This window comes from Chitinophagales bacterium (assembly GCA_040877935.1).
Taxonomy (GTDB): domain Bacteria; phylum Bacteroidota; class Bacteroidia; order Chitinophagales; family CAIOSU01; genus JBBDNB01.
Window position 1 is genome coordinate 57,672 of the sequence record JBBDNB010000019.1, and the last position, 57,671, is coordinate 115,342.

The following is a 57,671-nucleotide window of genomic DNA, read 5'->3' on the forward strand; positions in this document are numbered from 1 at the left end:
GTGAAGTTTGTGGTTCAGCTGATTTTGTAAGCTTTCCATTGTTTGTAAATGTAGAAAGGGAAGCACTCAAATCAATTTCAAATGGAGGCAGTGTTGCCGATAGCAATGGGTATGACATTGTATTCACATCGAAAGATGGCAAAACTTTGCTTAGCTTTCAAACAGAAGATTACGATCCCCTTTTAGGAAAATTTTCAGCATGGGTGATGCTTCCTGAATTGTCGGCCACTGAGAATACAGATATTTTCATGTATTACGGCAACAGTGATGCAAATACGAACCTTTCTTCAAACATATGGGACTCTGATTATAAAGCAGTGTGGCATATGAGCAGTAATCCTGCTTCTTCAGATTTGCTTGATAACGGTTATTACAGCCATAATGGTACATTTGAGGGGGGGATGAGCAGCTCTAACCTGGTAGATGGAATCCTTGGAAAAGCAATTCAGTTTGATGGAATTGATGATTATGTAAACATAGGTATGCCGGCACAGTTGAAATTTGTGGGTAATAAAAGGCTTACAATTTCAGGTTGGGCAAAAATTGACAATTCTATAAATGTAGGGGATGCAAGTGCAGACATAGCCCTTTTGGCAAAATCAAAAGATGTAAATGAGGAAAAATACCTGCTGGGTTTGGATAAGGGAGAAAAACTCAAGGTGGGTATTGGTACAAATAGAGTAAGTCATACCACAGTCAATCAGGGAAATGTTGCACTTGATGAATGGCAATATCTGGCCATGACTTTTAATAATGCTAAATTAAGAGGATTTGTAAATGGGGTTGAAGTTTTCTCAGAGGATGTTGAGGGAAATATGATCAATCACGGACAGGATATTTTCTTTATCGCAAAGCGTCATGACAACAGGTACTTTAAAGGTTTGATAGATGAGTTGCGTGTATTACAAGCAGTTCGCTCTGAAGAATGGATATGTACCGAATATAAAAATCAATCTGCACCCCTCGAATTTTATACCTTGGGAGACGAGGAAAATTGCAACTCATGGGCGGACAATAAACATATATCCCCCAACAGGTGGAAAGGAACTGAAAGTATTGATTGGTTTGATACATTAAACTGGACCATGCACTATGTTCCCACAGAAAATGATTCTGCCGTAATTCCCGGCAATACGCCTTTTGACCCACTGGTGGAAAGTGGAAAAACAGCAAAAGCTAAAACCTTGATATTGCATGATGAAAACACATTGACCATAGAAAACAATGCATTGTTCAGATTGTATGGCGATGCGCATATTATGGGTGATATTGTGAATACTGCCGGTAAATTTGTTTTCAGTGGCAGTAGCACACAAAACCTTTATGGCCCGCATGATGTAGAGGTTTATAATGCTGCAATGGAAAATAGCAGCGGCTTGCAATTGCATACAAATTTTGGTATTGCAAACAACCTTAACTTCCAAAGTGGTATGATTTTTACCAATAGTGATACTGTAAAAATATTATCAGATTCGGAAGAAGCCATAAGCGGATACAATAAAAACAATTATGTAGCGGGGTACCTGAACCGAAAAATCAATGATGGTTATACAGATTATATGTTCCCGGTAGGAAAAGGGAATGAAAATAATTACCATTGGGTACTTATTGAAGCCAAAAAACTGAAAGGCACCTCCAATATTACCATTCATCTTACTGATATTTTTAATCATGATGATAGTGATGTATTTATACTTGATCTGGGCATGTCAATCAGAAGCCTGAATAAAGCCTGTATATGGGTGATTGAGCCTGATGTACAGCCAACAAGTGGCTCCTATAATATCAGGCTTTGCACTGAAAACATGAGTGGATTGGAAGACAATAGTTTTTCAGTGGTTAAAAGACCTCATGGCAGTGATGCAACTAATTGGAGTACGGGAGGCGGAACATTGAATTTGTTGCTTAGCCTCGGAAGGAAAGTGTCTGATGGATTTTCATTGCTGAACAACCTTACAAGCTTTTCAGATTTTGGAGTAGGACAGGAAGGAGAAGGCGATGCCTTGCCTATTAAACTGAGCTATTTCAGGGCAGAGCTCTGGGATGACAAAAGTGTAATGCTCACCTGGGAAACCTATACAGAAATCAACAATGATTATTTCACTATTGAGCACAGCACTGACGGATCAGCATTTGCTCCAATTGGAAAAGTACAGGGCGCAGGCAATAGCACCGATATTCTCAGCTATGAATTTTTACATGAAAATGCTGAGCAGGGAGAAAACTATTATCGCCTGAAACAAACTGATTATGACGGGCAATTTGAGTATTTTGATATCAAAAGCGTGTATTTAGAAGCAGGAGGCGGTATTGACGATATTTATGTAGATAGGGTAGGCCCCAATCCTTTTAATTCTGAATTGGCATTGCGCTATTTCAGCTCCGGAGTCAGAATAATGTCTGTTAAAATGTACAACCTGTCGGGAGCTATAGTGCTTGCTGAAGAACATTCTGCACATGTGGGCAGCAATAAAATTCAATTGAGTGGTCTTTCATCATTAAGCCAGGGGACTTATTTGCTTGAAATTACAGACAACAACACTTACAGTGAGACGGTTAAGGTGATCAAATCATATTGATAAATAATGGGGTTTTTAAACCTGAATTGAAATATTGAATAAAAATAATAGAGGCGAATGAATAGGTGTAGAATGGAAATGCTTGGGGATAAATTTAATATAAATGAGATACTGCCTCTTAATCCGGACATTTCAGCTTTAGAAAAACTGAGTGCCGGTGACACAGCATTTGTAAATGAAATAATTACAGTTTTTGTAGCCGAAACACCAGCATTGCTATTTGAAATGGATTTGGCTCTTCAGAATGACAATTTCAAATTGCTTGCTGCGCTACTGCACAAGTATAAATCCTCTGTGAGTTTGGTAGGTAAAAAACAACTCTATTTGCTTGCAGGTAATCTTGAGCTAAAAATTATCCAACTTAAAGTTTCAAATGATGCTGAATCTTTACAGCAAGATTTAAATCAATTGATCTTAATAAGTCTGGGGATAATCAAGTATCTCAAATTCAGGATGTTAAAGCTCAACAATATTTACTGATCAATCACCACTTTACGGTAATAAGTACTGCTTTTTTCACCATCGGAAACAGTTATTTGAACAAAGTGCATTCCAGAAGAAAACTGCTTTAAAACGTCCCGGCTTATTATGTGTTGGTGTTTACCAGCCTGTTGTTTTGATATGTTTTTCATATAAAGCTCTTGGCCACTCATATCAAAAATGCGTAAATCTAAACGGGCATAGCTTTTTAGATTATAACTAATAAATAATTGTTCTTTAGCAGGATTAGGAAATACTTCTAAATCAATATTGTCATTTATTCGCCCTTCTATATTATTAATGGTTCCATTACTGTCAATTGGTGGATTGTTGGGTTGAAAAATATTAAGCGAATCTGATGTAAACGGACGACAGGAAAATGCAAGCGCATCAATATTGGGGATAAAAGCCTGGGCAGCCGTATCATCTACAGCCATATAAGAAACGGGGTCGCTTAAACTGAAAAAACTGCCATCTAAAAATGAGGCATATAAAACGGCAGGGTTTAATGTGTCTTGTTGCGTCTCACTGCTATAGAAATCTTCATTGTCCACGCTAAAGACCAGGGCAAGTTTTAATGCACCACCATCTGAGAGGTCGGGTAACCAGGCAAATTCAAAAGCATTGATATCAATTTCGGGGTGAATTCCCAGGTTTAATTGAGGATCAATTACAGGATCAATACTGCCAAAATCATTTACCTGATAAATTACACCTGGTCTTAAAACCACTCCATTATCGGTAAATCTTGCTTCATGATCAACAGATATATATTGGTAAAGACAGTCGCTGGATTTATAAGCATCAAGCGCATCAATATCATTGTTGAATGCTTTTCCTGAAGGCGTGAAATCAGGATCGGGGCTAAGATCCGTGTGGATTTCACTTTCTCTGTAAAGCGGTGCGGGGGTGACCATCCATCGGTTTGTTACGGAATCTATATTGACAATAGAATTCAATACTTCATCTTTCCCAAGTGCTGAACCCATCACTGCATCAGGATCTATAGGGTTTACGCATAAATTTGAATTTGCATTACCTATAAATGCATAAGCATAATCCTCATCAAAAGAAAGGAGCATATACTTAGGGGGGTGAATACATGATCCTGCTACGTAATTTACCCTTTGCCCGGGGCCGAATGTAGTATTGTTCAAATCGATATGAATGCGGTCATTTCCATCAATATCAAAATAATGTTGTGCCACTGAATCAACAGTTCCTGGATCAAAAATGGACAAAGCGGGATTGCATAAAGGAGCAGAGGCTGTGGCATTTGGTGCCGGGTCAGAACCAAAAATACTGGCATCATTATAAACCATACCGGAGGCCGCTGTATTGGTTCTCCACTGATAAATATCTCCAGGATCAAAAACTTCATTTCCGCTATTGTTGGGATCACTCCATTCGGCATCACTGCCAATGTCAACAGAAAAATACAGTGCTTCATTTGAACAGTTGAACAAACCTCCTACAAAAGGCGGCAATGGGCCATTCGGATTGTAAACATAGCCTGTATCCACCAATTCTATGGCAATATCCATAGTGCCGAAATATTCTGCCCAGGCAATGTCATATCTTTCATAGTTCGGTGTTCTGCCCGGTGGATTGATAGCCGCATAGGCCATTGCAGTAATGTTTATTGTGAATGTATCGCCATTTTCCACGAGCATACTTCCAATTTGATCGCCAATATAATTTCCCCTGTAGCGTCCTTGTATATTTGGAGGAAGGTCAAAATTTCCGGGCAAAAGATTGTTTCCGTCAATATTAAGCCCTACGCCAGTTGTATAGGCCGTATCTTCATTAAATGCTTCCGGTCTGTTGTTTAAATGTGTGATTACACTGTAATTGTATGCTACAACCGCACTTCTGCCTGGGGGGATATTTTGAGCTACCAAAGTCAATGATGCATTTAAATTGGAAGAACCATTTGCATACCAGGGACAAAGGTTGTCATCACAACTGAATTGGGCACGGGCTATATTGTCCCACACTATTCGCAAGCGATTGGAGTCAGAACCGGCTATGCTTACAAAGCCACTTCCATTGCCCGTAGTAGGGCAGGTAAACATAAGGTTGGTAACCGTAGAAAAATTGCCAAAAACAGTAGCCTCATTTGCATTTACAAAACTACCTACAATTGAATCTGCAATGGACCTAGGTGGAGGACATGGCATAAATGGTGCAGCGCCTTGTACGAATGCTGATGTATTCCCATTGATTTGTGAAGAGTTGTTGTTGAAGCTCAGATTTGCCTGACCTGAAACCATATAACTTAAAGTAGTAAAAATTGCAATACAAATAACGAATAATGAATTTTTCATGACCTTAGAGTTTTAGTTGGTTGTAATTTACAAAAACAAATTAATCGAAATAGGTAATTTCATAAAAAATATTTCAATAAATTATTTGACGATGCCCCCCGTGTTATTTATTTAAATTAAATAAAAAACTATAACTACTAACAGTATTGTGTTCTAACATTTTCAATAAAATTCTGAGAAGGATAAGCCCTTTGTTTATAAGTTGCTGATTTTTATTTATCAAATTTTCAATTCCTTAATGAGGGTTAGACAACTAAAGAAGTTGAAAATATACAATATGATGGCTTGAGTAATAAAGAAAAAAGACCCGCTAACGGAATTCATTTTCCGGTAGCGGGCAATCTGTTTAAAGCTATTGGTTGATTGGCTTTAATAGTTTTAAGCTCAAATAAAAAGGTGGCAACTGATAACTATGATTCACTCATAAAAGGATACCTGTAATCGGTAGCAGGTACGAATGTTTCCTTAATGGAACGTGCAGAAACCCATCTCAATAAATTTAAGAGTGAGCCTGCTTTGTCGTTTGTTCCTGATGCTCGTGCCCCTCCGAAAGGCTGTTGCCCCACAACTGCTCCGGTTGGTTTGTCATTGATGTAAAAATTGCCGGCTGCTTGCTTTAATCTTTCTGTAGCTTGTTCGATGGCCACACGATCCTGTGCCAAAATAGCCCCGGTAAGTGCATAGGGCGAAGTGGAATCAACAAGGTCCAATACTGTTTCAAAATCTTCTTCATAAACATATATGGTAAGTACAGGCCCGAAAATCTCTTCTTGCATAGTGGTGTATTTGGGATCATTTGCGACAATCACTGTAGGTTCAATGAAGTAGCCTCTGCTTTTGTCATAATTCCCGCCAGCAATGATTTCCTGTCCGTCTTCTTTTGCCTGGTCGATATAGCCTGCAATCTTATCGAATGATTTTTCATCGATTACTGCATTTATAAAATTGCCCAGATCTTCGGTAGTGCCCATCTTAAAAGTTTTCAAATCCTCGAGCAAGTATTCTTTTACTTCAGGCCATATTGATTTTGGGATATAGGCTCTTGAAGCAGCAGAACATTTTTGTCCCTGAAACTCAAAAGCTCCGCGCGACAGGGCGGTACTCACTACTTTGGGTTGAGCTGAATGGTGCGCGACTACAAAATCCTTTCCCCCGGTTTCGCCTACAATACGAGGGTAACTTTTGTACTTGTAAATATTTTCGCCAATGGTTTTCCACATCCACTGGAAAGTTTTGGTGGAGCCCGTGAAATGCACGCCTGCAAAACCGGGGTGATCCAAAGCGTATTCTCCAGTAACCGGGCCATCTGTATAAATCAGGTTGATCACGCCATCCGGTAAACCGGCCTCACGCAAGACTTCCATAATAACCCATGCGGAATAAATCTGAGTGTCGGAAGGTTTCCATACCACTGTATTGCCCATCAAAGCAGGAGCCGTGGGCAAGTTGCCTGAAATTGCAGTGAAATTAAAAGGAGTGATGGCCAGTATAAACCCTTCTAATGGTCTGTATTCAGTTCTGTTCCAAACTCCTTCAGAGGATTCGGGCTGTTCATTGTAAATGTCTGTCATGTACTGAACATTAAAGCGCAAAAAGTCAATCAATTCGCAGGCAGAATCAATTTCTGCCTGGAATACATTTTTAGACTGGCAAAGCATAGTAGCTGCATTGATTTTGTAGCGGTATTTGTCTGCCAGGAGATCGGCAGCTTTCAGAAATATAGAAGCGCGTTGTTCCCAGCTCATGTTTTCCCATTTGCTTTTTGCGGCAAGTGCAGCTTCAATAGCCGCTTTCACATGCTGTTCATCCCCTTTGTGGTAATGCCCCAGCACATGTTCTTTTTCGTGGGGTGGATGCATGGATACTTTATTATCGGTTCGTACTTCCTTGCCATTGATAAACATGGGAATATCCCTTACTTCCGATTTGGCCGCAAGCAATGCAGCATTTATAGCTTTTCTTTCAGGACTTCCCGGAGCATAGGATTTTACGGGTTCATTCACTGCTATTGGTACTTCAAAATTTCCTTTTATCATTTTATCATTTTTTAGTGACTTGTAAAATATACACAAATCTAAAAGATTCGGAAAACTTCAATCCCTTTATTCAACATCTTTCTCTAAATTGCCGAATAAACCTATATCGATAGGTGTTCGATATGCAATTTCAAAATTCAGGTTTTGTACCTTTGTCTTGATTAATCACATCAATTTAATGGCTGAAACAAAAAGAAAATCACGTAAGAAAACCAACAGTAACTCTGCATCAGGCAAAAATAAGACTGTCACAAAAAGTAATAAATTTGGTTTTTTAAAGGATGAAAGAACCCCGAAAATTCTGGGTTTGTTTATGCTATTTGTCTCCATATTGCTGACCCTTTCTTTTATATCTTACCTGGGTTCAATGTCGAGTGATTTTTCAGAAGTACACAACAAGCCATTTGATTATTTATTCAATTATGAAGGGACAAAAGAAGCTTCTAATCTAGCGGGTAGGCTTGGTGCTGTAATTGCACATCATGTATTTTATTATGGCTTCGGCCTGGCTTCTTTCCTCTTTCTTCCTCTTGCATTTGTGTTGAGTATTAAATTACTGTTCAAAAGTAGTGCAATACCCCTGGGGAAAATTTTTCGCCACTCATTTGTGTTTCTTATCTGGATATCGCTGGTATTGGGTTTCGCATTGCAATCAGCTGATTTTCCCTATGGTGGAGCTTTTGGCAAATATTTGACAAATAGCCTGACTACTATTATCGGAAGCGTTGGTTTAGTACTTATTGTTTTGTTTTCGGCTATAACTTACATCATTGTTGTTTTTAACCCGAGCTTTTCTTTCCACAACAGGATTATGGATCGTGTGAAAGAGAGCAAAAAGGCTTTCCGTTTTACAGATGATGACAGTGAAGTAAAAGAATGGCAGGAAAAAATCAAGGAAGAAAACAAAGCAGCTGAACCTGAGCTGTCAAGAGAAAAAGATTATTCTGAAGCAGCGAATAATAATTCTGAAGATAAAAATACTGCTTCAGAAAGTATTGAGTTTGAAGTACCCAAAAGTGAGTCGAAGAAAAAAAACAAGGATGAACCTAATCTCGACCTGGAGATCAATACTCCACAGGATGGAGAAGACACTGAAGCACAAAGCTATGACGAGCAGCAAGATTTAGAAATAGAGGCTGCGCGTGAAGAAAAATTCATGGCTGAAAATGCCCCCGAATTTGACCCTAGACTTGATCTTTCTGATTATAAGTTTCCCGGTCTTGATCTCTTGAATAAATACGGGGACAATGAAATAGAACTGGATAAAGAGGAGTTGGAAAAAAACAAGGAGCAAATCCTTGAAACCCTTAGCAATTACAATATCAGTATTTCAAGTATAAAAGCTACGGTTGGCCCTACGGTTACACTTTATGAAATTGTACCGGCAGCCGGAGTCCGCATTTCCAAGATCAAAAATCTGGAAGACGACATTGCACTTTCGCTTGCAGCACTGGGCATCCGTATTATCGCGCCAATACCCGGAAAAGGAACCATTGGTATTGAAGTGCCAAACGTGAAAAAGGAAATTGTTTCCATGCACGATTTGATCGCATCTGAAAAATTCCAAAAATCAAAATTTGAACTGCCCATTGTGTTGGGGAAAACCATTTCCAATGAAATTTTTATAGCAGATCTGGCAAAAATGCCGCATATGCTTATGGCCGGTGCTACCGGACAGGGTAAATCTGTTGGCTTAAATGCAATTTTGGTATCGCTGCTTTATCGCAAACATCCGGCAGAATTGAAATTTGTATTGATCGATCCTAAAAAGGTGGAGCTTACACTTTTCAAAAATATTGAGAAACATTATCTCGCGAAATTGCCCGGTGAGGAAGAATCAATTATAACAGATACCAAAAAAGTGATTGCTACATTGAATGCACTTTGTATTGAAATGGACAATCGCTATGATCTGCTCAAAGAAGCACAGGTAAGAAATATAAAAGAGTACAATGCCAAATTCAAGGCAAGAAGATTGAACCCAGAAAAAGGCCATCAGTTTTTGCCCTATTTCGTTTTGGTAATTGACGAGTTTGCCGACCTGATGATGACAGCCGGTAAAGAGGTGGAAACACCAATAGCCAGATTGGCGCAATTGGCCCGTGCCATTGGTATTCATTTGGTGATTGCCACACAAAGACCATCTGTGAATATTATTACAGGTGTGATCAAAGCCAATTTCCCGGCACGTATTGCCTTTAAGGTTTCCTCTAAAGTGGATTCACGCACCATACTTGATACTGGTGGAGCAGATCAACTGATCGGTAGGGGAGATATGCTTTTGAGTGATAGCGGCAATATGGTGCGCTTGCAGTGTGGCTTTGTGGATACACCAGAAGTGGAAGACATTACAAATTTTATTGGAGAACAAAGAGGATATCCCGAAGTGCATCAATTGCCTGAGTATGATGGAGAGGACAATGAGGGCGTAGTTGGTGGACTTGCACCCGAAGATCGCGATCCGCTTTTTGAGGAAGCAGCACAGGTTATTGTGCAAAATCAACAAGGTTCTACTTCACTGATACAAAGAAGAATGAAATTGGGATACAATCGTGCAGGGCGAATTATGGATCAATTGGAGGCTGCGGGTATTGTTGGCCCCAATGAAGGAAGCAAAGCAAGGGAAGTATTGATTCCCGACATGTATCAATTGGAACAGTTTTTGAGCTCAAACGCGTAAACAATAAAAATTATGACAAAATTATATACTTGCCTTTGGATAACATTAAGTTTGTTTTTTATTGGCGAAAGTACAGTTCAGGGGCAAGATAGAAAGATTGAGAACGACCCCGAAGCAAAAGTTATTCTCGACAAGGTGAGCAAAAAATACCGATCTTTTAAATCACTGAAAGTTGAATTCAAGCTCAGTATGGAATCTGCAGAAGGAGATTTGAATGAAAGTTACAATGGTTCTGCAATAATTAAGGATGAAAAATACCGCCTTGAGACCGATCAGCTTATAGTGATTTGCGACAATGTAAAGCGCTGGACTTATTTGAAGGATTCCAAAGAATTGCAGATCAACTTCTACGAGCCAGACCCGGAAAACATTGAAAGCCCGGCCCAGTTGTTTACAATTTATGAAAAGGATTTTTACTACAGATTATTGGAAGAAAACAATGGAGTGGCCAAAATCGAATTGATTCCACAAGATATTTCTGAAAGCCCATTTGAGCGCATTCATTTGTTTGTAAATACTGCGAAAAGTGAAATTGAAAAGGCACAAATCCGCAATAAAGATAAAGTGGAATTCACCTGGCAAATTGAGACTTTTAATCCAAATCTGGAACTGGACGAAGGGCAGGTTTTTGCCTTTGACAACTCAAAACACGAGGTAGTACACGAGGAGGATTTGACGAAGTAGGTTTTAATTTTGATATGAAACTTGCTTAAGCGGGAAATAAGACACGAGCTAAAAGCTCGCGCCAGCTAAAAGGGAATAGAATCAAAGCTAGAATCAGTAAATGAGTATTGCAGTGGTCACGACTTTTTTAGTCGTCCCACTATCGTTCTAGACCTTCAAGGTTTTTTTGAAACCTTGAAGGTCTCTACAAATCTTTCCAGAAACTGAAATTTGAAATAATGCGCCTTTTTGTGGTAATTTGCTACAGGAGTATTTGCCAGGGGTAAATGCTCGAAACAATTCAATAAACAAACAATCAAATAAAAAAGATGGATTTTGACATCATAGTAGTAGGAAGCGGCCCGGGCGGGTATGTTGCTGCAATTAGGGCTTCGCAGTTGGGAAAGAAAGTAGCAGTGGTAGAAAAAGCAGAGCTGGGCGGAGTTTGCCTCAATTGGGGCTGTATTCCCACCAAGGCATTGCTGAAAAGCGCGCAGGTATTTGATTATATCAATCATGCAGATGATTATGGAATAGAGGTAAAAAGCGCCAAAGCCGATTTTCCGGCAATGGTGAAAAGAAGCCGTGGCAGTGCCAATCAAATGAGCAAAGGCATTCAGTTTTTGATGAAGAAAAACAAGATTGAAGTCTTGGCAGGAACCGGAAAAGTAAAACCCGGCAAAAAAGTGGAAGTAAAATCTGAGGATGGGAAATCAAAAGACTACTCAGCTTCACATATTATTATTGCAACAGGTGCTCACTCAAAAGAATTACCAAACTTAAAACAAGATGGCAAAAAGATCATTGGCTATCGCGAGGCCATGACATTGGAAAAGCAGCCCAAGAAAATGGTAGTGGTTGGTGCAGGGGCTATAGGCGTAGAGTTTGCCTATTTCTACAATAGCATTGGCACGGAAGTAACTATAGTGGAATATTTGCCCAATCTAGTTCCCAATGAGGACGAGGAAGTGTCTAAGGAATTGCAGAAAAATTTCAAGAAAAAAGGCATCAAAATGATGCTGGGCAGTGCAGTAGAGAAAGTAGATACCAAAGGTAAATCCTGTGAGGTGCATGTGAAAAATGACAAAGGCACTGAAAAATTAGAAGCCGATATTGTCTTGTCAGCAGTTGGAATAACCCCGAATATCGAGGACATAGGGCTAGAATCCGTGGGGATAAAAACCGAAAAAGGCATCATTAAAACCGATGAGTTTTACAAAACCAATGTGGATGGCTACTATGCAATAGGCGATGTGGTGAAAGGTCCTGCGCTGGCGCATGTGGCTTCTGCTGAGGGTATAGTGTGCGTGGAAAAAATTGCAGGGGAAAATCCCGAACCGCTGAACTACAATAATTTACCAGCATGTACTTACTGTCAACCAGAAGTAGCATCCGTAGGATATACCGAAAAAGCTGCAAAAGAAGCCGGATACGAGATCAAGGTGGGCAAATTTCCATTTTCCGCCAGTGGTAAAGCAAGCGCGGCCGGTGTGAAAGAAGGATTTGTGAAAGTGATTTTCGATGCTAAATATGGCGAATGGCTTGGCGCACATATGATTGGTGCCAATGTAACGGAAATGATAGCTGAGGCTGTTGTGGCTCGCAAACTCGAAACCACAGGACACGAGATCATCAAATCGGTTCATCCGCACCCTACTATGTCAGAGGCTGTGATGGAAGCAGCCGCAGCGGCTTATGGTGAAGTGATTCATTTGTAGATTCCAACTAAATTGAACAGTAACATAAGTCAAGAAAAAATTGAACTGCTGGGCAAAATTGTTTTGCTTTTAGTGATTTTTTTAATTGTTGCTGTTCGATTAAAGGCCTTTTTTCACGGCAGTTCCTTAATGATAGATGAGGCCAACGTGGCCAGAAACATTGCTGAAAGAGGTTTTTTACAACTTTGGCAAAACTTGGATTATGAGCAATACGCTCCCCCCTTATTTCTCACAATAGTTAAAATTTCTACGCTTATTTTTGGGATGAATGAATATGCCCTCAGGCTTCCTGCTTTGTTGGCTTCATTGCTATGTATTTATCTTATTATTCGGCTTTGCAGACATCCAGGTTTACAACTGAACAATTGGTATATTTCTATTGCTCTTGTCCTTTTTGGCAGTTCCTATATTATGCTAATGCAAAGCAATATGCTGAAGCAATATACCACTGATGCCATGTTGGCTTTGTTTTTTGTTTTAATAGCTATAAACAGCAATTACAAACAGTTTTTTAAAGCTTCAGGGATTTTACTTTGGACAATCATGGGAGTATTAAGCATTTGGTCCTCCATGCCAGTGGTTTTTGTTTTGGCAGCTGTGGGGCTTTATTTTTTCAAACAATCAGTTGATGCCGGTGAGTGGAAAAAATTCATGTTGTATTTCAGTTTTCTCACGGGAGTTTGGGCATTGAATTTCTTCCTGTATTTTTTCTTTTTGCTCAAAAGCGATGCGGAGTCGAGTTATTTGCAAAATTACCACGGGCAGTATTTTTTGGATTATGCCCTATGGCAAAAAGAAGCCTGGATTCAAAATTGGAAAATTATTAAGGGATTGATTAATGCCTATATAGGCAGTTCTGCAATAGCTATTGTTTGGTTTTTAGTGCTATTAGCAGCGGGAAAAATTTATTTAGCTAAAAGCAAGAAAGGGTATTTTTTATTGTTTTTGTTGCCTATTTCATTTGCTGCACTGGCTTCCTTTTTAAATTATTATTCGTTTATTCCCCGCTTATTATTGTTTAGCATGCCCCTGATTTTTGTGGTTTTAGTGTTGGGTTTTCGTTGGTTATGGAATGAAACGCCAATATTTGCAAAAGCATTTTTGCTATTAAGTACGGTGTTTGTTTTAATGAAAATGAATGGCTGGATTTATCTACACCCGGAAAAACATTGTCTGATGGAAGAAACTAGGGAAGTAATGGATGAATTGAAAAATGATATTAGATCAGGTACAGCTGTTTTTGTAAATCATGAAGGCAGCCCGGCAATTACATTTTATGTGCAATATCATGACAACAAAGAAAAATACAGCGTGTTTAAAGATTTTCGCTGGATTTTCTGGAATGAAGACATGGTAGAAGAAGCATCAAATTATTTGAAGAACAGCCCAGAACGCAAGCTTTGCATAATTTGGGGGCATAGTCTTAATCATTTGATAAATAATGATGTTAAAGCCATAAAAGCCAAAGGCTATAGAATGGAAACAGATATTGAAAAATGGAGGGCAAGAGCTACAAAATGGACTTCAGCTCAGTAAACCTGATTGGTCTCTAAACCCTGTTGGGGTTTTTCCTTCTTTGCCTTAACTTTTCCAAAGTTTTTGAACTTTGGAAAAGGTTTGTCCATCTTCAGCCCACTAACCTCACCTACGAATTCACCAAATAAATTTTATCTTCGAGTTAATCAAATTCAAACCTATGCTTAAGCCTGTACTGATCTTTCTGTTATTGAGCCTTACTATTCCTTTAATTTCACTTGCGCAAGAAAGACCTCCTGAAAAATTTGATGTACAGGGACACAGGGGCTGTCGTGGCTTATATCCCGAAAATAGCATTCCCGGGTTTATACATGCTGTTGATCTTGGTGTAACAACCCTTGAAATTGATGTGGTCATCACCAAAGACAATAAGGTAATACTATCGCATGAACCATATATGTCCCCACAAATATGTTTGGACAGGGAAGGAAATGAATTGCCAGAAGACAGCCGCGAAAAGCTCAATATTTATGAAATGAATTACGATGAAATCAGGGAGTACGATTGTGGCAGTAAACCCCACCCGCAATTTTCTGAGCAAAAGAAAGTGAAAGTCCACAAACCACTGCTTTCGGAGGTGATCGATGAAGTTGAGAATTATACAAAAGCGAATAAGCTGGAGCCGGTATTTTATAATATTGAGACCAAAACAACCGAAGAAGGCGATCATATTTATCATCCTGAACCTTCTGAATTTGTCGATTTATTAATAGATGAGTTGAATCATCATGGTATTGAAGACCGGGTGATCATCCAATCTTTTGATCCTCGAACCCTGGAAGTTGTAAAAGTGGATTATCCGAATTACAAAACAGCATTGTTGCTTGGACAAAACCAAAAGCTGGGCGAACAGTTAAAAATACTCGGTTCTATGCCGGATATTCTCAGCCCGCATTATTCTTTGGTAAATCAAGGTTTGATGGCCGAAATGAACAGCCGCAATATACAGGTGGTTCCCTGGACTGTGAATGAGCAGAAAGATATGCTGCAAATGATAGAACATGGCATAAAAGCAATAATTACGGATTATCCTGATAGGTTGCTTAAATTGCTTGAAGAAAATTGATTTGTTTTAATTGTTTAAATTAGTTTTACAATTGTGAACAGGATAACATTTTATTTTATAATATATAAGGTTTGATTTAGCGTGATTTACCATCTACTTACATTAAATTGTAGTTGCTAAATGAACAATGCTGTCATTTTTTTATTAAATTAGAGAACTCCAAACAAAAACCAATAGATATGAAAGCTTTATCGAGTGTGATTACAGTACTCTTACTGTTTGTAATTAGTGGTGCTTTTGCACAGACCGACTATGTTCCTGTAGATGGAACTACCACTACTATAAATGTTCCTAGTAGTGGTTATGAATTTGTTTATGATCACGGAGGGCCTGGCGGTGATTTTTCTGCTTGTGGAGGGGCAGCTGGAACCACTGGTGACTATCTTAATTGTGGGTGTACTACTATAATGACTATCTGCCCTGATAATCCTTCCGGACCAGTGTCTTTGGATTTCTTTGAATTTGATGTGTTTGCATCATTTGATTGGGTGATTATTTACGATAATAATGCAGCAAGTGGTACCGAGCTTTTCAATAATGATATTACAGGTGATCGTTGCATGACAACAACACTATATGAAGCTACAAATGCCTCTGGTTGCCTAACAATAGAGTTCTTTGCTACTACAGGAACAAACTTTGGAGGTTTTGGCGCTGAAATCATACTGCCTCCAAGTGGTGATAATGATGCAGGTGTTGCTTCATTAATAACCCCCCAAACTGGTTGTCCCGGTGATATTGAACCCGTTGAAGTTGAGGTTTCAAATTTTGGAATCAATCGTATTGATTCAGTAGAAGTACAATGGTCATTAAATGGCACGTTCCAAGGTTCTGTTGATGTAACGGATACAATTGGGGTCTCTGAATCCGTGAATGTAGTATTGGGTAATGTTACATTTACAGCGGGTCAATCCATTGACATCGCAGCTTGGACTGTTGAGCCCAACGGAGTAGTTGATACTGTACCAGCCAACGATACTTTAGACTTCTTTATTGGAAGCCCTTCACTGACTGGTACCTATACGGCAGGGGATGCGGGTTCTGATTTTGCCGGATTGCAAGAAGCAATTGATACACTTGCTGCTTATGGTGTTTGTGGTCCTGTTACCATTAATATGAAACCCGGTACTTATACCGGACAATTTGAAGTGCCTGAAATTTTAGGAGCTTCTGCTACCAATACCATTACTGTTCAGTCTGAATTATTGGACAGTTCTACCGTAGTTTTTTCACATCCTTCTTCCACTTCTTCAGCAGACAATCATTTGCTTTTGATGGATGGAGCAGATTACTTTACTTTCCAACATTTGACATTTGAAAGAATGGGCGGTGAAGATTATGCTACCATTTTAGAGCTGACAAATGGTGCTGATTACAATAATTTCTCTAATAATGAATTTAGAGCTTCAAGAAATTATACAACCATTGAGTTTGGTGATTATTCATCTGTTTTTTCAAGCGATGCTTCGGATGATTTGTACAATACTTTTACAAATAACTTTTTCAATGGTAATGGAAATGGATTTTGGTATTATAACACTGCAGGTTTTACAGACAATCAACCTTCATTAATTGTAGAAAACAACAAGATTGAAACTTTCTATGTAGGATTATTCACTCCAAATCATGCCAATTCTAAAATATTGAACAATATAATCAGTAGAACTAGCAATACTTCTACAGAGCTATATTTTGGAATTTCTTTGAGGGATACTGATGGCGATAATGTAGAAGTAGCATACAATCAAGTTTATGCAAAAGAAGGCGGATACGGAATTGCTATTAGGGATTGCGAGGGAACAGCTAACAATCCTATATTGGTTTACAATAATTTTGCCCAGGCTGGAGGAGCTACTGGTAGAGCTTTGCTTGCAGACAGTGATGCAAAGTATGTACATTTCTTGCACAATAATGGTTTAACAAGTGGTACAGATGCTGGAGCAGGCGCATTTTACGCTACTGACGGTGGTACGGAATTCCTTACCTTGTTGAATAACAATTTTGCCAATAGCAATGGAGGAAATGCCGTTTATATCACTACTACAGCCTCTGTCAATGTAATTGATTCTTCTGATTACAACAATGTTTATACAACTGGAGCAGAATTGGCCAATTTAGGAGGAAATGGCTTTCCTACCCTAGGTGATTTACAGGCAGGAACAGGAACGGATGCCAATTCAATTTCTGTAGATCCACTTTATGTTTCTAATAATAACTTATATGCTTTCAATCCAGCTTTGGATGGGGCCGGAGTTGAAATACCATTCATTACGGATGATATTTTTGGAGAGCTAAGAACCTTGCCTGCTGATATAGGTGCTAATAATGTTGATGCGCAGGCCAATGATGTAAGTTTGGCCTCCATTAATAATTCGACAATTTGTGCAGGTTCAGAGGATATTTCTGTGACCATAGTCAATACGGGTACACAGGATTTAACATCGGCTTTGGTAGTGTATAGTGTTGATGGTGCAGTACAAGCTCCATTGAGTTTTGGTGGCACCCTGGCTTCAGGTGAAGATTCAAGTTTTGTAGTAGGCAGCTTCAACTTTACTTCCTCTCCACAACCATATAATATTGTAGCTTGGGTAGCTTCTCCTAATGGACAGCCTGATCCCAATACAGCCAATGACACGGCCTCATTAAGCATATCAACTAGTCTGGACGGTACATATTCTATTGATCCATCAGGTTCTGGAGATTATGTAAGCTTTAATGCCGCAGTTGATGCTTTGAATAATTTTGGCATTTGCGGCCCAGTAACATTCAATGCAGTTCCAGGCTTATATCAGGAAAGCGTTCAATTAAATGAAGTATCAGGTGCCTCTGCTACCAATACCATTACTTTTGACGGTGGAGATTCCACTTTGGTTACACTGGAATATGATGGATCTGGTAATTCAGGCAGTACTTATGCCGTAGTTTACTTGAATGGTGCGGATTATGTAACCTTTAAAAACATGACCGTTCGACATAGCGGAACGGGTACGGACGAATGGGGCTTTATGTTGAGCAATGCAGCCAATTACAATACCATAGAAGCATGTAAAATTGAGGTAGAATTGATCGGAACCACCTTTGATGTTGCTGGGATTGTAGCTTCGGCTGATGAAGGCGATGATTTTTCACAAGGTGACAATGCCAATTACAATACCATTAGGGGCAACTTAATTATAGGTGGTGAAAAGAACATCCACTTGGAAGGAGATGATGGAGGATTGAATGTTGGTAATAAAATCATCAACAACCGATTATTCGGAGCTGATGACCATGCCATAGAAGTAGATGACCAAGATTCTCTGTATGTTGAAGGCAATATTGTAAGAGATTTAAAAGATGCTGGAGCAGATGCCATCTATTTATTTGATGTGAACAACTATACTATTATAGGAAATGATGTGATTTCACCCGATTGGGGAATATATGTAAATGATGGTAACGATGGCTTTACGCCTGCTGCTCCTTCATTGGTGGCCAATAATATGGTTATTAGTACATCGGACTATGCAGTTTATTTACTCGATGTAGAATCCACTGATTATTTCCACAATACCACAATGGGTGATCCCGGCTTGGGATTGAACGATGTGGAAACAGGAATACGTGTGGTAAACAATATTATGGCGAGTTTAACGGGCTTTGCATTGGATTATGCCGATGCAGATCCGCTTGATTCACTGGATTACAATATCTACTATACACCTGCATCCAATACCAATTTTGTAGAAGTAGGGACTGCAAATTTTGTTGACCTGGCAGATTTTCAGGCCAATTTACCCGGTAATTACAATACCAATTCACTGGAAGGTGACCCACTTTTTGTTTCTGCTACAGACTTAAGGGTTATTGGAGGTTTAGCTGATTCTGCGGCCACCCCAATTGGAATTACAGTTGATATCGATGGAAATACAAGAAGTACGGATTTTCCTGATATTGGAGCCTATGAATTTGATGTGCTCAATAGGGATTTATCCGTAACAAATATTCCATTGGAGTCTATTTGTCCAGGAGTTTCGGATGTAAGTGTGGAAATTCTAAACTTAGGTTTTCAAGATATCAATTCCGCTCAAATTTTCTGGACGGTAAATGGAGCCGTTCAAACACCTTTTACTTTTAATGGCGTATTACCAAGTTTTGAAGACAGCACTTTTGTGATTGGAACTTTCAATTTCATGGGAGGTAACCAAACTTATGACATCCAAATTTGGACAGATAATCCAAATGGATCAACTGATCAGGATCCATCTAATGACACACTACTGATGTCGGGAGTTAGAACTGGTTTGGAAGGAACATATACCATTGATACTAGTGGAAATGGCGATTTCCTCAACTTTAATGAGGCTGCGGATGCGCTTAATCAATATGGTGTATGTGGTCCCGTGGTTATTACAGCCGAACCAGGTGTTTATCAGGAAAGCGTCCAATTAACTGAAGTAACAGGAGCATCCGCAACCAATACCATTACTTTTGATGGTGGAGATTCCACATTGGTTACACTGGAATACGATGGTTCTGGTAATTCCGGCAGTACTTATGCCGTAGTTTACTTGAATGGTGCGGATTATGTCACCTTCAAAAACATGACCGTAAGCCATACTGGTGCTGATACGGACGAATGGGGTTTTATGCTGAGCAATGCGGCCAACTACAATACCATTGAAGCATGTAAGATCGAAGTAGAATTGATCGGAACCACCTTTGATGTTGCCGGTATAGTATCTTCTGCAAATGAAGGAGATGATTTTTCACAAGGTGACAATGCCAATTACAATACGTTTAGAGGAAACTTAATTATTGGAGGTGAAAAGAATATCCACTTAGAAGGTGATGATGGAGGATTGAATATCGGCAATAAAATCATTAACAATAGACTATTCGGAGCGGATGACCACGCCATAGAAGTAGATGACCAAGATTCCCTGTATATTGAAGGCAATATTGTGAGAAATTTACAAGATGCTTTTGCAGATGCCATCTACTTATTAGATGTGAACAACTATACAATTATTGGCAATGATGTGATTTCACCTGACTGGGGTATATATATCACAGATGGCAATGATGGCTATACACCGCCTGTTCCATCATTGGTAGCCAACAATATGGTGATCAGCGAAACGGATTATGCCATATACCTGAATGATGTTGAATCCACGGATTTCTTTCACAATACTGTTTTGGGCGATCCCGGCTTGGGATTGAACGATGTGGAAATAGGTGTTCGTGTAGTTAACAATATTATGGCGAGTTTAACGGGCTATGCACTGGATTACTCAGATGCAGATCCGCTTGATTCACTGGATTACAACATCTATTACACACCTGTATCCAATACCAATTTTGTAGAAGTAGGAACTGCAAATTTTGTTGATCTGGCAGATTTTCAGGCCAATTTACCCGGTAATTACAACACCAATTCATTGGAAGGTAATCCAATATTTATATCTACTTCCAATGATCTTCATGTGCTTGGCCCACTGGCAGATTCATCAGCTACACCAATTGGAATTACGGTTGATGTCGATGGCGATACCAGGAATGCGACTTTCCCTGATATCGGTGCCGATGAATTTGATGTAAGGCAAATTGATATCGCATTATTGGAAATTTTGGAGCAACCACAGGATGATTGTGATATTGCTGCTGATTCAATTGTGGTGCGTATAGCTGGTTTTGGTATTCAGCCACAGTCCAATGTGGATGTTTATTATTCTGTTAATGGTGCTGCACCTGTTTTAGGAGGAACCGGTACTGCAAGTGTTGGAATTGCAGAGTATGACACTGTTACATTAAGTGGATTTGATTTTACTATGGATGGTATTTATGATATAGAGATATTTGTATCAGTAGCCAATGATGAAGAGTTGAGCAATGATACTATAAATACCACAGTAGAAAATCTGGCCATTCCTGATTTGATCGTTGACAATGTATCTGCAATCTGTGACAGTGGTACTGCAACTATAGATGTAAGCACTACTGCAATGATGGTGAACTGGTATTTGGAAAATGATACTGCTTCAGCAGTGTATGATACTGGCAGAAGTGTAGTTACGCCTTTCTTAACTGAAAGCGATACTTTGTATGCAGAGTTGATTGACGAGCAAAGTGGTTTTGTAGGGCCTTTGGATAATACAATTGGAACTACAAATACTTCTGCCTTAACAAATCAATACATGATTTTTGATGTATTCCAAACGCTCACTTTAAATTCAGTACTAATTATTGGCGATGGAACAGGGGGTACAATCACTGTAACACTGGAGGACAACAATAGCAATGTATTGCAAACAGCTTCATTGAATATTGTTGATGGACCTAACCGTTATAATTTAGGATTTGTCATTCCACCGGGTACGGGATATCAACTGAGAGTTCAGAACTTTGGAAGTGCAAGTATTTACAGAAATACTACAGGAGCTAATTATCCTTATGAATTGCCCGGATTTTTGACCATTACAGGAAATAGCTTTAGCCCTACATATGTATATTACTTCTACGATTGGGAAATCTTAGTTCCCGGATGTAACTCAGACCTGATTCCTGTACCTGTACCGGTAAATCCAAGTCCGGTTGTTAATCTTGGAGCCGACAGTGAGATTTGCCAGGGCGATGCACTGGTGCTCGATGCCGGAAATGCAGGCGCAGATTATGAATGGTCAGATGGAAGTGACAATCAGACCTTGTCTGTAAGTACTGCAGGAGATTATTCTGTTACTGTTACCGACCCAAGTACATGTTCTGATAGCGATACGGTATCAGTGGCTGTTAATCCACTGCCCTCTGTTAGTATTGGAAATGATACCACGCTTTGTGATACTGCCTGGGTGATATTTGATGCAGGAGCTGGATTTGATGCTTACCGTTGGACTTTAAATGGTGATTTAGTAGGAAACACGCAAATGATTACTGTTGAGTTCCCAGGTACATACACTGTAGAAGTTGAAACTGATCAAGCATGTACAAATACGGCTTCAGCAACAATTACTGTTGAAAATTGTGTAGGTATAGAAGGATTGTTTGCTGAAAATGCAATCAGTATTTATCCTAATCCTAACGATGGTCAATTCAATCTCAGTGTAGATATGGAACAGACTACCAAAGCTTTGTTTACTTTGGTTGATCTCAGTGGCAAAGTGATTTATGAAGAAGAGTTAACGCTGAACCAGGGGAACACTATTCGCAATTATGATTTTGATCTCTTGAGTGCCGGAGTTTATCTGGTTAAACTTACTACTGAAAAAGATCACCATGTACAGCGACTAGTGATCGACTGATAAAGCATCAAAATTTTATTTAAAAGGACAGCAGGTTATTTATATAGCCTGCTGTTTTTTTTGAGAATGGATTATGGAGTTTCACTTTGGTATCATTGCCGCTTGCTGAGAGGTACTTTACTTTTTTCTGTTTGCCTTTTCCCAAACAACGCTTTGTTCCCCCTTCAGCAAACTATAAAGGCCTGCAAAGACAGCAAAATTCATAAAGCAGAAGTAAAAGGGTACAAAAAATACTTTGAATTTCATTTTATTTTGCTCTGCTAACCAGCCTACTATGGCCAACAAATAAAAGAGACATTGTAAAAATAAAAGCACTTGAAAATAGATGGAGCCCGTTAGTGCTAAATGGATATTGACCAGTAACAAGAGCGGAAGGCATAGCGGTGCAATAGTCCAACGCAATACCCTGTGCGAGAAATATTGAAAACTCAACAAACCATAGCGAAAAGGATTGAGTAGCTTCCTGAGCCGATATGCAGCCTGCCAACCACCAGCAGCTATGCGCTTTTTTCTTTTAAATTCTTCACTGATATCATTTGAAGGACCTTCAATAGCATAAGCTTCAGAATCATAAACAACTGAATGACCTTTAGCGGCTATATTAATGGTCATATGAAAATCCTCTACCAATGTATCGTTCTCTACAGCTTCATAAAGTTCAGCTCTAATGGCAAATAATTCTCCGGCAGCGCCAACTACAGTATGAAATAGTGATTCCCATTTTTTAATAAGTGATTCGTATTTCCAGTAAATACCTTCTCCGGCAGCACTTGCCCCCATGCTACTTTCTATTTGAATGCGTTTTTCTCCTGCGACTGCTCCAATTTTGTTCTCTTTAAAATGCCTTAAAAGATTGAAAACAGCATCCCTATTAAGCAGGGTATTGGCATCTGTAAAGACTACAATTTCTGAATTTACAAAAGGCATTACTCTTTGTACTGCCGCAATTTTTCCTTTTCTCTCATTTTTGTGAAAAGCTTTTATCTCTGAAAAACGCTTGATGATTTCCGCTGTGCGATCATTGGAGCCATCACTGACAAAAAAGTATGTAAGCTTATCCTTGGGATAATCTTGCTCAAAACAGTTTTCGATCTTTTGTTGAATAAAATCTTCTTCATTATAGGCTGCCACCAGCAAGCATACATTAGGTAAGCCAGGATCGTTTTTTATATATTGTTTGGGTTGTGATTTCTTCAGGAATTGCCCGGCTTTGGCTAAAACAGCAATGAGCATTCCATAGCCAATATAGGTGTAAAAAAGCAAGCCCAATAAAATCCAAAAAAGTAATTCCACTAATATAGTTTTGCAGAATAAAATTAATTTATTCAGTATTGATACTGATTGAACCCAAATTATGCATTAGAATTTGCCCAGAAGGCAGACGAGCTTGCCTTTTGGCAAATGTCTGGGTTAATCTCTAAAGCGCTCCTCTATCTATCAAAGCCTTTAATTTGAATATTGCAGCAAGAGAAATTCCGTCAGTGATTTCTCCCTGCATTGCTCGTTGGTATAATTCTTCAAAAGGTAATTTAATAATTTTCAAGTCCTCATTATCATCGGGCTGGGCAGGGCCAAAACTTAAATCTCTTGCTACAAATACGATAGCTTCTTCTGATGTGGCACAATTGGAAGTTACCATTTTTAGAAGCTCAGTCCATTGCCCGGCCTTTATACCGGTTTCTTCTAACAATTCTCTTTTTGCAGATTCTACTGGTGAAACTGTTTTATCGCCACCACCTTCTACAATTTCCCAGAAGTAATCATTTAATGGAAAACGGTATTGCCCAACAATCCAGGTGTTGAGCTCTTCATCCAATGGAATAATACCCACCGCAATGGATTTTAAATCCAATACAGAATAGATGGTATCATTTCCACTGGGATCAACTACCTGATATTCTTCTAAATGAATCCAGGGATTGTCGTAAATGGTTTTAGAAGATTTTGCTTTCCATTTTCCCGGGTACTTGGGCAATTTATCCATAGTTCTCAATGATTTTCTGTACAAGTTTTGGTGTGCCTATGGCGGCAGTTTCTTGAATAATTTCAAAATTGCTTATAGCACTTTCAGGAGTTTTTGGATCTATGAGAAATTTAGGAATAGAGGGAGCCGTGTAATTGATTAGTCCAGCTGCCGGATAGACTTGTAGTGATGTGCCGATTACGGCAAAAATATCTGCCTCCTGTGCCTGTTGAGCTGCGGGTTCAATCATGGGGACCATTTCACCAAACCAGACTATATGTGGCCGCAGTTGATGGCCTTTTTTACAGAGATCACCGGGGAGTATGTCTTTTCTACATTCATAAATCAGGTTTTCATCTCCTGAAGAACGCATTTTCAACAATTCACCGTGCAAGTGCAGCACATTTTTTGATCCGGCTCTTTCATGCAGGTCATCAACATTTTGAGTGATAATCTGCACATCAAAATATTTCTCTAAATCTGCCAATGCCTCATGGCCTGGGTTTGGTTGTGCTTCAAGTACTTGTCTTCTTCTTTTATTGTAAAAATCAAGTACCAATTCAGGATTGGCCTTCCAGCCTTCTGGTGAGGCTACTTCCATTATGTCGTGATTTTCCCAAAGGCCACCGGAATCTCTAAAAGTACTGATTCCGGAATCAGCACTCATTCCAGCTCCTGTCAGTATAACAATTTTCATTATCCAGCTCTTTCTTCTTCCAGACCCATATCTTGTTCAAATTCGTAATATTTCACGAATTCAATATCTATACCTCGAAATCCATCGGTGTTTTCAGGGTTCAAAATTATTTCAATTTGCCCGGGAATGCCAATTTGATCCTTAAATTTCCAGGTGTACCAACCCAATTCATCTTTTTCACCTGGGCCAAATCGTTTTGTGAATTCCCTTATAAGCTCATCAAAAACACGCGCTTTCTCTTCTTCATTTTCCAGTGTGTAGTAGGCTATGATCATATCAAGCCTGTTGTCATTATTGAAAAAGTATTCCAGCTCTAATTGTGGTTCGTCTTGCTCATTGAGTTGATAATTATAAAGCAAATAATCCGGATATTCTTCAGTTGGTTCTGATGCTTCAGTTTCAAGCACAGTAGCTTTATTGATATCAAACTCTATACCTCTGAACATCATTTGTTCATTTTTCAGAATAAACTGTGTATGCGGACTGAAATCATTAAAGTCTTTACAGGAACTGAGGAGGATAAGTGCTAAAATAGAAATGCTGATCAATTTGTTCATGAGCCGATTTTTTATAAAAATACAAGATTATTTTTCAAAAACACCCAGTGTGGTTTTTCATAGGGTTTGTTGCAAAATAAGGTCAACAGAATTGAGGTAGTTATTTTGTTCTTTTTCGAGGCGTCAAAAGCTGCGAATAGCCGGGGCTCTTTAAAGTTTTTGCAACAATGAAAAAGAACAAAAGAACAAGTCAAAATGTGGAATTTATTTTGTTACAAGCCCTTAGTGCTTTGTTAAAATATTTGACAATATCAGAGGCAATAAGAAAATTGGGGTGTAATTTTTTAAGTGCCAAATCTCCTGCCATCCCATGCAAATAAACGCCTAAAATAGCAGCTGCTGCAGCGCTGTATTCTTGTGCAAGAAAACCACAAATTAAGCCTGTCAAAACATCTCCACTTCCGCCTGTTGCCATTCCCGGGTTCCCTGTATTGTTCCAATAAATGCTGCCATCGGGCAATGCTATAGCCGTATGTCCACCTTTTAAAACAATGATCAGCTTTAAGGCTTTTGCTTTTTCTTTAAGTAATTCCAATTGTGCCCAGTCATCTTTGCTTTTTCCGAATAAGCGTTCAAATTCTTTGGGATGGGGTGTGAGAATAGTGTTTTCAGGCAGCTTCTGTAATAAATCAGGTTTTTTGGCCAAAATATTCAATGCATCAGCATCCCAAACAGATGGTATTTGAGCATTACTAATTAATTTCTCAATAGCTGATTGTGTTTGTGCATCTTGACCCAATCCAGGGCCAATACCTATTGCATTTACTATTGTAGGAATATCAACAGCACTTACAAGATATTTATGTGCATCAATGCTCAGCATTACTTCTGGAACCGAACTGTGAAGGGCAGTGACAGCAAAAGAAGGAATATGTGCAGTTGTTAGACCGGCACCAGTGCGCAAGCAGGCTTTTGCTGCCAGTATTATAGCCCCAGCTTTTCCATAGGATCCACCAATAAGCAGTGCATGGCCAAAATCTCCTTTGTGATTGAATTTGTATCTTGTTTTTAGAAGCTGCGCTGCATCTGAGAAATCTATCAGATGATAAGTGCAATCTTGTTTTGCAATAAATTCGGGATCTAAACCGATAGAGCGGCTGATCCAATAGCCTACATATGGGAAATGTTGCGCCAGAAAAAAGGACAGTTTAGGTCTTTCAAAACTGAATGTATAATCTGCCATAAAAATGGTGCCGCTGGAGGGGCTGTCTGCTTTTAGCCCAGAAGGAATGTCAATGGCTACACGTATTGAAGCTGCATTGTTAAGGGCTTTTACCAATTTTTCGGGCAATCCTTCGAGAGGACGGTCTAAACCGGAGCCGAAAAGTGCATCTATTGCAATACTGCCGGCATCTATTTTTTCAATGTCTTTTTCTGCGGAAATAAAAGTGATTTTACTTTTTGACAAGTCCTGAAGTCTTTTCAGGTTGCTTTCAAAATCAGGACTTCCTTTTTCTTTTAATTTTAAAACAACTGTTTTTACCGAAAATCCTTTTTTAAGCAAAATACGGGAAACAACCAGTCCATCACCACCATTGTTGCCCTGTCCGCAAAAGACTGAAACACTTGATCGATCATGAAAATTAGAGGTAAACCATTTGCAGAAAACTTTTGATGCCCTTTCCATCAAATCAATGGAGGCAATAGGTTCATTTTTAATGGTGTATTGGTCGGCTTTTCTGACTTGTTCGGTACTTAGAATTTTCATGCTCCCTAATTTACATATTTCAAAGCTTGAAACGAAAACCGAGGTATGTGTTTCTTCCAAATACCGGACCCCAAATCAAAGAACTGTCGAAGAATTCGCTGTTGGGTTCTTCTGCTGCAATAATAGGGTCGGCCTGGCGGTAATTTAAAATATTTTCCATACCGAGATAAAGTTCAAAGCGTTTTTTGAAAACTTTGGTAATCTGTGCATTCATCAGGAAATAGTGTGGAGAGCGATCCGTCCTTTGGTATTTTTCTGAATTTTCCAAAGTAGAAGGAATGCGCTGCGGGCCGTTCCAGGTCACTGTATAGTCAAATTTCCAGGTATTTCCTGTTTCATAGAAAACATTGAATAATGCCCGGTGCTTTGATATTAAAGGCACGTCCAGCAGGCCTCGATTTTTGTAGTTGTTTTTCACGTCAAACCAGCGATAAGCCAATCTGAAATCCAGTTTTCGCCAAATATTCTGATTCAGTTCCACCTGAAAGCTATTGGAAAAAGATTGTCCATCAAGATTGTAGAACACAGCTTCGCGCGGATTTTCTAAATCCAGTATTATCTGGTTGGTGAAATCTGTGCGAAAATATTCCACTACAACACTTCCTTCTTTTCCCCCGGGATGAAAGAATTGTGTAAGGCTGAGGCCATAATTCCAGGAAACTTCAGGCGATAGACCATAAGCGGGATTGTCCTGATCGCTGTCAATTTGTAAAGTTCTGCTACTTGCTAATATTTGCATATTTTCAGCAATAATGCTTGAAGTGCGTTGACCGCGACCACCACCAAACCTGATACTCGTGTTTTCTGATGGATTGTAGCGCAAATGCAGGCGAGGCGTAAGAAATCCTCCATAAATATTATTGTAATCGCCTCTTAACCCTGCCTGAGCTATCCAGGTTTCCCTGTGTTTAAAGGTGTATTCAAAGAAAGCTCCTGGCACTTGTTCCACTCTGAAAAAATCGAGTTCTGCAAGTTCTTCGTCAATCAATTCATACCTGTAGCTTAGACCGGTACTGATTTTGTGAGCAGGAGTAGATACATAAGTGTTAAAGATCAAATTGGTATAGACACTTTGCATATGTGCATTGTATATTCGATTTCCAAAGCTGCTCCTTATATTTTGATGGCTGTAATTGCTTAAGAAACCAATGCTCGTTTCTGGTCGGTTTTGAAAACTATAGCCGCTTTTCATCCAGGCTTCCCAGCGTTCGTTTTCAATATTAATGCCATAGAGCTTATTGTTTTCTACAGGATTAGAAGCAAAAGGAAAATCAAGCTGTCCACTTACTTTTTTACTGCGAATATAATTGACACCGACTTGTCCCTTCCAGCCTTTCAGATTATTGAATTTCCAGCGGTGCATCACATTGGCATTGTATTGCAATGGGGCATCCAGAAAATTGTCATCATTCCTGTCCCAGCGCAGGTATTGCCCGCTGCCATGTAATAATGTTGCTGTAGCTGCTTTAGGGCTTAGCCTTTTGATGTGCCAAAAGTTGAATTCTGATCTTGACATTTCGTTGAAATACAGGTTGACCAGCATTTTTTCAGGATCTTCGGGCTTTTTCACTTCCACATTAAGTTGACCGGTGCTGCCTTCAAACCCCTCGCTCACTGATCCTACTCCTTTGGATAAACTGATAGAGCTGATCCAAGGGCCGGGAAAAGTTTCCAATCCCTGTATGGCTGCAATGCCATTTGTAAAGGGCAATTTTTCCCTTCTGATGAGCATGTATTTGCCTGCCAGCCCAAGCATAATGAGCTTGCGTGTTCCGGTTGCAGCATCCGTTATCACAGCGTCAATTGATGGGTTGGTTTCAAAACTTTCTGCAAGGCTGCAACAGGCACTTTTTTCCAATTCCTTTGAATTGATTTTTTGGGAAAGGATAGGATTGCTTAAAGAATGACTGGTGCTGCTTTTCCTGCCTTCCACATTCACTTCATCCAGCATTTCCTTTTCACTCAATTCAATATTGAGTACTGAGGATTGCCCTGTTACCTTTAGGGTATCAGTATTGTATGAAATATGTGATACGACAAGTAGGGAATCTTTCTGTTTTTTGCGAAGTTTGAAATTTCCGTTTACATCGCTACTGACACCTTCTAAGCTACCCAACCACATTAAGTTGGCAAAAGGAATTACTTCTCCTGATTCGTTAGTTATTTGTCCAGTTAGGTCAATATATTTATTGTTGTGCTGCGCAAATGCAGACATTGTGCACATCATGAGCAGCACGAAAATCTTTTGAATTTTCATAGCTCCTCCTTTTAGTGGCTGTCCATTTCCCTGTATTTACAACAGTTGTGTATTTTGTTGTAAGCAGAATCTGGACTTGTAAAATTTTCTGTATCATGTCCTACAGCTATAATAGCTTTTTCGATCTCTTCCTGAGAGACTTTGTTGCTTTTGTAGGTTACAGTTAGCATTTTACTTTCTATTTGCCAGTCTGCATATTGGATGCCTTTTAGTTTGTAAACAGCATCTTCTATGCGTTTTTCACACATTTCGCAAATGCCATCAACATGAATTTCAATGGTTTTTTTGCCATTGGCATTGTCAGCAAATGCTGAAAAAGAAAACACGAATAGGAATACGAATAAAATATTTGAAAATTTCATAATTATTTGATTTTGTTGTTAAAATAAATGCTTTTTATAAGCAAGTTCATTAGAATAATATATACCCCGTATGCTTTACAGCTCAGGGCAGAACAAAATCAAATCAGTGGTAGAAAATCAAAGAGTGGAAGAAAATTCGGATGTCACTGAAAAGGGGAGGGGGACGGTAAAATCTGGAAGTGAATTCTTGTATTTCATCTGAATGAAATGCATGTTTTACAAACCCTGTATAAAAGATTTTATGAAAATCTATAAAACTTATTGATTGTGAAGATGCGTTTATTGCAGGCAGCTCCATTTTGATTTGAATCAGATCTTCTTCACAGCAATCTTTATTGTCTTTAGCGCAGCAAAATGGAGTGTTTTCAGGATGCTTGTCATTTGTACTCGCAGGACAAAATGCATCGCTTTTTTTACAGTCTTGTTCTGCTGCCCAGGGGCTTTTCACACCTATTAGTTCACCTTTGCAGTAGTGTGCATTTACCGTAATCCCTGTAGAGATCAGGAGATAAAAAAGGCTTAATATGGATATGAGCAGTGTTTTCATTCAAATGTGTGAACAAAGATAAGGTAAATAATAGTTCATTGTCAACATAAATTATTAACCTTAGTTCGATAATTATTTAAGAGCTGAGCAATAAATAATTTCCGAACTCAGGTTGTTAATTCCCTTGATTCAGGACTTTTTATTTCACGAGACTATTTTCCCTGAGTAAAAGCTCCATTTCCTTCTGCATTTGAGCGGCTGCATTTTTTGCAGCTTCCTGAAAATCATTTCCCTTTCCAGCATAGATAATACCTCGGGAGGAATTTACCAGTAAACCACAATCTTTATTCATGCCTGCTTTGGTAATTTGCGAAAGACTGCCGCCCTGTGCACCTACACCTGGAACGAGTAGGAAGTAGTCGGGAACAATAGCTCTTATTTTTTTGAAAGATTCGGGGTGTGTGGCACCAACTACGAGCATTGTGTTTTCAGGAGTGCCCCATTCACTGATTTTTTTGGTGACTTTCTCAAACAGTGGCTGGCTTTCTTTATTGTTTTCATCGTATTGAAAATCTGCACTGCTTTTATTGGATGTTAAAGCGAGAATAATAGACCACTTGTTTTTATAGGCCAAAAATGGTTTTACTGTATCTTCGCCCATATAGGGAGAGAGTGTAATTGCATCAAATTTGAGTTTGTCAAAAAAAGCCTCTGCATATTTCTCGCTGGTATTGCCAATATCACCTCTTTTAGCATCTGCTATTTTCAGGATGTTTTCAGGAATGTAAGCTATGGTTTTCTCCATGCTTTCCCAGCCCGAGACTCCCAGAGCTTCGTAAAATGCAATGTTTAGCTTGTAGGCTACACAATATTCATGGGTAGCATCTATTATTGCTTTATTAAAGGCAAAAAGCGGGTCTTTCTCTTTTTTGAGATGTTCAGGAATTTTGTCAATATCTGAATCCAATCCAACAGAAAGAAATGATCGCTTCTTAAGTATTTGATCAATTAAAACCTGTCTGGTCATTTTACGATTGAAAGTTTGTAGTGGGTTTGGTCAGGTTAATTGCTACAATGGATTGAATTTCAGGCACTGCTTTTTTTACAGCCTCCTGAATGCCAGCACGCATTGTCATAAAGCTTTGCGGGCAAGTTTCACAGGCGCCTAACAATTTTAGGCGAACTACCTTATCAGCTGTGATTTCAACAATTTCAATATTGCCGCCATCTTTTTTCAGATAGGGGCGCATACTTTCCAATGCCCGATCTACTTCCTGCCAAAGTTGTGAGTATTTATTAAAATCTGACATGCGACTATTGATTTATTTCTACAGCCTTAGTGGCTGAAAGTGAGGCGTTTCTGATTGCTATGAATCGCTCAGCATTTGCTGCTAAGTTAATAAAAGATTTCCGTACAATTTCGTTCCCGTACAAAACACTTGGTTTTCCCTGGTCACCTGCTTCGCATAATTTTTCTTCAATTGGTATTTGTCCCAGAAAAGGCACCTCGTATTCTTCTGCAGTTTTGCGACCACCATCTTTACCAAAGAGGTAGTATTTTTTATCGGGAAGCTCAGCAGGAGTGAAGTACGACATGTTTTCTGCAATTCCAATTATTGGAACATTAATATTGGGCATTTGAAACATCCCAATCGCTTTTCTTGCATCTGCTATGGCTACTTCTTGAGGGGTAGTAACGATCACGGCTCCGGTAACCGGGATTGTTTGCACCAAAGTCAGGTGAATATCACCTGTGCCGGGAGGCAGATCGAGTATGAGGTAATCCAGATCTCCCCAAATACAATCGGTAACAAATTGTTTCAGTGCAGAAGAAACCATTGGCCCACGCCATACTACAGCTTGCTTTTCATCTATCAGAAATCCTATTGAAAGGCATTTTACCCCGTATTGTTCTATGGGCAATATGTAATGTTTGTCTTCAATTTTTTGAACCTTGGGTCTTTTGCCTTTTAATCCCATCATTAGCGGAATTGAAGGGCCGTATATATCTGCATCAATGAGCCCTACTTTGGCACCTGTTTTAGCCATGCTAATGGCCAGGTTTACAGCAATTGTTGATTTGCCAACACCGCCTTTTCCACTTGCTACTGCTATAATGTTTTTAACATTTGGCAGCATATCTTTTGCTTCTTTCCTGTTTGATGTTATTCTTGAATCAAAACTGATATTTATATTGTAATCATTGCCCCAATCTTGCTTGATGGCTTCTACGCAGTCTTGTTTGATCTTGTCTTTTAGCGGACAGGCCATAGTAGTTAGCACTACAGTAAAAGAGATTTTTCCGGGTTCAACTTCAATATCATCTATCATTTTCAAGCTCACCAGGTCTTTTTTAAAGTCGGGGTCTTCTACTCGTGACAGTGTTTTTAATAAGTTTTCTTTATTTATTTCTTGCATCATTAAATCAATTGCTATTAAAAATTATTTACTGGGCCGGCTCCACAACTTTCATAAACTGTAGAAGGCACCTGGTAAAAGATAAGTGATTCGTTGTTCAACTCAAAGAAACGAATGCTTTCTCCTGCAATTTGTTTTTTCTCTCCATGATAAAAGACATTTAGTTTGTTGTCTAAATCGGTATAGGCTATAATATCGTTGTCCACCTGCACCTCTCTTGGCTTATAATTGGTCAATTGTTGTGTTTTTCCTTTGTAGAAAACATGCAGAAAACTTCTGAGGTCGTAAAACAGCAGAAAGTTCTCATAGGTTTGATAAGATTTTGGCTCAATGTCTAAAACATCGTAAACCCTACCGTCATAAAAGGCCTTTAGCATATTTCTGTTGTCGATAAATGCCACAATATTCTCTCCAATTTTGTATGATTCTGGCGCGAAATTTTGTAGCGTATAAAACTGTCCACCATAATAACACGTGAAGCTGTTTACTCCATCTACATATGCTACGATATTTCTGTCAACTTGGAATGATAAAGGAGGATTTCCATATTCCAGGCTTATTACTTCACCATTTTTGTAGAGCTTGAATTCATTATTGATATCAATATACACCAGTGCATTGTCTTGGACTTTAAAAGTCTTCACCGGACGGTTTTCAAGAATATGCGTTTGCCCCTTGTAGAAGGCCTTGAATTCCCCATAGAAATCTACGTAAGCTACAATACTGTCTCCATAAGCATAGTCTCCTCTGAACTGTCCTATAAAATGCTTTTGTCCTTCTGATATGCAATAGACCTGATCTCCGGCATTTTGATAAACAACCAGATAATCGGTAGCGTCATATTTTACAGGGGCTATTTCCTGCACTGTTTGTGATTGTCCGTTCGCAAATATTTTAAAATTATTATAAGGATCAACATAAGCCACATATTCTTTTCCAACTTTAAAAGATTTGATCAAAATATCAGATTCCAGGTACATTTGTCCATTTTCAATTATTCTGAATCTATCGTATTGATCGATAAAAGCATTGAGGCATTTGGCTTCTGAATTGTTTTGGAAAAATAGGAGTAGTGCTGTTATTATTGCTGCGATATGATTGGTTTTACTGGACATGGAAGATTTTATTTATTGTGTTATAGCATAAAAAAAAGAAGGCTTAATTGATTTAAACCTTCTTTTTTCAATTTTGTTCTATGGGGATCAATTTTACTCAGCTGCTTCGGGATTTGTGTCAGAATAAATGACTTTAATCTCCAAGTACGGATCATTGGAATGAATAATAAATTCAACCCTTCTATTTTTGGCTCTGTTTTCAGGATTATCTGTTCCATCAGGGTTTGAGTTAGGAACCAGCGGTTCGGTTTTCCCTTTTGATATAATACTCATTCGATCTACTTCAACTCCTTTTTTAACAAGATAATCAGCAGCGGATTGTGCTCTTCGTTTTCCAAGGCGCATATTGTAGGCCAATGTACCTACAGAGTCAGTATGTCCTACTACATCCATTGTGAAGTCCTCATTTTCAAGAAGAATAATGGCTACGGAGTCTAAACTAAGCTTGGCTTTTTTATTGAGGTTCGAGCGGTCAAAAGCAAAGTGGATTCTTTTAAGTTTGATTTCTTTTTGCTCGATTTCTTCTAATAAGAAGGTCATTTCCAATGTATCTTTTGCTTCAATCTCATTTACATCAATACGTTCTTCAGCACCGAAATATCCTGATTTGGTTATATTGATTTGATATACTTGTTCGGGTTGCATGGTTAGCAGAAAGGGACCACTTTCCTTTGTAATTACATTTCCAATAGGGTTAAGCGTTTCTCCATCTACAGTGAAAAAATTAACATCAGCACCGGGAAGTTGTTTTTTTGGATCAGTTTCTGAAGCGACATAACCTTTTAGAATTACTTCTCTAATAACAGTTACTTGCCAAATATCATCACAGCATGTTTCGCTTTTCAATGAAAAACCACCTGGTCTATTTGATACTAAAAATCCGTCTCTTTCATTCGGTTTGATGCGGAAATACAAATCATCAACACTTGAGTTGATAGGATATCCTAGATGTTCTGGTTCGCTAAAATCTGTAGTACCTGCATCGCCTTGTGATTTATAAATATCAAAGCCACCAATACCAACTCTGCCATTAGATGAGAAGTAGAATTCTTTAAGTTCCGAATTGTAGTAGGGTGTTACTTCATCATAAGTAGTATTGATTGTAGGTCCAGCATTTTTCACTTCGCCAAACTCAAGACCATCTTTTGAGGTCGCATAATAAATATCTTTGCCTCCCTGTCCTTCATCTACTTCTCTGTTGGAAGAAAAATAAAGCACATAGTCTCCGTCTTCTGTTTGAGTAATTGCAGGATGTGTATCGCTGGATTTTTTCTGATTGATATTGTCCCCTAATCTTTTAGGTTCTTGCCATTTGCCATCTTTCTTTTCTGTGACAAATATTTCACATTCCAGATCAATTTTTCTTTTTGGTGTTTCACATTTGGTAAAATACATTTTATTCCCATCAGCAGTTAGTGAAGGATTTCCGTAGTGATAATCAATGGTATTTAAGGGTTCTTTCAGGGCTTCTATTTCTTGCCATGCCCCGCCTTTGTTTTCAGAGATAAAAATTTTAGATCGGTAATCTGTTTCTTGTTCGGCCATTTGGTTGATAGCTACAGCACTATCTGAACGAAAAGATGAAAAAAGCAAGTCGCCATCTCCGTAAAATTCAGGGCCGAAATCGGAATAAGGATTATTTACCTCATCACCGGCATTTTCCAGATTTACACGATCGGGGTCAGAAATAATGGAAAGTGCTAAATCACAGCCTTCAATTTCTCTTTCAGCGAGATTTTTATATTTTTCTTCATCCTTTCCGGCATAAAGCTTTTTAAATTCAGCAAGTGCTGTTTTAGCTTTTTCGTATTCACCATTGTGTTTCAATGTCAAACCGTAATACAAATTGGTATAAGGATATTTGTCAGCTCCTTTTTCAAGTAAAAGCTCATACCATTTTTGAGCAGCTTTAAAATCTCTGAGTTCGAAATTCAAATCAGCCAGTTTGTGTATGGCTTTGTCTTTATCAGGTTTATCCTGGTGAAATTCTTCATAATACTCGATCGCATTATAATTGCTTCCCCTTTTTTCCAGCTTTTTTCCAAGTTTGTATTTTTGGCGGGGAGAAATATTTTCCAGTTTTTCTTCTTTTTCCTTTTGAATCATTTCAATTCTGGAAAATCCTTTTTTCTCTTTTTCCTCTTCTTCCTGGGCAAATAGCACCAAAGGCAATGAAAGTAGGCTTGCTAATATTAAGATTGAAATCCTTTTAATTTCCATTATTTGTATTGTGATTTAGGTGTGGTAATTAATTTTTTTAGTAACGTGGGCAGAATAAATATAAGTTGTCATCAGTAGGCCTGATAATGTCTCCTATGTAGATCAGGGATATTTCCCAGGCATTATTTTGACTCACTCCATTGTTAAGATCTGAAGTTGTGACATCATAACTGAAACCAACTCTGAATTTGTTGTATTCTAATCCGGCCATAGCGATAACGGCATCTTCCCAGCGATACCAAGCTCCTAAAAACAAAGTCGCTTCTTTGCCTGGTTTTTCCATTACATGAATTCCGAAATTATTACCGAAATTAATCTCCCTTGCAGAGGCCTGTGATTGATAGTAAACACCGGGTAAAATACTCAGTACTTTGTGTACTCTCCAATCTAAACCACCATGCGCTACATAGCGCCTTGCAAGTTGATCATCTCCACCGGAAATAAAATCTTCTTTTGGTGTGAATAAGTGAAACAAGCTAAAGCCGGTAAAAATGGTGAAGTTTTTGCTCAACATTCCACTGTAAAACAAACCTGCATTAAAATCACCATAGGTAGCACTGTTGTTATCAATATTTACACCGTTTTGTGTATCTCCAAATCCACGACCGTCCCATTCTGATGCAAAATCAAGATTCTGCTGATCTAAGCGTTTTTGAACATAACCGCCCTGAATTCCAAGAGATAATTGATGGTTGCCTTTAGAACCTAATCCTTTGTGGTATGCAACTGAAGCCATAACCTGAAGGTGATTCCAGGTTTTGTCGTTTTGCATATCATTGGAGATCATAAGTCCCGCTCCCAGCGCATCCATATTATTACCGCCAATAATAAAAGGCATATCGAATGATCCGGAAGGAGTTCTGAAAAGTCCTTGCCATTGGTCGCGATAAATACCCGCTATCCGGTAACTTCCATTTACCTTACCTGTTAAAGCAGGATTAAGTGTTAGCGGAGATGCATAAAATTGAGAATAGTGAATGTCCTGAGACTTTACTTCCTGGAGCCCAAATATTAAGAAGGCTGCCAGACTGACGATACTAATTTTGCTAAATGTCATTTTCTAAATCTTTCTTTAGAGGTTAAAATTATCGAATCAAACTTACATTTCCAGTAATTGGAGGCAATTCTTCTCCACTTGCGTTCAAAACTACAACATAATAAATATATGTCCCAACAGGTTGTGGTTTTCCGTTATATGTGCCGTCCCAGCCTGTAGAAGGGGAGTCGTTGTTGTAAACCAATTCGCCCCAGCGATTGAATATCTGAAATGTTTTTACAGTTGAGGCTCCAATTACATCGAAATATTGATTGTCTGCATTGTTACCGTTTGGCATGAATGCATTAGGAAGCGCATATTCGCTATTGACAAGCAATAATGTTGTGTCTTCTGCCACGCATCCCGAACTACTGTCTGTAACTACTACAGTATAAATATTTTGTTGTTCTTCTGGAGATACACTTGGTTCTGCTGCATTTGGATCAGTAAGGCTTTCGTCTTCAGGGTCAGCAGTCCATACGTAGCCATAATCTCCTGAACCATTGCCCGTAACTGTAAGTACTGAAGATTCTCCTAATTCAATAATATTAGGATCAGCACTTGCTTCTACTTCAAAAGGAACTTCTACTACACTAAATTCATCGATATAACTACAGTTGAATGAATCTACAGCTGTTAGTGAGTAATTGCCGTGTTCAGTAATGGTAATTGACTGTGTAGAATCTCCGGTAGACCAGGTGTATTCAATGTATGCGCTACCAGCATCAAAATTTGTTGTAAATTCTGAGCATGTATTAATGTCTTCCAGCTCAAGCGGAGTTTCAGGGTATTGCTCTACACTTATACTGTCAGATGTAGTACATCCATTTGCATCCGTAGCGGTAACAGTATATTGATCTGAAATACTGACATCTATCAATGCAGTGGTATCACCATTTGGAGCCCATTCATAAGAAACATATATAGAATCATCCACACCAATTGTTACTGATTCATTGTAACAGTACATTTGATCGGGGCCTAATTCGATTGGTGTAACATTAAATAATGAAACAGTTACAGAAGCCTGTGCTTCACAACCGTTACTGTCAACTACGCTTACACTGTATTGTCCAGGATCAGTAACTGTAATACTTTGTGTGTTTTCTTCACCTGGTAGCCAAAAATAAGTTGCAAAACCCGGACTTGCTTCCAAGGTAGCCGGTTCACCGTCACAAATTGCGGTTACACCTGAAATTTCTACTTCAGGATCAGCGAATTCAATAAAAACACTGTCAGTTCCAGGACAAGAAAATTCATTTACAACTGTAACACTATAGAGGTCTGTTGTATTGACACTTAATTGTGGTGCATTACTGCTTACAGGTCCCCATGTATAATCATAAACCAAAGGTGTTCCGGGGTTAAGTATGGTGCTTTGACCAATACAATAGCCTCTGTCAGGACCAAGGTCAACTGCAGGACCATTGTTATAAGTAATGTAAATACTGTCTTCTGAAGTACACCCACTGGTATCTGTTATTGTTAAGCTGTAAAGTCCTTCGCTGCTTACAGTAAAGGTAGGGTCTGTAGTAATTCCATCACTCCACAAAAAGTCAAAATCATTGGCCGGAATACCAGGGTCAAGTGTGTAAGTTGTTCCTTCACAAATTACAGTATCATTGCCGAGGTTAAGATCAGCAGCTTCATTTAGAAGGAGGTTTACACTGTCGCTTGATGCACAGCCTATAGTATCTACAACTGTAAGTGAGTATGTTCCAGAAACAAATGCACTAATAGTACTGTCATTAGATGCATTGCTCCAGTAGTAATCGTAATCTCCTGATGGCCCTTCAAGTACAAAAGAATCAATATCACAGATAATGGTGTCGTTGGGAAGATTAAAGTCAGGAGCTACTCCTTCCTTAAGGGTTACTGTATCAGAATTTGCACATCCAAATGAATCTGTTACTTCAACAAAATATTCCCCAGCGCTATAAGCTACAAGGAAACTGTCTGTTGATTCATCGTTCCAGAAGTAAGAAGTATAACCTTCCCCTGCATTCAGTGTAATTGAATCGATAAAGCAAACTATTGAATCCATTAAAATATTTACATCTGGAAGTTCATTGATTGCAACTGTAATATTAAATTCTTCAGAACAACCTGTTACTGAATCTTCAATCAATACATTATAGGTAGTTGTAGTGTCAGGGAATGCTGTTACTTCAGCACATGTTCCACATGTTAAGCTTCCATTTGGAGTCCATGTAAATACATTGCCATCACCCCCAAGGGAAAGTGTTACACTATCACCGGCACAGATACTTGTATCAGAAGGAATATTTGTCGCAAAACTCGAAACACCGATAGTTACAGTGTCTTGAACAGTACATCCACCAACAAATGTATAATCAACTATATAATCAGTTGTAGTATCAGGGAATACAAAAGGATCTACAACAGTATCATTGCTTATATTGTAATTAGGTGTCCAAAGTACAGCAGCCTCACCTGAAGGTGCTTCACAAACATTAAAGCGGATATTTGGCCTTTGTGTATAGCTGGATGGAGCTGTTAAGCTACAGCCTATTGAACCATCTGCCCAGTCGTGCAATGAAGATGTATAACTGGTAGAACTGTACCTTACCTGGTCACTGCTTGTCCAGGCTGTATTGTTGAAACAAACTTCTATGATAATATTGGACACGCCATCCCAGTCAAAAGTATTGCTCAATGTATGCGTGTTCCAGCCAGTTGTGCTATTAATAGTAGAAGGACCAAAAACAGTTGTGAAGGATCCTGTCGCAAAACTTGAACTGGAAAGTTGGTTCAGGCTGGTACAACTCATTCTTATAGTATATCCAGAATAAGCTTGCGAACTGTTTTTTGTAGCTACATCCCAAGCCAAAGAAGTAATTGTACCACTTGTAATTCCGGCAGCGGCAAGTTCAGATGCCCGGAATAGGTATTGCACCCTACTATCTTCGTAAAAACCATAATAAGGTGTAGCGGAACTCGAGCTTGTTGTAGAATTACCAACTTGATATATAGCAGAAGGTCTGCCGGCACATTGGGTGCTATTGGCACCACATTCTAAATTTGCTGGTGGTGGATTTCCAGTAGCCTGTAGTCCCAGTTGCAAAGTATCTCCAGGATTACAAATAAATGTATCTCCGGGAGTAATTTCTATACCATAACCACCTTGAGGGGCTAAAGTAATTTCTCCCGAACCGTAACAAAGTGTATCCTGAACTTCTACCCGGTAAACTGTAGTATCATTAACTATGGTATAAGGCCTGGCTGAATCAGGTTCAGATACAGCGGAAGCAGGAGTCCAGCTATAAGTGTAGCCTGGGTCTGAAGGGTCGCAAATTGTAAAAGTGACATTGGGCAATTCAGAGTAACTGAAAGAAGGTGAAAGGGCACAACCATTGGATACGTTGTTTTGATAATTTCGAGCCATTGCAGTGTAGCCAACTGAAGTAGTAATTAGTTCATCATCCCCACCTGGTGCAGCTCCGCCTGGGTTGGTATAGCAAAATTCAATTACTATGTTTGATTCCCCGTCCCAATCATATTCCTGGAACTGGTATAAATTAAAGTTTAAAGTTCCTTGAAAAATATTGTAATTCTGAGGTCCCCAAACTGTTGTGTTAACGGGCAGAAAATTAGTGGTACTGAGATTGTCCTCTTCAGTACATCCCATTTTGATGGTCAGATTTTCATAAGTCCCGCCAAAACCACCGCCACTTTGAATAACAGCGGCTTCAAAAGCAAGTCTGTATATGGTTCCAGAGTTCATCCCCGCAGCTTTTAGATCAGATGCTCGGTAGAGTAATTGTGAGCGTCCCACATCATTAGAACCTGAAAAAGGAGAGGCGAAATAGGATGTGGAATCAGTGCCGACAGGCCTTTGAACAGGTATTCTACCCGGTCCACAACCTGTTATAGCAGGCCCGCAAGCTAAGGGGAACAGCTCTAAGTCGAAGTTGACAGTATCCCCGGGACAAATAACTTCTTTATCTGCAAGTACATTAACTTTTGGTCCTACGCCTACTACATTTAAAGTAATGGTATCCCTAATAGTACAGCCAGTATCTGAAGTTACTGTAAGGAACATATCCGTAGTAGTATCCACCAAAGCAGTTGGTGTAGCAATGAATGGATCATCTATGGCACTGGCAGGAGCCCACTCATAAGTATAAGGTCCCCATTGAGCGTCTGTTACTGCTTCAAGGTCTTGAGCTCCATTTCTACACACATTTATGGTGTCATTGGCAGGCAATACATCCAAAAGAAAATCAGGTACTCTTTCCACTACTATTGTATCAGTATTTTTACAATTGGAAGAAAGATTACTGGTTACAATGTATTCCTGGGTTTGCGAAGGCGATGCCAATGGTCTTCTAATGGTAGAATCTGAAAGCCCATCAGCAGGGCTCCATGTAAAACTGTTGCCACCAACTACATTTAGTTGAAGCGGACCACCAGCAGGACAGTATTGTAAATCCGGACCGGCAAAGGTTCCTGCTAATACAAAAATATTGACCGAAGTAATTTCAACTGCTTCAATAGGACATTGACTTTGGTCACCTGCTTCAATAACCAGCACATTGTTTCCTGTGTCGAGCCCTGTAGGCACCCAAGTAAAAGTCCCGAATAAAGTGTCTCCAGTGGCACTTGTATCTGTAACAAATGAAGAGCCTGGGATACCTTGTGCAGAATTGGTTAAAAGCACTAAATCATTGGTTCCGCCTGCTGTAGTATCTACAACATACATATGAAAGGTTAAACTGTCGCCCGGGCAGATTTCTATACTTGATGGCCCGGTAACAACGCCTCCGCTTACATTTGAGGTGTCTGGTGATACATTGTTAACCGGTTGATCTGAACAGTAACTGCTGTTAATAGATACCTGGATATCACGCATGGTAGAACCGACCAGAACCCCATTTCTGAATTCTTCAACCAGAATGGTTATTACCACAAACTGGTTTCCGGTTGGAGTAAAACTTATTTGGCCTGTATTGGGATCTACTGTAAACGGGGTAGATGTATTTAATGGGTTGCTCGGAGAGAATCCACTTACATATGGAATAGGTTGTCCATTATCCAATGGGTTTATAGATGTGAATACCAATGAATCTCCATCAACATCGACTGCCCCCTGGTTATAGTTGAACAAACGTCCTTCACAAACATAAGGTACGGGCAGGGTTGTAAATTGAGGTGAATTATTGCACCCAACAGTATTGTTTAAAGTAGTTTCTATATAAAGGTCTTGCGAAGCAGGACTCTGTAAGTTGGTGATATCCGGATTTCTACAGCAAAGATTATAAGCAATTGTCCAATCGGGGCATTGCGTATTAAGTTGTACTATACCAGAATAGGTATATTGTTCTACACCTAAAAATGAACCTGAACCACAATTACTTGAGGAAGCCAGGTTATCACATAATGGTGTAACATCCGCTCCATTTGGCACCAATTCTCCATCTACTAATATTGAATCTAACTGAGAAAGTGTTACCGATTGGTCAGCACCACAGCCACTTGGGCTGAATATGTTAACAGAAGCAGAATTAGGAGCACTAATTCCATCGCAGAACCGATAAAAATTCATTCTAATTTCAAAACTATCATTGCCAAGGCACACATAACTGATATCCGCACCCATCGCATGAGATGCTTTAACCTCTTGAGCAGTATTGACGAAAAAAAACAATCCTAAAAAACTCAGTGATAAGTATTTCAAAAAAGTATACATAGCATGTTAAATTTTCTTATTTATAGCAAGGTTCTGAAGTCAAAAGTACAAAAATATTCTCATTGCAAAGCCTATTAACCTGAGTTCAGAAATTATTTATTGCTCAGAATGCCAGAAAATAGTGAGATTCGACTGGAAATATTGATGGAATAGCGGGCTATTTTGAGATATTTCCAGGAAGAAGATTGCTGTTTTCTGGCATTTGAAATCCATAAAACGCAATTTGCTGCGTTGCATTCCCGTCCGCATGGAGCATCCGGGCGGATGCTTGGTTTATCCCGATAGACCTTCTCAAATGCGCCTTGCCTATTGCGTTTTCTTGCCCGAACCTGAAGGGGCGGGAGTGAATTTCCCCGACTAAAGTCCTGCCCGCCTGTCCCAGTTCGGGCAGGACTTTAGTCGGGCAGGTGAGCTCTTAAATAATTATCGAACTCAGGTTTTAAGCATTTTATTGAGAAAGATGATTTTCCTTCTTGCCGCTAAATTCTCTATTTTTGTAAAATATAATTCTGAGAAAATAATGAATTCCAAATACATTACCTATTTTTCTGTCCTATTTTTACTTTTTTTTTCTGCCTGTAAGGAAGAACCTTGTGAAGATGTGATTTGTGCCAATGGAATTCCACTACAAGATGGTTATGAATGTATTTGTCTTTGTGATCGGGGTTGGTTTGGGGATAACTGCGACAGGGAAGATCCTTGTCAGACTCAAACCATAAACTGTTACAATGGAGGGACTTGTGTAAATGGAAATTGTCTTTGTGATGTTGGTTTTGAAGGAGATACTTGTGAAATTTTAGTGCGCGATTATTTTATAGGTAATTATTCTGCCGCTTTGGAATGCCCCCCCGATGTTCAAAACATCAATTTTTCTATTCAGGCGCCCGATTCGCTTGTAAATGATGCTACTGAACTTGTGATTTTCAATTTGACCAATCAGGCATACTTGTTCGATGGCAGGGTCAATGAACAGGGAATTGTTCTTATTCCTCAGCAAAGTATTCAATCCGGCACTGTTATTATTGATGGTACTATAAGAAAAACAATAGAAGGCTTTACAATTGAATTTCAAAAAACGGATAGTGTAGGATCTCAATTTTGCACTATTAATATAGTAAAGTAAAGTAAAGTCAAGAGTGTTTTTATCCCCCATTTTTTAGCTTATCAATAGGAGTGAATTGATTTTAATAAATAATTTCAAGACTGCTAAGAAATTATTAAATCATCTCTACTTATTGTATATTCGCACTCTAACCAAAAACAAATAAAACATGAAAAATCTAAAATTATTTTTGCTATTGCTAATTCCTGCACTATTTGTTTTCACCGGCTGTGGTGAAGATGATGAAGACAAGGATTTGTCGCCTACAATTAATTTTCTCGGTGGATCTCAGTTTGTCAGTGATGATGTTACTGTTGAACCTGGGGATACCATTATTGTTGGAATTAATTCAAGTGAAAATTCCATTTCAGGTTCTAAGCTGAACAATTTTAAAGTTGAAAGACAATTGACAGGACAAAACAGCCCGGCAGTAGTAGTTGACTCATCTATCAATGAATCAACTTTCAACTTCACCGGAGGGTTTATTGCTTCTACTTCTGAAAATGTAGAGACTTTTACATTTACAGTTACTGACAAAAATGGAGAATTTGCTTCTGTTTCTTTTGTTGTAACTACTGAGGGTGCTACAACAGCTCTTGGTTCAGCTCAAAGTTTTACATGGGAGAGATGTGGCTCAACTCCTGGCACCGGTTTGTCCACGTTTGGACTTAAATGGGAGTCTAATACTGGTACTAGCGCAATTATTACAGAAGACGCTGATAAACTTGTTATCCTTACAGCAGCAGAATGGACTTCCATAACTACTCAAGAAGGTTTAGCAGATGCGGTTGATAATGGTACTGGAGTAACACAGTATAGTGATGTTTCTTCACAAGCTTCAGCGTCTTATGATGATGTTCTTGCAACTAAAAATGGGTCAAACTACTATTTAATTCATGTAACAAATGGTGTAGTAACTACACCGGCTTGTGGGACGAAAATTGTAATTACAGGTGAATACAAAGAATAATCAGTATTAAAAATATCAATACAAACCGCCCCAAACCCTGGGGCGGTTTTTTTTTGGCACTTTTTTTGAAATTAAGGCATTGCAAATAATATCTTATGAAATTTCAAAAGCCATTCCTCTTTTTTATCAGCCTCTTTTTTTCACTTATTGCTTCTGCACAATTGGACACCTTTAATTTTGCTGAACAGAAAATCATTGATGGTGATACGCTATTACTGCAAAGCATCCCCGAAGTAGAGATCGTAAACAAAGGCCGTTTTATGAGCAGCGATGAGCGTAGGCACTTTTACAAACTCAGAAGAAATCTGCTCAAAGTCTATCCCTATGCCATGTATGCCGTTGACCTCTACAATGATATACAGAATGAAACAGATGAGCTCCGCTGGCTTAAAAAGCGCAGATATATAAAAGACCGCGAAAAAGATGTGCGCGATAAATTTGAGGAGGATGTGCGCAATTTCACTAAATCGCAGGGACATTTGTTTGTACAACTGATCAATCGGGAAACCGGGGGCAATTGCTACGATGTTATCAGTGAAGTGAAAAGTGGCTTTGTGGCTTTTAACTGGCAGCGCATTGGCTTATTGTTTGGCTACAATCTCAGAGAAACCTATGATCCCAAAGCTGAAGAAAATGAAGATATTGAATTGATTATTAGAATGATTGAAAACCAACAGCCGGGTTATCTTACCAAGGTTTTGCATTAACCTGCAATTATCCCTTCATTCCGTTTGCAAACAGGCAACTGCTATCACTATGATATGATTATTGCCCCAGGTTTTTATATTTGCTGCATTGATGTTTCGAATAGCCTAAACCTGATAGAATGAAAAAACAAATAGAACAAGTAGGTGCTTTTCACAAAGCTTTTGGAGTCCCAAAAATGGATGTGCCTGAAATTCCCGATGCGCAAAGAGTTAAGTTGCGCATTAGTTTAATAGAAGAGGAATTAAGCGAATTAAAAGAAGGTCTTGAAAAGGAAAGTTTGATTGATGTGGCTGATGCACTTTGTGATATTCAATATGTGCTTCTGGGAACTGTGCTTGAATTTGGTTTGCACGATAAGTTTGAAGCTTTATTTAATGAAGTACACAGTAGCAATATGAGCAAGTTGGATGAAAATGGAAAAGCAATATACAGGGAAGATGGTAAAGTGATGAAATCAGAGCGGTATTTCCGCCCCGATCTCCAAAAAATTCTCGACAATTTTGCTGACCAAGATAAGGTATAACAACTTATCAAGTGCATGAATGTAATTTACGAATTCAGGTTTCTACTAAAATAGTCCGGTAAATTTTGCTTTGAAAGGATGCGCCCAAGACGACAAGTATCTCGGCAAGCCAAAACACACCCTTGTTGATATTTCAGGAAATTATAGTGGATTTTTATTACCGGACTATTGTACTAAAAAGCTCCATTTAAATCTTTAGAGTGTATGCTTTTTTGCAATTCAATAAGTTTTTTGAGGTAGGTATTTATATCACCCGATTTCAATAAGTTGTAAGCCTGGTTTTTAAGAATGAGGTATTGTTGTCTTAATTCCTGCATTTGGTCTTGTGCTACTTGCTCTTTCATGGCTTTTAGTTTTAGTTATTTGGTATAATAACAAATGCTGTGCCAAATCTCAATTTTTATTTAGGACAATGCTTTTTTCAGTTTCGGTTTTAATATGCACATCCCTTTGAGGAAAAGGAATTTCAATATCGTGTTCCTTAAATTTTTTGAAAATTTCATAATAAAGTTGGCTTTTCAGCCTGGAAGGGCGCTGTGTATATTTTGATGTCCAAACAAAAAGCTCAAAATCCAGTGAGCTATCTCCAAATCCTTCAAATATTACATCCGGTTCGGGTTCTTTTAAAACACCTTCATTATTTTTGATTACATCCATCATCACCTTGCGCACTTTTTCGGGATCTTCTTTATAGGAGACACCCACCGGAAATCTAAAACGCACCATACTGTCGTTGTGGCTCCAGTTGATCACGGTTTTTGAAATAAATTGTGAATTGGGGATTATCAAAGTGATATTGTCATTGGTGACAATTGTAGTTGCCCTTGCAGAAATATTAATAACATCACCTTTCATATCATCAACCTCTACTCTGTCACCTATTTTTATAGGGCGTTCCAGGAGGATAATAATACCTGAAATAAAATTATCCGTAATGTTTTGCAAACCAAAACCAATACCCACTCCCAAAGCTCCGAAAAGCACGCCCAGTGTACCGAGCTTTATACCTACGGAATCTAAAATCACAAACAGTCCGAGTAGGAGGATTATCCAACGAACCATAATGCCGATGGTGTTTCTAAGTCCACTGTCGGGAACTCGGTTCTTGAGTATTTTTTTGATCAAAAGACTTTTTACCCAGCCGGAAAGGATCACTACAAAACTAATTCCTGCTATTACGATCAGCATATTGGAAATTGTAAAGGAGTGATCGCCAACAGTAAAAAGGGGTTCGCTTAAAAAACTCAGTAATTCTTTAACTGTATCGAATGCTTCTTCGAGGTTTTTCATCTTAAATTTTTCTGTAAAAAATAGTTTTAGTCGCTTTTTTCAACATTTTTGCAAATTAAATTAAAAGCAAAAATTATGAGACACAAGTTAACAACACTTTTTCTTTTACTTAGTGTTTTAAGTATTTCAGTTTCAGCTCAAGATGCCGATGCTGAATCTGATACAGTTAAGCGTTGGCAATATGCCGGATTTGGAACTGCAAATCTCAATCAATCGGCTTTTGTCAACTGGGCAGCAGGGGGGGAGAGTTCTTTTGCGGTGTCATTTGTGGGAAATGTAAACTGGAGCTATACCCATAAAAAACACAAATGGGAAAATAACCTGGATATGTCTTATGGTATTCAAAGAATAGGGGGAGGAGACTATTTAAAAAATGAGGATAAAATTGATTTCCTATCCAAATATGGCTATGAACTTAAAAAGGAGAAGATTTTCGCCACCTTACTCACCAATTTCAAAAGTCAATTTGCCAAGGGCTACGAATTTCCTGATGACGGATCTCAAAGAATGGTTTCGCGTTGGTTGGCTCCAGGTTATTTGCTGACTTCTGCGGGTATTGATTTTAAACCTGTGAAATACCTCTCCATATTTGTTTCACCGGCCACCGGCAAATTTACTTTTGTAAGAGATCAGAATATTGCTAACCGTGGCACATATGGCAATCGTCCTGCTGTTTATGACGAAACTACCGGAGAATTGCTTGAAGAAGGAAAAACCACTCGTTCAGAATTTGGTGCTTATGTAAACATTATGTTTCAAAAGGAAATTTTCAAGAATGTAACAGTAATGACTAAATTGGATTTGTTCAACAATTACACAGACCCCAATAAGCCAAATCGAAAAAATATTGACATCAACTGGAATACAGTTATTGATATGAAAATCAACAGTTTTCTTAGTGCGAGTATCATGACCCAGTTAATTTATGACAATGATATATTGATTGATGTTACCGGTGATGGAAATCCGGATGGCCCTCGAACACAGTTTAAAGAAATTTTGGGCATTGGTTTGACTTATAAATTTTCCAACAAAGACAAAGAAGAATAGACCGGTACATTAAAAATGCGCATTTCTTTTATAGCAGAAATGCGCATCCTAACCAAAACCCATTTTTTTACCTTATTTCAGCAATACCAGTTTTTGGCTTTTGCTTATTTCATTTGATCTGACAGATATCTGGTAGATTCCTGCGGGCAAATGAGAAAGGTCTAAATTTATTTGTTCGTAATTGTTATTAATTGTATTGTTGCGGCTGTATACTCTTTTACCTTCTACACTAAAGATATCAACCTGATAAAGCTCGTCTAAATTGCTGCTGCTAATAGCCAGGCTTGTATTTTGGCTTGCAGGATTAGGAAACACAGAGATTTCAAAATCACTCAGCGTAGATGCAAATGTTTCGGGATAAGTCTCATTTTCTGATGTATTGTATCCAATCAGATCACTGAGGTCAAAGTCATTTAGCTTTTTGTAGTTTTTGCTTTGTGGCATTTCAGCATCAGCTACAACACGTATTTGATACTTTGTTGCAGGGCTTAGGCCATCAATTTTTGCAGCATTTCCATAAACCTGCTTTTGATTCCATTGTGCAGTTCCTTGTTTGCGGTACATTACATTGAAGTTGTTATGGTTGTTTACATTAGGATTCCATGCCAAATTGATTGAGTTGAGTGCTGTATCAGTGATAGTAACGTATCTGTTTCCATTAAAAACCGGTGTATCACCTTCATTTATAGTATTTCTACACTCACCCACTATATCATTAGGGAAATTAGGCAGGCCAACATTGGCTTGTTGTGTTCCCAGATGCAAGCCCAAATCCTGAAAATCTGAATCAGTTCCCTGGCGGTTTGGATCATTAATAACTGATAGATAAGAGCTTGACATCATTCTTGTGACATAGATTTTTCCATCGGGGCCCAGTTGCATTGCTCCAATTCCCGTAGCAGCGGTAGTTCCAATTATATTTGCTGAAATTGCTGGGTTAGGAAAGATCAGATTGAACTGGTAAATTTCCTTATCTAAAGAATTTCCTACATAAAGCATTCGGCAATTTGGGGAAAATTCTGCGGTATATCCTGCTATACCTAAATCTCTTGCATTTGTTATTTCTCCATTGCTGCTGTTGAAATCAAATAAGAAGGTGTAATCCGAAGTGGCATAAACCAGGTTTTCGCCATTTGCAGATGCTTTTAATGTACCAGCATCTGGACCTGCTACAGGGCCAATGGCAGAAGTAGTAACCCCTGAAATGCCACGTGCTGATAGATGATACACGTGAAAAGTATCGGTATTTAGTTTGTGGGCAACAACCCAGTAATCTTCTCCATTGGCATGCCTGATGGCTGTAAGAGATTCGTTAACACTATCTGTGATGGCTATTCCTGCTGTAGCAACATCACCCATGCCACCATCTAAGTTCATATCTATTACGGAGAATCGAAGTCCCCCCTGAGCATTGTTTTCCATACAATCTGTAGTGAACAGATAATGTATTCCAGGTGCTCCTGGATGATTGACAATTAAAGATGACTGAAGCGAGCTGTTACATCCACCGGCAGTGCTAAGATCGCCATTGGGCATAAGCTGATGTGCCTTGTTCCATACACCACCAAAATAGTTGTTGGGACTTCCGGGGCCACCATTGCTGTAAAACAGTAATTCACCCTGATGGTCACTTACCACAGCTGTGCCTTCAAATGAATTCATTGCGCCATTGTTTACAGATACTGGTAGGCCGTTTTGAAAACTTAATCCGGCTTCCTGACCAAAATACCAGTTATTGGCTTTTTTTGGGGATTGCGCAAACAAGAAAAATGGTGTGAAAATTAATAGACTCACCAAGCTGCTAAATATTTTATTGATCTTCATAATTAAGAGGCTTTTTATGATTGAATTGCTCGGTTTTACGTTGTGTAGCTTGAAAGGTTTCAAAAGGGTAAGTATAGACCAGATGGCTTTAAGGAATTGACTGTTCAGCTCGATACATATTCAGTGACAGTATTTTTCCTTGTTTATAAAAACTTAAGCTTCTATACTAAATAGAAAGTCTGTGATAGTAGAGTTTTTCATTGATGTAATAAAATGAAAGACTCAATCTTTATAAGTCGAATAATAGAACACTTAAATCCTTAAATTTGGCCTGTTTTATAATTACAGCATTGTGAAAATAATTGACAAGCTCATACTGAGGACTTTTGCAGGGCCTTTTTTCCTCACTTTTTTCATTACACTTTTCATTATTGTAATGCAATTTTTGTGGAAATATATTGATGACCTGGTAGGGAAGGGGCTGGAATGGTATATTGTATTTGAGCTGATCTTTTATGCTTCGGCATCATTCGTTCCACTGGCCTTGCCGCTGGCTGTATTGCTTTCTTCGATAATGACTTTTGGAAGTCTGGGAGAAAACTACGAATTGGTTGCATTGAAATCTTCCGGTATATCGCTTTTTCGTTTTATGCGGGTATTGATTTTTACAGTTGTTGGCTTGAGTTTCGTTGCCTTTTTCTTTTCCAATAATATTTTACCTATTGCCAATTTAAAATTTGGTGCATTGCTTTATGATATTCGTCAGCAAAAGCCGGCACTAAATATTAAAGAAGGCGTGTTTTACAATGACCTGGAAAATTTTAGTATTAAGGTCGGAAGAAAAGAGGAAGACAATCGCAGTATTCACGATATCATTGTTTACGATCAGACCAGTAAAAAAGGCAATGACAATATATTGCTTGCCGAATCAGGGGAAATGTTTACCTCTGTGGATGAGCGCTATTTAATTTTGCGGCTATACAATGGGCATCGCTATCAGGAAATGATAGATGGCAAAAAAGAATCAACCCACGAGCACTTGCGTACTTCCTTTGACACCTGGGAGAAAAAATTTGATCTTTCAGAATTTGCACTTGATCGCTCAGAAGAGAGTTTTTGGAAAAATCACTATCAGATGATGAACCTGAAGCAATTGCAGAGCTCTATAGACACACTGTATATGGATGTTGCAAAAAGGAGGGAAACGCTCAGTAGAAATTTCAGTAATTTTTTTCTTTTCAAAAAAGCGGAGTTCGATACCTTGCATGCCAATGCAAATATTGCTTTTGATACTATTCCTGAAAAATATGCTGCATTGTTCAATAACTCAAAAGCTGATGTCACAGAAAAACATGCGAGAAGAGCATTGAGTATGGCCAGAAATGTAAAGAGTTATATTGGAGTGTCTGTTCGTGATTTAAAACACAAAAGAAAATATATAGCCAAACACAATGTGGAATGGCATAGAAAATTCACGCTTTCTGTGGCGTGTTTGGTTTTGTTTTTCATAGGGGCACCACTGGGCGCTATAATTCGAATGGGTGGGCTTGGAATGCCCTTGTTAATATCTATTATATTTTTTGTTATTTTTCATGTATTTTCCATGAGTGGGGAAAAAATAGCGGAAAATGGAGGGATGAGCCCCTTTGCTGGTATGTGGTTGTCCACTTTTGTATTATTACCAATCGGGATTTTTCTTACTTACAAGGCTATGAAAGATTCTCCCTTGTTTGACGTAGGGTGGTATTACAGTAATATCAAAAGGATTTTACCTAAAAGATTTAATTCCGAGTGATGAATATTAATTCTTGATTAGTGAAAGCGGGAAATCCTATATTCTATGTATTAATATTTTGCTTTGCCAGCACCCTGTTTATGCATTCGCTGGGAAAGGTACATTTATTTGATTGGGACGAGATTAATTTTGCCGAGTCAGCAAGGGAAATGTTGGTTACCGAAAATTACGCACGGGTACAAATAGACTATCAGCCTTTTTGGGAAAAGCCCCCTTTGTTTTTTTGGATGCAGGCCGCTGCCATGAATATTTTTGGAGTAGGAGAGTATGCAGCCCGTTTGCCCAATGCTATTTGCGGGGTACTAACGCTATTGCTGATATTTTATGTTGGAAAACGCCTGGATTCGGTTTACCTGGGAGGCATTTGGGTGCTTTGCTATACCGGAGCATTTTTACCCCATTTCTATTTTAAGTCGGGCATTATTGATCCCTTTTTCAATTTCTTTATGTTTGCTTCATTGCTCTGTTTTGCCCTGTATTTTCGGCAAGCAAGATTGCATCTCGCAATTGCTGCAGGTTTATTTACAGGGCTTGCAGTACTCACTAAAGGCCCTGTAGGTTTATTGGTTCCTGCGCTGGTCGTTTTTTTGTATGTATTGTATAAAAAAGAATGGAAGAAACTGTTGAGCTGGCATGTTCCTGTATTTTTATTTTTACTGATTGCAGTGAGTTTTTTATGGTATGGTGTTGAGTTGATGCAAAACGGCTTTTGGTTTTTTGAGGCGTTTATAAGTTATCAATTGCGCTTGTTAAGTACTGAAGATTCAGGACACGGAGCTCCATTTTATTATCATTTTCTGGTATTGTTGATGGGTTGTTTTCCGGTGTCACTATTGCTTTTTCAGCCTAAAGCACAGCAGTATGGAAGAACTGAAGATGCACGGTATTTTCAATTGTGGATGTGGCTGTTATTGATAGTGATATTGTTGGTTTTTAGCCTGGTGAAAACCAAAATTGTTCATTATTCCTCATTTGCATACTTTCCCATTACTTTTCTGGCAGCTATTGTTTTGAGAAATCTTTGGGCCAACCCTGCATGGAAGCTAAAGTGGTGGGTAAAAATACTTTTACTGCTTTTGGGTATTCCCATTGGGCTTTCCTTTGCATTATTGCCCCTGGCTGCACAGCATCACTCTTTGTGGGTGCCACATATCAATGATTCTTTTGCAGCGGCCAATCTACAGGCAGAAGTTTACTGGCCCTTTTGGTGGATTATTTTCGGATTGTTTTTTTTACTGGCTTTAGCAGTGATATTTGTGCCGCCTGTAAGGAGAAATGTAGGGCAGCGTTTTGTGTTTTTTTTAATAATAAATACACTGATTATTCAAGCGCTTATGACACTTTATGTGCCAAAAATAGAAGGGTATAGTCAAAGAGCTGCTATAGAATTTTACAAAACATTGCAGGGAAAGGATGTATACGTGGAAGTGTTGGGGTATAAGAGCTATGCACATCTTTTTTACAGCAGGAAACTGCCGGAACAGAGTGTGCCGCCTGATGAACGACATTCTTTATTACAGGGCAGAATTGATAAACCTGCATATTTCGTAACTAAGACTGGAAAAGAGGAAAAATACCTTAAAAAATATCCCCTCAAATTGCTCTATGAAAAAAACGGCTTTGTTTTTATGAAGCGACTTCCTCTGGATTGAACCCGGATTATGCATTGGGACTTTGTCATGCCCGCCTGAATGACTTTAGTCGGGCAGGAAGCTTGAAAGCACAATAAAATCAGGCTGTTTGGAAATTTTAGCATAGCATCGCTATGGTGAAATTGAAAACAGCAACGAAGTATCTGATTTTGAAGTGATTTCATGCTGCAATACTTGCCTGCTGCAAGCAGGGATTTCCTAATGCATATTCTGGGTTGAACATCTATTGTGATGTTAGCTTTTCCAGAGTGTTCTGTATCAGCAGGTCAACTGTAGCCTGGGGATTTTTTGAGAAAGTACCCGCTTCGCGATTGGCCAATATGGCATTTAAAGAAAGCGCCTTATGCCCCATTAAATGGGCTAAACCATATATACCGGCAGTTTCCATTTCAAAATTGGTGACTGCCATTTCATTGATTTTCACAGAGCGGAGCTTGTCCAGTATTTGGGCATCTTTTGCTTTTAACCTGAGACTCCGACCTTGCGGGGCATAAAACCCCGGGCAGGTAGCAGTTATACCGCTATGCATTCCAGAAAATTTATTGAGCAAATTTTGGTCGGCTTCAAAGAAATAGGGCAGAATCGGCAGTTCAACTCCAATATCCGGTTTATTCTTTTTATCAATTTGATAATAATGCATGAGGCTGTCTAAACCCAACCCGGCAGCAGAAGCGACAAAAGTATCTACAGGTATAGAGCGGTGCAAACTCCCGGAGGTGCCAATTCTGATGATCTTTAATTGTTGGAAATCCGTTTTTATGGTTTTTGTGTCAAAGTCAATATTGGCAAGCGCATCAAGTTCATTGAGTACTATATCAATATTGTCAGTGCCAATACCTGTGGAAATAACACTCATTCTTTTTGTTCCGATATAGCCCGTATGTGTCACAAATTCACGATGCGCTTTTTTGAACTCAATGCGGTCAAAATATTTGCTCAGCATTTCTACCCGATCGGGATCGCCTACCGTGAAGATTAAATCAGCAATTTCTTCTGGCCTTAGTTGTAGGTGGTAAATTGATCCATCCGGGTTCAATATCAATTCTGAATCTTTAATGCTATTGTTCATTTTTTGAAAATCAGTTAATTATATTAATCATAATCAGCGTGGGCTAATCAAATGTTTGCCCAGAAATTTAGATTGCAAATTGGACAATTTTTATTAGAAAATGATTTTTGACCTCAATCAAATAGTCAACTTGTTGTTTGCCAATTAATTATATTGATTTATAGCCGAATGCATAAATCAGATTTATTAATGTATTTGTAAAAAATATTTAGCGAAATTTTCTATATTGCCTAAGTTCAAATAGCAAGTGGTCTTTGGAAGATAATATATTGACACTTCAATATCACGGAAAATGGGTGGTTTAGAAGCTCAGTTTTACCTCTCTGAAAATCAAAGAGGTTGGGGGCGATGCAGAGATTTATTTTGAATAAACTCTGGTCATTTTATTAATCTCCTTTTTTTGTGATGTAATTTCCCTTCTTTTCGGAATATACTGTATTCTATCTTAGCTTTGCCCTGCAATTTTATCAAAATCAATTAGTATATAGTGAAACTCAAAATTGACAAGATATTAGTTCCTACTGATTTCTCCCCACTTTCATTAAGTGCGCTGCATTATGCGGCAGCCTTGGCACGGCACTCCAATGCAGAGATTATTCTCTATCATGTGATTGAAACCTATATGCAAAATACTTTTCTGGAGGAGATCATCAATATCGATAGGATCATTGAAGATGCTGTCAATAAAAAAATGGAGGAGATCAAATCTGATAATATAGATCTCTGGGGCATCAAGATTACTGCACGAATTGGAAAAGGAAAGATATACAGGCAAATTTCTGACTTTCAAAAAACAAACAATATCGACCTGATTATAATGGGGACACATGGCTGGAAAGATGTTGATTTAAAACAAAAACATATTCTTGGCTCTAATGCCATTCGGGTTGTTAGTGGAACAACAGTGCCTGTTATAACATTCAGGACGCCAATTGAGGAAGTCAGGCTTAAAAAAATTGTATTGCCACTTGATATAACTAAAGAAACTGATCAGAAGGTGTTGAGTGCTATGAAGCTGGCACGTGTTTTTGATGCTGAAATTCACCTGGTTTCTATTTCTACATATTTTGATGAATTGCGCTTTAAAAGCAGCTATCTCAAAGAGCAATTGAACAATATTGCTGATAAGGTAAAAGATGTTGGTATCCCTGTGCAAATAAAAATGATCCGACACGAGAATGTGCCCAAAGCCATAATGGATTATTCCAAAGAAATTGATGCCGATTTATTGATGATCATGACACAGCAGGAGGTTTCAAAATCCGATTTTTACAATTTGGGCAGTAGTGCCAGAAAAGTGATTGCAGAAAGTAAGGTCCCGGTTTTTAGCATTCGCCCCGAGCGTTGATCTATGTAAGATGTAAGAAATGGAAAATGTGGGATGTGAAATGGAAAGGTTTGCAATACATATACAGGGCACTGCCTTCTCTCCTTCAAAAGCCAAGCGAATAATGTGGCCTTAGGTTTGCTTATTCTATATCTGCCTTTTATTTTTCTTCGGTCTTACCAACAGCTTTTACGAAAGCTTCACGGGAAAGGGGCTCGTAGTGTTCTTTTTCTCCAAGTTGGACCAGGTCTTCACTGGCTGTGATGCGGTGAGAGAAATTCGCCAACTTACCTGTTTTTACACATATTGCATGTACTTTGGTTACATATTCTGCTATTGCCAATAGGTTGGGAATAGGGCCGAAGGGTTTTCCTTTAAAATCCATATCCAAGCCCGCAACTATCACCCTGATGCCGATATTGGCCATTTCATTACAAACATCAGGCAATTCTTCATCAAAAAACTGGGCTTCATCTATGCCCACAACTTCAGCATCGCCAAACTGCAGGAGTATATCGCGAGAGCATTCAACCGGAAATGAATCTATGGAATTGGCATCATGACTTACCACTTCTTCTTCGTGGTAGCGATTGTCAACCTTAGGTTTAAAGATTTTTATTCTTTGTTTGGCAAATTGAGCGCGCTTCAGTCGCCTGATGAGTTCTTCTGTTTTTCCGGAAAACATTGATCCGCAAATTACTTCTATCCACCCAGTTTCGCGCTGTGGCTTTCCGGTCATTTCCAAAAACATACATCAATTGTTTAGTTGAACAGGAAATTTAAAAAGATTGTAAGGAAATTTCTCTATTTTCCCAATGCTTTATCTTTTTTTGTTTTCAGGCTTTTCTGGTTTTTGAAAATTTTATGGGGCTGATTATAATATGCCTTTGCCTATTAAGCTGAGCGCTTATATAATTATAGAACTCAGGTTATTATTGAATTACTCTATTATTTTCAGCTCAATTCTCCTGTTTAATTTTTTGCCGGTTTCAGTTGAATCTTCTGAAAATGGACGGGATGCTCCATAGCCTTTTACCTGAATTCTATCTGAATCAATTCCATTGTTAATAAGGTACTGTTTAACCTCATTTGCTCTATTTATTGAAAGTTCGAGATTGTATACCGAATTGCCATCATCATCAGTGTGTCCTTCAATCAGGATTTTCACATCAGCTTTGTTATGCAGCCAGTTTTTAATCATGTTTAATTCAGGTATTGATTCATCTTTTAGTCTGTAAGAGGCTTTTTCAAAATAAATGTTTTCAAGGTTGAAGGTTTCCCCAGTGCTTAGTTTATCCATATTTTCGAGCCCATCTTCTTTGGCTGTGGGAATTAATGGTTCGACAAGTACATCATCAATCAATAGCAATGAAACACCTTTCCCTTTTCTGTCCAGCATAATCATTTTAGTTTCCCGCTGCGGCTTGAAATTGCCAATATGAAAAAATAGCTCTCCACCTTGTGCAGTGAGTGTATCTGAAAGCAGTACCCAGGTATTTGTTTGTGTAGGTAAATCTTTTTCGCCC

At 38.7% G+C, this 57,671-nt stretch carries 40 protein-coding genes (2 of these 40 cut by a window edge); 17 read left to right on the forward strand and 23 right to left on the reverse strand.

The genetic code is table 11. From position 1 onward, the window contains the following. Together WD048_04670 and WD048_04675 are read left to right on the forward strand one after the other, a co-directional pair. Positions 1-2,579: the 3' portion of a DUF2341 domain-containing protein gene (locus WD048_04670; protein ID MEX0811489.1), read on the forward strand. Its footprint begins 1,279 nt before the window's first position; the window shows 2,579 of its 3,858 coding nt (coding positions 1,280-3,858); the start codon falls outside the window, past its left edge; the stop codon is at positions 2,577-2,579. A gap of 57 nt (positions 2,580-2,636) precedes the next feature. After that, positions 2,637-3,059, forward strand: coding sequence for an Hpt domain-containing protein (locus tag WD048_04675; protein ID MEX0811490.1), 423 nt, complete (start codon positions 2,637-2,639; stop codon positions 3,057-3,059). Here the strand turns inward: WD048_04675 and WD048_04680 are convergent. Together WD048_04680 and pruA are read right to left on the reverse strand one after the other, a co-directional pair. Then, positions 3,053-5,386: a T9SS type A sorting domain-containing protein gene (locus WD048_04680; GenBank protein MEX0811491.1), complete on the reverse strand. Its 2,334-nt coding sequence runs from the start codon at positions 5,384-5,386 to the stop codon at positions 3,053-3,055. The genes WD048_04675 and WD048_04680 overlap by 7 nt on opposite strands. A gap of 410 nt (positions 5,387-5,796) precedes the next feature. Then, the gene (pruA, locus tag WD048_04685; protein ID MEX0811492.1) at positions 5,797-7,422 is read right to left on the reverse strand and encodes an L-glutamate gamma-semialdehyde dehydrogenase; all 1,626 of its coding nucleotides are present in this window, start codon (positions 7,420-7,422) and stop codon (positions 5,797-5,799) included. A 178-nt stretch (positions 7,423-7,600) separates the two neighbouring features. On the opposite strand from pruA, the gene WD048_04690 reads away from it, so the two are divergent. From WD048_04690 to WD048_04715, 6 genes are all read left to right on the forward strand, one after another. After that, positions 7,601-10,102 carry a DNA translocase FtsK gene (locus tag WD048_04690; protein ID MEX0811493.1) on the forward strand — a complete coding sequence of 834 codons (2,502 nt, stop codon included), beginning with the start codon at positions 7,601-7,603 and terminating at the stop codon, positions 10,100-10,102. Positions 10,103-10,114: 12 nt separating this feature from the next. Then, a complete protein-coding gene (locus tag WD048_04695) occupies positions 10,115-10,786 on the forward strand; it encodes an outer membrane lipoprotein carrier protein LolA (protein MEX0811494.1) in 672 nt (223 codons plus the stop codon). Between the two features lie 308 nt (positions 10,787-11,094). Then, positions 11,095-12,483: a dihydrolipoyl dehydrogenase gene (gene lpdA, locus WD048_04700; protein MEX0811495.1), complete on the forward strand. Its 1,389-nt coding sequence runs from the start codon at positions 11,095-11,097 to the stop codon at positions 12,481-12,483. 12 nt (positions 12,484-12,495) lie between these two features. Next, the gene (locus tag WD048_04705) at positions 12,496-14,019 is read left to right on the forward strand and encodes a hypothetical protein (GenBank protein MEX0811496.1); all 1,524 of its coding nucleotides are present in this window, start codon (positions 12,496-12,498) and stop codon (positions 14,017-14,019) included. 160 nt (positions 14,020-14,179) lie between these two features. Continuing rightward, on the forward strand, positions 14,180-15,085 hold the full coding sequence (locus WD048_04710) for a glycerophosphodiester phosphodiesterase (GenBank protein ID MEX0811497.1): 906 nt from the start codon (positions 14,180-14,182) through the stop codon (positions 15,083-15,085). Positions 15,086-15,264: 179 nt separating this feature from the next. Next, entirely contained in the window at positions 15,265-22,365 is a 7,101-nt protein-coding gene (locus WD048_04715) for a right-handed parallel beta-helix repeat-containing protein (protein ID MEX0811498.1), read from the forward strand. A gap of 117 nt (positions 22,366-22,482) precedes the next feature. Here WD048_04715 and WD048_04720 read toward each other — a convergent pair whose 3' ends face one another. The 15 genes from WD048_04720 to WD048_04790 all read right to left on the reverse strand — a co-directional run bounded on the left by WD048_04720 (position 22,483) and on the right by WD048_04790 (position 42,895). Then, a complete protein-coding gene (locus WD048_04720; GenBank protein ID MEX0811499.1) occupies positions 22,483-23,658 on the reverse strand; it encodes a glycosyltransferase family 2 protein in 1,176 nt (391 codons plus the stop codon). A gap of 124 nt (positions 23,659-23,782) precedes the next feature. Then, entirely contained in the window at positions 23,783-24,349 is a 567-nt protein-coding gene (locus WD048_04725) for an NUDIX hydrolase (protein MEX0811500.1), read from the reverse strand. Beyond that, positions 24,342-25,025: an NAD-dependent deacylase gene (locus tag WD048_04730; GenBank protein MEX0811501.1), complete on the reverse strand. Its 684-nt coding sequence runs from the start codon at positions 25,023-25,025 to the stop codon at positions 24,342-24,344. The genes WD048_04725 and WD048_04730 overlap by 8 nt, the downstream gene beginning before the upstream one ends. Then, positions 25,025-25,582 (reverse strand): hypothetical protein, encoded by a 558-nt coding sequence (locus tag WD048_04735; protein MEX0811502.1) that lies wholly within the window; start codon positions 25,580-25,582, stop codon positions 25,025-25,027. Before WD048_04735 ends, WD048_04730 begins: the two co-directional genes overlap by 1 nt. Before the next feature lie 190 nt (positions 25,583-25,772). Further along, positions 25,773-27,290: an NAD(P)H-hydrate dehydratase gene (locus WD048_04740; GenBank protein MEX0811503.1), complete on the reverse strand. Its 1,518-nt coding sequence runs from the start codon at positions 27,288-27,290 to the stop codon at positions 25,773-25,775. A gap of 19 nt (positions 27,291-27,309) precedes the next feature. Then, positions 27,310-29,547, reverse strand: coding sequence for a TonB-dependent receptor (locus WD048_04745; GenBank protein MEX0811504.1), 2,238 nt, complete (start codon positions 29,545-29,547; stop codon positions 27,310-27,312). Between the two features lie 11 nt (positions 29,548-29,558). After that, entirely contained in the window at positions 29,559-29,909 is a 351-nt protein-coding gene (locus WD048_04750) for a heavy-metal-associated domain-containing protein (GenBank protein MEX0811505.1), read from the reverse strand. A 103-nt stretch (positions 29,910-30,012) separates the two neighbouring features. Then, positions 30,013-30,456, reverse strand: coding sequence for a hypothetical protein (locus WD048_04755; GenBank protein MEX0811506.1), 444 nt, complete (start codon positions 30,454-30,456; stop codon positions 30,013-30,015). 139 nt (positions 30,457-30,595) lie between these two features. Further along, a complete protein-coding gene (gene pyrF, locus WD048_04760) occupies positions 30,596-31,423 on the reverse strand; it encodes an orotidine-5'-phosphate decarboxylase (GenBank protein MEX0811507.1) in 828 nt (275 codons plus the stop codon). A gap of 1 nt (position 31,424) precedes the next feature. Continuing rightward, positions 31,425-31,706, reverse strand: a complete 282-nt coding sequence (locus WD048_04765; protein MEX0811508.1) for a NifU family protein — start codon at positions 31,704-31,706, stop codon at positions 31,425-31,427. Positions 31,707-31,710: 4 nt separating this feature from the next. Further along, a complete protein-coding gene (locus WD048_04770; protein MEX0811509.1) occupies positions 31,711-32,817 on the reverse strand; it encodes an Mrp/NBP35 family ATP-binding protein in 1,107 nt (368 codons plus the stop codon). Positions 32,818-32,831: 14 nt separating this feature from the next. After that, positions 32,832-33,929 (reverse strand): hypothetical protein, encoded by a 1,098-nt coding sequence (locus WD048_04775; protein MEX0811510.1) that lies wholly within the window; start codon positions 33,927-33,929, stop codon positions 32,832-32,834. 93 nt (positions 33,930-34,022) lie between these two features. Further along, positions 34,023-36,149: an OmpA family protein gene (locus tag WD048_04780; protein ID MEX0811511.1), complete on the reverse strand. Its 2,127-nt coding sequence runs from the start codon at positions 36,147-36,149 to the stop codon at positions 34,023-34,025. A gap of 37 nt (positions 36,150-36,186) precedes the next feature. After that, positions 36,187-37,206 carry a PorP/SprF family type IX secretion system membrane protein gene (locus tag WD048_04785; protein MEX0811512.1) on the reverse strand — a complete coding sequence of 340 codons (1,020 nt, stop codon included), beginning with the start codon at positions 37,204-37,206 and terminating at the stop codon, positions 36,187-36,189. A gap of 28 nt (positions 37,207-37,234) precedes the next feature. Then, a complete protein-coding gene (locus WD048_04790) occupies positions 37,235-42,895 on the reverse strand; it encodes a gliding motility-associated C-terminal domain-containing protein (GenBank protein MEX0811513.1) in 5,661 nt (1,886 codons plus the stop codon). Positions 42,896-43,118: 223 nt separating this feature from the next. On the opposite strand from WD048_04790, the gene WD048_04795 reads away from it, so the two are divergent. The 5 genes from WD048_04795 (at position 43,119) to WD048_04815 (ending at position 46,198) form a co-directional block, all read left to right on the forward strand. Next, the gene (locus tag WD048_04795; GenBank protein ID MEX0811514.1) at positions 43,119-43,256 is read left to right on the forward strand and encodes a hypothetical protein; all 138 of its coding nucleotides are present in this window, start codon (positions 43,119-43,121) and stop codon (positions 43,254-43,256) included. 159 nt (positions 43,257-43,415) lie between these two features. Continuing rightward, positions 43,416-44,018 carry a calcium-binding EGF-like domain-containing protein gene (locus tag WD048_04800; protein ID MEX0811515.1) on the forward strand — a complete coding sequence of 201 codons (603 nt, stop codon included), beginning with the start codon at positions 43,416-43,418 and terminating at the stop codon, positions 44,016-44,018. A 148-nt stretch (positions 44,019-44,166) separates the two neighbouring features. Beyond that, on the forward strand, positions 44,167-44,967 hold the full coding sequence (locus WD048_04805; protein ID MEX0811516.1) for a hypothetical protein: 801 nt from the start codon (positions 44,167-44,169) through the stop codon (positions 44,965-44,967). A 95-nt stretch (positions 44,968-45,062) separates the two neighbouring features. Further along, complete coding sequence (locus WD048_04810; protein ID MEX0811517.1) at positions 45,063-45,674, forward strand: DUF4294 domain-containing protein; 612 nt, start codon at positions 45,063-45,065, stop codon at positions 45,672-45,674. Positions 45,675-45,793: 119 nt separating this feature from the next. Continuing rightward, a complete protein-coding gene (locus tag WD048_04815) occupies positions 45,794-46,198 on the forward strand; it encodes a nucleoside triphosphate pyrophosphohydrolase family protein (GenBank protein ID MEX0811518.1) in 405 nt (134 codons plus the stop codon). Between the two features lie 173 nt (positions 46,199-46,371). Here WD048_04815 and WD048_04820 read toward each other — a convergent pair whose 3' ends face one another. Next, positions 46,372-46,542 (reverse strand): hypothetical protein, encoded by a 171-nt coding sequence (locus WD048_04820; GenBank protein MEX0811519.1) that lies wholly within the window; start codon positions 46,540-46,542, stop codon positions 46,372-46,374. Positions 46,543-46,591: 49 nt separating this feature from the next. Next, positions 46,592-47,488 (reverse strand): mechanosensitive ion channel domain-containing protein, encoded by an 897-nt coding sequence (locus WD048_04825; protein MEX0811520.1) that lies wholly within the window; start codon positions 47,486-47,488, stop codon positions 46,592-46,594. A gap of 75 nt (positions 47,489-47,563) precedes the next feature. On the opposite strand from WD048_04825, the gene WD048_04830 reads away from it, so the two are divergent. After that, a complete protein-coding gene (locus tag WD048_04830) occupies positions 47,564-48,538 on the forward strand; it encodes a DUF3078 domain-containing protein (GenBank protein MEX0811521.1) in 975 nt (324 codons plus the stop codon). 72 nt (positions 48,539-48,610) lie between these two features. Here the strand turns inward: WD048_04830 and WD048_04835 are convergent, their stop codons facing one another. Beyond that, positions 48,611-50,362, reverse strand: a complete 1,752-nt coding sequence (locus WD048_04835) for a T9SS type A sorting domain-containing protein (protein ID MEX0811522.1) — start codon at positions 50,360-50,362, stop codon at positions 48,611-48,613. A gap of 292 nt (positions 50,363-50,654) precedes the next feature. Here WD048_04835 and WD048_04840 point away from each other — a divergent pair, with 292 nt between their 5' ends. Both WD048_04840 and WD048_04845 read left to right on the forward strand, forming a co-directional pair. Then, positions 50,655-52,097, forward strand: a complete 1,443-nt coding sequence (locus WD048_04840; protein MEX0811523.1) for an LptF/LptG family permease — start codon at positions 50,655-50,657, stop codon at positions 52,095-52,097. An 80-nt stretch (positions 52,098-52,177) separates the two neighbouring features. Then, on the forward strand, positions 52,178-53,749 hold the full coding sequence (locus WD048_04845) for a glycosyltransferase family 39 protein (GenBank protein MEX0811524.1): 1,572 nt from the start codon (positions 52,178-52,180) through the stop codon (positions 53,747-53,749). 223 nt (positions 53,750-53,972) lie between these two features. Here the strand turns inward: WD048_04845 and WD048_04850 are convergent, their stop codons facing one another. Continuing rightward, complete coding sequence (locus WD048_04850; GenBank protein ID MEX0811525.1) at positions 53,973-54,818, reverse strand: nucleoside phosphorylase; 846 nt, start codon at positions 54,816-54,818, stop codon at positions 53,973-53,975. A 487-nt stretch (positions 54,819-55,305) separates the two neighbouring features. On the opposite strand from WD048_04850, the gene WD048_04855 reads away from it, so the two are divergent. Continuing rightward, entirely contained in the window at positions 55,306-56,166 is an 861-nt protein-coding gene (locus WD048_04855) for a universal stress protein (protein MEX0811526.1), read from the forward strand. A gap of 139 nt (positions 56,167-56,305) precedes the next feature. Here the strand turns inward: WD048_04855 and WD048_04860 are convergent, their stop codons facing one another. Together WD048_04860 and WD048_04865 are read right to left on the reverse strand one after the other, a co-directional pair. Further along, positions 56,306-56,896, reverse strand: a complete 591-nt coding sequence (locus tag WD048_04860) for a thymidine kinase (GenBank protein MEX0811527.1) — start codon at positions 56,894-56,896, stop codon at positions 56,306-56,308. 189 nt (positions 56,897-57,085) lie between these two features. Beyond that, positions 57,086-57,671, reverse strand: the 3' portion of a protein-coding gene (locus tag WD048_04865; GenBank protein ID MEX0811528.1) for an OmpA family protein. The gene runs 470 nt beyond the window's last position; the window shows 586 of its 1,056 coding nt (coding positions 471-1,056); the start codon falls outside the window, past its right edge; it ends in the stop codon at positions 57,086-57,088.

Excerpts from the sequence above, each read along its gene's own strand:
- WD048_04675 (MEX0811490.1), top strand. The coding sequence starts at position 2,637 with ATGAATAGGTGTAGAATGGAAATGCTTGGGGATAAATTTAATATAAAT.
- WD048_04680 (MEX0811491.1), bottom strand. The coding sequence starts at position 5,386 with ATGAAAAATTCATTATTCGTTATTTGTATTGCAATTTTTACTACTTTA.
- pruA (MEX0811492.1), bottom strand. The coding sequence starts at position 7,422 with ATGATAAAAGGAAATTTTGAAGTACCAATAGCAGTGAATGAACCCGTA.
- WD048_04690 (MEX0811493.1), top strand. The coding sequence starts at position 7,601 with ATGGCTGAAACAAAAAGAAAATCACGTAAGAAAACCAACAGTAACTCT.
- WD048_04695 (MEX0811494.1), top strand. The coding sequence starts at position 10,115 with ATGACAAAATTATATACTTGCCTTTGGATAACATTAAGTTTGTTTTTT.
- lpdA (MEX0811495.1), top strand. The coding sequence starts at position 11,095 with ATGGATTTTGACATCATAGTAGTAGGAAGCGGCCCGGGCGGGTATGTT.
- WD048_04710 (MEX0811497.1), top strand. The coding sequence starts at position 14,180 with ATGCTTAAGCCTGTACTGATCTTTCTGTTATTGAGCCTTACTATTCCT.
- WD048_04715 (MEX0811498.1), top strand. The coding sequence starts at position 15,265 with ATGAAAGCTTTATCGAGTGTGATTACAGTACTCTTACTGTTTGTAATT.
- WD048_04725 (MEX0811500.1), bottom strand. The coding sequence starts at position 24,349 with ATGGATAAATTGCCCAAGTACCCGGGAAAATGGAAAGCAAAATCTTCT.
- WD048_04730 (MEX0811501.1), bottom strand. The coding sequence starts at position 25,025 with ATGAAAATTGTTATACTGACAGGAGCTGGAATGAGTGCTGATTCCGGA.
- WD048_04735 (MEX0811502.1), bottom strand. The coding sequence starts at position 25,582 with ATGAACAAATTGATCAGCATTTCTATTTTAGCACTTATCCTCCTCAGT.
- WD048_04740 (MEX0811503.1), bottom strand. The coding sequence starts at position 27,290 with ATGAAAATTCTAAGTACCGAACAAGTCAGAAAAGCCGACCAATACACC.
- WD048_04745 (MEX0811504.1), bottom strand. The coding sequence starts at position 29,547 with ATGAAAATTCAAAAGATTTTCGTGCTGCTCATGATGTGCACAATGTCT.
- WD048_04750 (MEX0811505.1), bottom strand. The coding sequence starts at position 29,909 with ATGAAATTTTCAAATATTTTATTCGTATTCCTATTCGTGTTTTCTTTT.
- WD048_04755 (MEX0811506.1), bottom strand. The coding sequence starts at position 30,456 with ATGAAAACACTGCTCATATCCATATTAAGCCTTTTTTATCTCCTGATC.
- pyrF (MEX0811507.1), bottom strand. The coding sequence starts at position 31,423 with ATGACCAGACAGGTTTTAATTGATCAAATACTTAAGAAGCGATCATTT.
- WD048_04765 (MEX0811508.1), bottom strand. The coding sequence starts at position 31,706 with ATGTCAGATTTTAATAAATACTCACAACTTTGGCAGGAAGTAGATCGG.
- WD048_04770 (MEX0811509.1), bottom strand. The coding sequence starts at position 32,817 with ATGATGCAAGAAATAAATAAAGAAAACTTATTAAAAACACTGTCACGA.
- WD048_04775 (MEX0811510.1), bottom strand. The coding sequence starts at position 33,929 with ATGTCCAGTAAAACCAATCATATCGCAGCAATAATAACAGCACTACTC.
- WD048_04780 (MEX0811511.1), bottom strand. The coding sequence starts at position 36,149 with ATGGAAATTAAAAGGATTTCAATCTTAATATTAGCAAGCCTACTTTCA.
- WD048_04785 (MEX0811512.1), bottom strand. The coding sequence starts at position 37,206 with ATGACATTTAGCAAAATTAGTATCGTCAGTCTGGCAGCCTTCTTAATA.
- WD048_04790 (MEX0811513.1), bottom strand. The coding sequence starts at position 42,895 with ATGTATACTTTTTTGAAATACTTATCACTGAGTTTTTTAGGATTGTTT.
- WD048_04800 (MEX0811515.1), top strand. The coding sequence starts at position 43,416 with ATGAATTCCAAATACATTACCTATTTTTCTGTCCTATTTTTACTTTTT.
- WD048_04805 (MEX0811516.1), top strand. The coding sequence starts at position 44,167 with ATGAAAAATCTAAAATTATTTTTGCTATTGCTAATTCCTGCACTATTT.
- WD048_04810 (MEX0811517.1), top strand. The coding sequence starts at position 45,063 with ATGAAATTTCAAAAGCCATTCCTCTTTTTTATCAGCCTCTTTTTTTCA.
- WD048_04815 (MEX0811518.1), top strand. The coding sequence starts at position 45,794 with ATGAAAAAACAAATAGAACAAGTAGGTGCTTTTCACAAAGCTTTTGGA.
- WD048_04820 (MEX0811519.1), bottom strand. The coding sequence starts at position 46,542 with ATGAAAGAGCAAGTAGCACAAGACCAAATGCAGGAATTAAGACAACAA.
- WD048_04825 (MEX0811520.1), bottom strand. The coding sequence starts at position 47,488 with ATGAAAAACCTCGAAGAAGCATTCGATACAGTTAAAGAATTACTGAGT.
- WD048_04830 (MEX0811521.1), top strand. The coding sequence starts at position 47,564 with ATGAGACACAAGTTAACAACACTTTTTCTTTTACTTAGTGTTTTAAGT.
- WD048_04835 (MEX0811522.1), bottom strand. The coding sequence starts at position 50,362 with ATGAAGATCAATAAAATATTTAGCAGCTTGGTGAGTCTATTAATTTTC.
- WD048_04845 (MEX0811524.1), top strand. The coding sequence starts at position 52,178 with ATGCATTCGCTGGGAAAGGTACATTTATTTGATTGGGACGAGATTAAT.
- WD048_04850 (MEX0811525.1), bottom strand. The coding sequence starts at position 54,818 with ATGAACAATAGCATTAAAGATTCAGAATTGATATTGAACCCGGATGGA.
- WD048_04860 (MEX0811527.1), bottom strand. The coding sequence starts at position 56,896 with ATGTTTTTGGAAATGACCGGAAAGCCACAGCGCGAAACTGGGTGGATA.